Consider the following 57,671-nt stretch of genomic DNA (forward strand, 5'->3'; position numbering starts at 1 on the left):
TATCTGCGTGTCACCAGTGAAATTAACTCATTAATACGACAAAATGATATTGGATAATGAGATACGACAAAAACTACCAAGAAGGCAGCGATTACGGACGGATCTAAGCGATCCAAATAGGGAAGGAAATACTAATGCGGCTAGTGCTCATTAATGAAAAAAACCTCGCTATTTTGGTGTTAATTAGGTTTAACATTAATTACACAAGCACTCTATAAAAAGTGCTGGCGGCAGTATAAAGGGTTGTTTAAGCAAAATCAAAGAGCGTAAAAGTAACCTTGCAGACGCTTTTACTAAATGACTGTCTCGTCAGGGCTGTATAAAGTGCCACAAGATATTGATAGCTCAGGTCTAGTTTCATTGAGACAGATGTTGCAAATCGATAGAAAATGATAGTAAGAAAAGCTTTAACCCAGTTTTAGATTTACCATAACAAACTAACCAAACCAATTAGTCTCGCCGATTAATTGTTGCGAGACTAGTATGTAGTCTATCAATAAAGCGCTTAGTATTTAGAAGGCTCACGCATCGTTGCCGCTACTCAATGATCTCCATTTAAGAGAGTGGCGACTTCTGAATAGTTTTCTTTTATGTCTAACAATAGCGCACCTGCATAATGGCTATCTTTAAATGTAGGCTAAACAAGTTTGCATCCGATGACCCATGTACCCGCGTTCGTCATCTGATTATCTAAGGTATTGAAACAGGTAGAATTAGCAATAAATGCTTTAACAAAGCTTCTGATTTTTATTGATTAAAAACCATAATATGCAGGCGCTAAATAAATAATCTCAGCTTCACGGGTTTGAAACACGGTCTCAATTTTTTGAGTTTTTTCATTAATCAGTCGATATGCAAATTGATGCGTTAAACGCTTTTTTTCAATAGGATCGTTTTGAGCATCTAATTCAACTAAATGTACTGATATTAACGTCTTGGGTTCATTTTCAGCATTATCCTGAGCGCTTACATTTGCTGATAACACAAATGTAGCAGCACACAATAACAATTGACTGCCGAACAATGTTGAATTGAAAACCACGTTAACTCTCCTTGTTGATAAAACAAAACAACTTAAATCGCATAGCGCTATTAACTCAAGCATAATGTAATAATCATGCTATATCTGCAGAAGGGTAAGCGGTAAAGCATTAGGTCGTTAGTGCCTTAAAACCGCATCTTCATCAGGGATTTAAAAACTAACCAACCCTGCGCTAAACTTGCCATTTTGCTCAATTATCGGTACTTTTAACCCTATTGAAAGACCTAAAAATAACAACAAAGGATTACGGATGGGAAACATACTTTGGGTGGCCTCTTACCCTAAATCAGGTAATACCTGGGTGCGTGCATTTTTAGAAAACTACATTCAAAATCAAGATCTGCCCATAGACATCAATACCATGCACACCATTTCGACAGCAGAATCGGCGGCGCATCGTTATCAAGCTTATTTACCAAAAGGTAAAACCGCCACCACCGAGCTCACGTTAGAAGAAGTCAGTCTACTGCGGCCACAGGTTCAAGCCGATATTGCTCAGCAAGCTAATGGCACTACGTTTGTAAAAACCCACAACTACTTAGGCGAATATAACGGCCAGCCACTGCATAATTCTACTGTCACATCAGGAGCCATCTATGTGGTTCGTAACCCGCTAGATGTGGCAATTTCAATGGCTAATTACTTTGGTTACAGCATCGATGAGGCCATTGCTTATATGGCAGAAGAAATGACGGGTACCCCAAATGAAGCACCACATGTGCCGCAAATTATTACATCTTGGTCTATGCATGTATCTAGTTGGACAGCCGATGATGCCTCAAAGTTGATTTTACGTTATGAAGATATTTTGGATGACCCCAAAAAAGCCTTCAGAAAAGTTGAGTCATTTTTGGGGTTGAAAAAAGATCCTCTGCGGTTAAAAAATGCCATTAAGCATTGCTCTTTTGCGCAATTAAAAGCCCAAGAAACCAAACGCGGCTTTGTGGAAAAACACGAAAATGCCAATGCTTTTTTTAGAAATGGCGCCAAACATCAGTGGAAAACAAAACTCACCGCTGAACAAGTGCAAAAAATTGTCGACACTCATTATGAACAAATGAAGCGCTTTAAGTATTTACCTGGGGGCAAGTAGCCTTATTGAATAAATGGCGCTTGAAACAACTGACCTTTAAAATAAGTCACTCTTTCGCGCAATCGCGCCGATAAAAAATGTCCTATGGCATCAGCCATAGGACATTTTTATTGGATGTTATTTAGGGTATCGAAGTGATTAATTGTATTTAAGCGCTTAACTGGGTTTACGGTAAGCCATGATCAGCAGCACTACACCGGTGAGTAGAAACGGTAAGCTTAACCACTGGCCGGCACTGAGTATCGACTCATGGTAGGCCGCTTGACTCACTTTAACGCTTTCAATAGCAATACGGGCGCTAAAGACTGACACTAAAAACACACCAAAAATCGCACCGTGTTTTTGCTTCATGTTGGTATATTTATAAATGGCGTATAAGCCAATAAATATCAATAAATAAGCAAACGATTCATACAACTGTGCAGGGTGGCGCGGTAACATATCAATCCGCTTAAAAATAATTCCCCATGGCAGAGTCGTTGGTTCGCCCAAAATCTCTGAATTAGCAAAGTTGGCTACACGGACAAAAAAGCCAAATATCGCAGTGGCGATCGCTAAACGATCAAGCAAAAACAAAAACGGTAACTTCACTTTGCGTTGGTAGTAATACAAGCCTATTATCGCCCCGAGCCCACCACCATGGCTGGCGAGTCCGCCTTCCCAAATTGCAAAAATTTTCAGCGGATGAGCAAAGTAATAACTCGGATCGTAGAAAATACAATGGGCTAAACGCGCACCAACAATAATGCCCACCACACAATAAACCAATAGGTTATCGAGTGATTCAATATCTAAGCCTTCTTTTGTGTAAATTCGCTTCATCACCTGAAAGCCAGTCGCAATCGCTAACGCAAATAACGCCCCATACCAATGAACCTTTAACCCCATAAAAGAGATCAATACAGGGTCAAGATCCCAAATGATGTGTTCCAAATTACCTACTCCAATTAATGCTGTGTTTTATCGCATTATGCTAAAACAACTTTGCTGCAGATGATACCCAGATACGCTGCACAAGAGAAAGTTTCATTAACTAATAAACATACTGCGGCTAAATAAGGTAACATTTAGCGCTTATTGACCGTGTGCCAAATGAATGTGTAGAGTTATCTAATGATTGCTGATAAGACCGAATACCATATTGATATAACAGAGCATGGTACTGATGCCATTAATTTGCTGGCGCAAACCAGTGGCTTAAGCAAACAAGTGTTAAAAGGTGCCATGCAAAAAGGTGCCATTTGGCACAGTCATGGCAAGCAAACCAATCGTATTCGACGCGCAAAAAAGCCTCTGCAGCCCGGTGACAAACTACACCTTTATTACAATCAATACATTTTAGACGAACAGGTGGCACCGGCAGAGTTACTGTTTGATGAAGGTGAGTACAGCATTTGGTACAAGCCTTATGGTATGCGTTGCCAAGGCTCAAAGTGGAGCGACCACAGCACCATTAATCGCTACGCAGAGTTGCATTTACAACCGCAACGTAATGCCTTTATTATCCATCGCCTTGACCGCGCAGCAACCGGTTTATTGCTGCTTGGTCACAGTAAAAAAACCACCGCTGCTATCACTCAGTTATTTCAAAGCCGCGCACTGGAAAAATATTATCAAGTGATTGTCGAAGGCGAGTTTCCTAGCCAACCCATTAGCATTGATAGCCCAGTCGATAATAAACCAGCACTGTCACATGCGACTCGTCTGGTCCATAATCCAGTGCTTAATCAATCAAAGGTGCAGGTAAAAATAGACACTGGCCGTAAACATCAAATTCGTATTCACATGGCTAGCCTTGGTCATCCCGTGGTGGGGGATCGTTTACATGGTCATGGTGACGAGCATTCACCTGATCTGGCACTGACATCGTGTTTTTTTCGCTTTGTTTGCCCAGTCAGTAACACCCTAAAAACCTTTGAATTACCAGAGCATTACCGTCCAGCGTTTATCGTCACCTAAGCAATAGCAATGTGATTCATAACCACAATCATTGTTCATCAACAGTCATGGAACCACACACTATGCGTCACATTATCATGTTACTTTGCCTTACTTGCAGCCAATGGAGCATAGCCGCCAGTTTACAACTGCCCGACAGTACTGAAACGGTATTAGTTAACGGTAAGGCCTCTGAGCAATCTAGCGTGAAACTCGACTTAACCCTGCCTGATGGCATGCAACAAATAGCCTTTCGCTATCAAGCCCATTACCGCGATAATGGCCGTCAAGATAACTTTATCTCTGACGTCGTTATCTTACGCTTTCAGGCCGAAGAACAAACCTATCAGTTAACCCTTCCGGCCATTAACTCAGCCTCAGACGCCAAGCAATTTAATGCTCAACCCGCTTTAGGGTTAATTGATCAAACAGGCAAAACCATGGCGTTTACCCAAGATAAACTGATGAAATCTGGCTTGCAAATTGGACGAGATTTTGCCCAAGAAAATGCTCAGTATAATGACTCTGATGCCATAGCCGCTATCGCACCTAATACAGCCATAATCAGAAGATTAGCAACAGCAGCCATGGCAATAGCAAGCGAACAGGGCACCCAAGTAATGAGCAATTCCGCAGTTCCATTGGTTAAAAAGCCTGAAGATATAACCCAAGCAGAAGTCAGTAGAATGCTAGATTATTGGTATCAAAAAGCGAATAACCACACCCAAGCCGAGTTTAAAGCTAAAATAAATCAATAATGATAGATTGTTATAAATCGAGTGTTGAATTTAGATAGCTTGAATTTAGATAGCTTGAATTTGATAGCTTGAATTTGATAGCTTGAGTTTAGATAGCTTGAGTTTAGATAGCTTGAGTTTAGATAGCCGCAAACATATCGATGATAATCGATTGGTTAGGAAATATATCGAAATGTTATTGGTGCTAATGTCAAAAATTAGCATCAGCCTGTAGTTAAAGAATTAAAAAACGAATATCCGCTTTATCGAATTAAGCCACAAGGTAATAATTGAGAATAATGACTGCATTGTCGGAATCGCTGCCGTTGGTTACCCCAGCGCTAAAGTCAGTAAGATACTTTGAAGCCCCCTTATGTGGATATATCCTCAAGAGTATTTAGAATCAATTAAGACAATCAATTAAGATAATCAATTAAAAAAATCAATTAAGATAATCACCTAGGCTTGCTTACATACCATATCTCCAGCTTTAGACACGCTTAATTATCTAATAAATAGTCAGTCGACTTTGTAGACCTCTTTTATATCGATTATTTATAGAAAAAAATAGTCCACGGTTAGCCACATGGTCACTGTTTTTTTCTTCAAATTTACAACATACATTTTATCAACATTCATGTTCTACAAAATACATTTAGGCTCATCGTCTTGGCTGGTGAACTTTTGCTATCGATTCATTTCAATGAATTAAAATCATGTCTATTTTGTTATTGAGTTGTTAAATTGATAATATCCTTGTCATCGCACTGCTATACTCTAATTTACACGATTAAAAGCCTTGAGGTACTCTTTGTCCGAGCTAATTAACTATAAGCATTTGCGTTACTTCTGGGCTGTTGCACATGAAGGAAGCATAGCCAAGGCAAGTAAAAGCTTACATATCACACCCCATACTATTAGCGGACAACTCTCTTTATTAGAGGCTCGCATGGGCTGCGCATTGTTTGAAAAACAAGGGCGAAACTTGGTTTTAACGGAACCCGGTAGAACAGCGCTGAAATACGCTGATGACATTTTCAAATTAGGTCATGAACTCAGTAGTGTAATGCGAAGTTCTGCTTCATGTAACCAGACTGATTTTATGGTCGGTGTGGCAAGCTCTTTACCTAAAACGATTGTATGTAAAATTATTGAGCCCGCATTTCTCATACCTGATGGCATCAACCTGATAAGTACAGAGGGCCCGGTTTCAGGACTATTGGCTGATCTATCCATGCACAAATTGGACATGGTTATCAGTGATGCGCCGACTAACACAACCCAGGGAACCAGCGTTTTTAATCATTACCTTGGTGAGTCTGGATTAACCTTTTTTGGGGTTCCTGAACTCAAAAAACGATTAGCACCGAGCTTTCCAAAATCGCTTCATCATGCTCCAATTTTATTGCCTACAGAACAATTTGGAATACGGCAGTTATTTGATCAGTGGATTCATAGCCAAAAAATATTTCCTGATGTCGTGGGCCAATTTGATGACAGTGCCTTAATAAAGTCATTTGGACAACGAGGTCTAGGGGTCTTTTTTATGCCTACAGCGATAGCAGATGAAGTATGTCAGAACTTTGGTGTTCAAGTTATAGGGCAAACTAATGAGGTGAAACATAGGTTTTATGCGATTTCGGCTGAACGTAAAATCAGTCACCCTGCGGTTTTGGCCATTTGTAAGACGGCAAGGACCTCTATATTCTCTGATTGAGCTGCACATGTGTAAAGCATCTCCGAGCTTTAATTCTCCTATTTTATCGATAAATTCTACTTAAAATGTCGTTTTATTCGACTGTTAATTAATCCCCCTGTGGTTAACAATCTAGGCTTATAAATACACCTGAAATTGACCTAGGGTATTAAGAAACAATGAAACGTCTTAATGAGGGAAATGAAGCGCCGCGTGCACAGTGCACCTTTAGTTTTCGCTCGGTGATCAGCTGGGCGTTCTTGATCCGAGTCGTCTTTTTCAGCATTTTTTGGGCATTACTGGTGCGTTGGCAACAAAGTTCGCTGGGGGTAGGCATTGTTTTTATTACCATTGCGAGCCTGCTCAGCCTCTATTTGGCACAACAAAAACAGCAAAAAAATCAGTGGCTAAGAAGCCCTCTCAATCTATTATCCTTTCTACAATACTTCATTGTACAGTCCTTACTTGGCGGGTGGACTATCGCAAAGCTGGCACTTACCGCTAAGCCTAACCTTGCACCTGGTTTTATAACGTATTACACCAATTTGGCAAACGAGTCCCAAGTTTTGACCTTTATGCAAGTCTTAAGTTTGTTGCCTGGTACGGTAAGCGCCAAGCAGAATGGTCGAGTGATCACCATTCATGTGATGAATATGAACGAATTTGATCATGCCGAAATCGACGATTGCCAAATGCGCATAAGCAAGCTTTTAGGGACTCCCGTTCAACCATTCATTGAGGAGAAAAAATGATGACGACTTTTTTATTAATAGTCGCCCTCGCGTTGGCTATGTTACTGCTATTGAGTCTGCTGCGTCTATTGCGCGCGCCAAGTTACGCCGATTGCCTTTTGACAACACAGTTGGTGGGAACTATCGGTGTGGCTGTACTCGCGCTAATGTCGGTTATCCAACGTCAGCCTTACCTGCTCGATGTCGCCTTGGTACTTGCGTTGCTAACGTCAATAACGATTGTGACCTTTACACAACTTCGAGGGACACCTCAATGAATATAGCTGACAGCTTCAGTTTGCTATTTTGCCTAGTAGGTCTTTTCTTCTTCTTTGCTGGCACGGTCGGCTTAATCCGGTTCCCGGACGTCTTAAGTCGCCTACATGCCATAACAAAAGCCGACAATCTGGGTCTTGGGTTAATCGCAATTGGGCTATTACCACAGTTATCTTCGCCTACTGATGCATTGAAATTAGTACTCATTTGGGGATTAGTCATTTTTTCAAGCGCAGCCTGTAGCTATTTGATCGCATCTCAAGTGATTGAGGAGCAATCGCCGCCGCATTCAGTTGAGGATAAATCATGAGCCTTATGACAATTTTCGATGCACTGTTAATACTAAGCATCCTCACGCTTGGCTGGATGAGTATCTTTTCGATATCTCTGTTTCGCTGTATCGTATTTTTTGTTTGTTTGGGGCTTTTAGCCACCATTGCTTGGGGACAGCTCGGGGCATTCGACGTGGCTATTGCCGAAGCCGCTATTGGTGCAGGAATTACCGGCGCTCTGCTGCTGGCGGCATGGAACCGTATTCGGCCTCGCCATTCAAAGGAAGTCGATCGAAATCCTGCCTCGGCGAAGATCAACCCATCGGATACTAAAGAACATGTTTAATAAAATAGATATTGAATATGCAGGAGCCGCAGTCGATCAAAATGCATCAAACTTGATTGCCTCACTATTGGTCGCCGGGCTTTTATTTGTACTGATTCTAATAGTACTTAACTATGACGCCCATTACGCGGGGTTAGAACCCTTAGTGACGCAGAGTATCGACCTCAGTGGTGTGACGAATCCAGTTACCGCAGTGTTACTCAATTTTCGCGCTTACGACACCTTGCTTGAAATCGCAGTGCTGCTGGTTGTAGTCATTGCTGTTCTGCCTATTAACGATCGTCATGCATCGTTCTTTAAACGCACCGTGGAAACAAAAAACAACCTTGTTCTATCGGCACTGCAGCGCTGGATTGCGCCTGCAATGGTGCTCTTTGCTGGTTATCTACTTTGGGCTGGTGCTTCTCAGCCTGGTGGCGCATTTCAGGCTGGCGCTTTGTTAACAGGCGCTAGCGTGCTGCTTTTCCAAAGTAACACTTATCACGTCAACTACACGTCTATCATGGCACGCATTTTGTTGACCATTGGTTTGGCCGTCTTTGTCATCATAGGCACAGGGCTAATTTGGTTTGAAGGCGGATTGCTTGCTTATCCATTAGCATTTTCAGGCATGCTTATACTCCTTATAGAGGCATGCGCTACCGTGTCGATAGCGCTTGCGCTAGCGTCGCTCTATAGCAGCCTTATTGATACTGCATATTCCACTGTCAGTAACATTACACATAGGCCTGCAAAATGACTTCCACATTACTTTACAGCCTTGCTGGTTTAGGTTTATTTGCTATTGGTCTTTTTGGCGTTGTCGTTGCTAGCCATGTGATGCGAAAAATACTGGCGTTAAATGTAATGGGCGTGGGTATCTTTATGTTCTTAATTGCATTGGCCAAGCACAGTCAAAATGTGTTCGACCCAGTGCCTCACGCCATGGTATTGACAGGCATTGTCATCGCCGTAGCAGGAACCGCACTGGCGCTTAACCTGATGGTTAGAATTCATAATATGGATGAGCCTAGCCAAGAGAAACCCAAGTTATGAATAGCCTAACCTCATCGCTGTTTTTACCGGCCATCGTATTTTTGCCGCTAGTGGCATCGATAATGGCGTTTCTGATAAGTCGAAATAGGCAGCAAGGCCGTATCAATGTGTATTTTGCCATTTTGCAGTTTTTGGTGGTTATTTTAATGACCATTCTGTTTTTAAATGAGCAGACTTATCAGAGCGACCGCTATGTGATTGGTGGGTGGGGAGCACCTCTTGGCATTGACCTAGTCGTCGATGGCTTTTCAATCCTGATGATCGCGCTTACTGGATTGCTTACGCTCTTAATAACGATCTATAGCGCATCATATTTTTCAGAAAATTATCCTTCAGCTGAAAAAGGCGTGCGTTTTTGGCCTCTATGGTGGCTATTAATCTCAGGGCTCAATGCGCTATTTGTGTCAGGAGATGCTTTTAATATTTATGTCTGCCTAGAAATTATTGGACTTTCTGCCGCTGCGTTGGTCGCTCTGCAAGGCACTAGAGCGGCTTTAATAGCCGCGTTACGATATTTGTTAGTCGGCCTATTAGGTTCACTGTTCTATCTGTTGGCCATTGTAATACTCTATCGTAGTCATGGAACGCTAGATCTCATGCAAATCGCAGCCAGTACGGATAATGGACTGCCTGATAAAGTCGCGATGATACTTATCACTATTGGACTGCTGCTCAAGATAGCCTTATTTCCGCTGCACTTTTGGTTACCCCAAGCACACGCAAACGCCCCAACACCAGTGAGCGCAATACTTTCTGCGCTAGTAGTTAAAGCTTCACTTTATATATTGATAAAATTTTGGTTTGACGTATTAGGTGAAACGACGACTTTTGGCGCTTCCCAGGTGTTGGGGGCATTGGGTGGTGCTGCGATTATTTATGGGTCATGGAGCGCATTTCGTGCCACACAGTTAAAGGTTCTTATTGCCTATTCTACCGTCGCCCAACTTGGCTACATTTTTTTATTGTTTCCGTTAAGTGAGTATTCCATTGGTGTTAACTCGTTTTCCGGTTCAGCATCACAGGCAGCCATTTATTTCATCGTCGCACATGCGTGCGCAAAGGCGGCGATGTTTTTATCGGCAGGTAATTTGATCCTATCACAAGGTAACGGCGAGATTGCTCAACTCAAGGGTATCGCGATGCGCGAACCGCTTAATGTTTTAGTGTTTGCGATCGCGGGGATCAGTCTAATTGGCTTACCACCAAGTGCGGGCTTTATCGCCAAATGGTTACTACTGACAACATCTATCGAGAGTGGTCAGTGGTGGTGGGTGATCGTAGTGATTGCAGGTGGTCTCTTAGGGGCTATGTATTTGTTCAAAATATTAAGTGTGGCGTTTTCTGGCAACACAGTTGATGCAGAACCCGCCTACCAGCAACCGAAAGAAAAAGTCTCCGGCGTCATGACCACGGTCGCACTGATACTTGCATTGATTACCTTAGCGTTAGGTTTCAACTCAGAGTTTATTCTTAATATCAGCAATACAACAAGCGAGGTCATTGGCATATGAACCTAAGCGCACTATTACCCGCATTGATTGTAATTTGTCCAATTTTGGTGGGCGTTGCTGTAATGGCGACGCCGGAGCACAAAACTACTTTGCGTAGAAGCCTAAATATTGGCGGCGCACTGATCACACTCAGTCTGATAGCCATGCTGTTGTCGGGTGTATCCAATGGCTTAGATTTTGAAACGCGTCTGCCACTATTACCCAATATTGATTTTGTACTCCATGGCGACTCTCTGTCACTTCTCTTTGTCAGTTTGTCTGGATTCTTATGGTTATTTACCACTATCTACGCCATCGGCTATTTTAAAAACACACTTAATCGAAGCCGCTTTTTTGCCTTCTTTAGCTTATGTGTAGGCGCGACAATTGGATTAGCGCTTGCTGGCAATTTAGTGACGTTTTTGATCTTTTACGAACTACTCACACTCGTTACCTATCCGTTGATTGCTCATAAAGGGAACCCGGCATCAATCAAAGCCGCACGGATCTATCTTGTTTATACCATGATTGGCGGCGCATTGCTTTTAACCGGCGTAGTATGGCTAAAAGTGATAGCAGGCCCTCTCGACTTCACGTCAGCCGGGGTGCTGGAGGGAGTACCAGGCCTAGATAGGACACATTTACAGATAATTTTTGTACTACTTATTACGGGTTTAGGCGTTAAAGCGGCGCTGTTTCCATTGCATGGCTGGTTGCCTATCTCGATGGCCGCCCCTGCACCGGTCAGTGCCTTGTTGCATGCCGTTGCGGTCGTCAAAGCCGGCGCATTTGGTATTGTGCGAGTCGTTTACGATATTTACGGTGTTGAATTTACCAGAGACTTGGGGCTGACCATTTTACTGGCAGCTATCGCCGGGTTTACCATTATCTACGGCTCTATTCGTGCCTTGAGTCAAGATGATCTAAAAAGACGACTAGCCTACTCAACGGTAAGTCAGGTGTCGTATATCGCACTCGGAACGGCGATTGCGGGGCCAATTGCGACTATTGGTGGCCTTATTCATCTGGTTCATCAAGGGTTAATGAAAATCACGCTGTTTTTCTGTGCGGGTAATCTCGCCGAAACGATTGGCGTTCACAAGATTAGCCAAATGAACGGCGCAGGCAAGCGCATGCCGCTTACCATGGCGGCGTTTACCATCGCTTCGTTTGGTATGATCGGCGTACCTCCGATCGCAGGCTTTGTTTCAAAATGGTATTTAGGTGTCGGCGCACTGGAGGCAGAGGCCTATTGGGTTCTCGGTGTTCTGGCCATAAGCAGTCTGTTGAACGCCGCTTATTTCTTGCCAATAATTCACGCTGTTTGGTTCAAAGAGCAAGATCAGCCGTGGCCCAAAAATTCACCAACATTAAGGTTAGAAGCCCATTGGATGCTGCTTTTACCCCCTTTGGTTACCGCTTTTTGTGCATTCGCTGTGGGGCTATTTGCGTCTTCGTCTTTCAGTCCACTCGCGTGGTCGTCGTTAATCGCGGCGCGGGAATACCAATCAATCCTCCCAGACATTTCTGGCATAGTGCCTAAGTACAGCACCGGCCATCTTTGGATTTTGATTTTACCCAGTCTCTTGCTAACAGCCATGGCGTTTAAGAAATTACGAGATAGGGTGATCCTATTGACGCCTCTTGCACCACTGCCTGCATTGGCCGCGGCGCTATTTATCGTTAATGAAGATATAGTTGAACACTCTTTTCTACTATTGACCGCTGCGATTTGGTTTATTGCAGCTCTCTATGCCCAAGCTTATATGGCTATGGATAAGAAACGAAACCGATTTTACCTGTTCTTTCTACTGACGATGGTGGGCAACTTCGGCGTGGTGTTATCTCAGGAAATATCATCATTTATTACCTTTTTCGCTCTGATGAGTTTCTCTGCCTACCCACTGATCCTCCATTCAGAAAGTGACGAGGCAAAATCGGCGGCGACTACCTATATAAGATGGGTAATATTTGGAGAAATAGTCTTATTTCTCGCATTAGTTGGCAGGACTTATTACGATCAATTCGGGGGCGACCCGCTACCTATCGTGTGGGTATCCGCATTGTTGATTATCGGTTTTGGCGTTAAAGCTGGCCTTGCAACCTTGCATGTATGGCTACCCAAAGCTCACCCCGTTGCCCCCATCCCAGCCAGTGCATTGCTCAGTGCAGTTATGGTGAAAGTAGGTTTGTTAGGTTGGATACGTTTTCTCCCGTTGGGTGATGAAGCTATAAATGTGCTGGCACAACCTATGATGGCACTTGGTTTTGCTGCGGCATTCTTGGCGGCTATTTATGGTGCACTCCAAGACAACCCCAAAACCGTATTAGCGTATTCAACCATTAGTCAGCTCGGCATTATTGTTGCCAGTATTGGCTTTGCCTTAGCATTCCCTGACAGCTGGGAGCTATTGTTGCCCGCCGTAGTGCTGTTCGCTATGCATCATGGGTTTGCCAAGGCGACCTTGTTTTTTAGCGTTGGACTGAGTTCAGCGCTAAAACCAACCAGTAAACTTGCCCCCTACTTATGGCTGCTGATATTCATTCCCGCCCTATCATTAATCGGCGTACCCTTTAGCAGTGGAGCATTGGCAAAGGTATCGCTTAAAGATGCAACGTCAAGCTGGCCATTGTTCTCGACGCTTCTGATCATTTCAGCCATTGGTACTTCATTGCTAATGGTGCGATTTATCGAACTAATGAGAAAACAGGCCACCTTAAGTACACCCCGCGCGACACCATGTTGGGGGCTTATCTTGCCAACTGCGCTTTCAGCCTTTATGTGTGTAGGCTACTTTTATACAAGATCATTTTTTGAATTTAACAGTTACCACGCGATTGTATCAACACTAAGTTGGTCTGCGCTTTGGCCTGTTTTTGCTGGGGTATTGGTTATGTTAGCCACTGCAAAACTGCGCGCCAAGATACCCACTCCACCCGCGGGTGATTTATTAGTCATCTATCGAGAAGTTGCACGGTTACTCGATAAAAGCATAAGAATAACAGTCGCTTTGAGTAACATAATTGCGCGCTATTTAAGTATTCTTGGTGACCACTCAAAAGTATGGGCGCTATCCATGCCAACCCGTTTAAGTAAGCAATTATCGATCGAGACTCCTGGCATGGTCATGGTCGTCATTTTAGCCGCGCTACTTTATTCATTTCTAACCTAACCCGATGCGTCAAATCAACAGCTGGAGATAAACCTATGAAACGTTTTAAGCATATAATCGTAAAAGTCAATGCGCCAACCAATCTTGAAATGGATATCGCAGTATTACGAGGCGTTGAATTGGCAAGAAAAATCGGTGCAAGAATAACCTTATTTGACGTAGTCGAACCGCATGAATCTATCCTAAGTAGTTATGCCGATATTGTCAGTCCATCGGAACTTACCGAACTGATTATAGCGCAGCGGCTTGACCAACTTAATGAGCTAGCAGAAAAATTACACCGCAATGGTTTAGACATTTCAGCACGGGTTACTAGTGGTAAAAACTTTATCGAAATCGTTAAATTCGTCATTTTGAACCAAGGTGATTTACTGATCAAAGCGGCGAATAAAAGCGAAAAGAGTTTTGATAGCAATGACTTTCATATCATGCGCAAATGCCCTAAACCCGTTTGGCTTATTAAGGAAGAAAAAAACGATAAACTTAAAAAAGTATTAGCGGCAGTGGACCTTTCAATGGAGCAACATGCAGAAGGCCGCGCGCAAAATCGAATGATAATCGACATAGCCACTTCGTTGAGTCGATATAAAAATGCCGAGCTAACAATCTTATCGTGCTGGTCATTATACGGAGAAGAGGCTCTCAGACGCGGCGCATTCACTAGAGTCCCACAGGCAAAAATTGAAACATTATTAAACAATGAAGAGCGCGAATATCAAGAGAGCCTCAATATATTGGTTAACGAATATGCGGAGTTCAAGTTTGATCAACAATTAATAAAAGGCAAACCAAAATCCATCATCCCAGAGTTTGTAAATAGTCATGAAATCGATGTTGTCGTAATGGGCACTATTGGCCGCTCTGGCATTCCTGGCTTTTTAATCGGCAATACATCTGAATCGGTACTTCAGGCAATTAATTCGTCTGTGATCACCTTAAAGCCAGAAAATTGGGTGTCGCCGATTTATTAACAAGGACGTATCACTGTATTGGGAAAAGTCGAAGATATAAAGGTGCTTATGAACATAGTAATCTTGATACTTTTCATATTTACCTATCTTCGATTTGCCTATCTCTTTCTTAAAAATAAATTTGGCTCACTGGAGTAACACGAAAAAAAAGCCAAGTGCCATTGTTACCTTATCGAATAATGATCGCCAGTATCACCACCACATTGGTTAATAACATTTTAGCGGGTCGACTAACGTCGCTCGACAACTGATTAAAACCAGACGACGATGAAGCCTATCTAGATGAAAAAACGACCTACGGCTCCGCGATCTAAACCTCAATAACAGCGACGTTTTCGACTGGCTCAATAATCGCTTAAACGCCAGTTTTTCACTATTGCAATATCCACTAATAACAATACTTTCAGAGGTATAAGCGGAATGATTACATTAACTTTTAGTGGCGTACGTTAATACCGAACACGGTATTTATTTAGACCATAGCGTGATTATAAGCATCAACTAACGTTGACAAATTTTACAATTAATCAGTCGAAAAATACGAGCAAAGTACAACAAATATTCGAATATAAATGATAAGCACCTCATGCTAAATTAAGCTTACTTTTCGGGTAAAAGCAGCAAGTCATTATCTTTTCAGCATTTGATAAATGTCATCACGAAGTGGGCAAAGCCAAAAAAGGCAGTGCTGCCTAATGCGACTACATCATCACAGGAGATGATGATTACAACCAAAGCATAATATAAGTATGAATTTAATCATCATAGGAGAAAACAATGGTTACTCTACATAAGTTATTGGTCGTTTCCCCTGCAAGCTCAATCCAACCTTCGGTTATTGCGCAATCAATTAAAATAGCAAAAAATCATCAATCACACGTCACTTTCTTTAGCGTTGCGGAAGAAATCCCTAAAGATCAGCTTGCGCTAATAACCCTCTTGCCACCACAGGAGATCATGGACAATCTACTCAAAGAGCAACATGCCATTTTAAAAAACAATGTCGAGCAATTTCATCATAACTATCTTACTGTTGATGCACAAAACGCAATCGGTGTACCCTTTATTGAAGTGACTAAAAAAGTACAGCAAGAAAATTATGATCTGGTTATTTTAGCAGCAAAGACCAGTGAGCATCCCCGTAAAAGGTTTTTTGGTAGTACCACTATTCATCTCATGAGAAAATGCCCTTGTCCTGTATTAACGATTGGTACAAAAGAAGATAAACCCTTTAAGCGCATAGTTGCGGCTATTGATGTATATGCCCCAAGCGAAGAAGGCCTAGCGCTTAACCATAAAATTTTAACATGGGCCGCCGACTTAGCGGTGTCAGAAAATGCAGAATTACATGTTATTCATGCTTGGCAATTACCTAGTAAAGACTATTTAAAATGTTGGGGCCATAACTCTAAAGTTGATCGACTCGAAATGATCATGAAGGAGCAACAGGATAGACAAAAACGTTTTGATAACATTATTGAAAGTAACTTTGCTGCTAACAATTTGCCCATTGCAAAACTTATTGAAGGTATTGCCCAAGAAGAGATACCTAAATACATAGAAGATCACGATATTGATCTTGTTATTATGGGCACGGTATGTCGAACGGGTATTGCGGGGCTGTTTATTGGCAATACGGCTGAATCTATCCTAAGTGAAGTCTCATGTTCAGTATTAACATTAAAACCGCAGGGATTTATGACACCCGTTAAGTAATGTTTCCTTTTATGGTAAAAACGGTTTATTTGTTACGGTTACAAATTTAACCATGGGGGATGCTTTTACCGCCGATCAGAAGAGAAAATATAATATTGCCGCTTAATTTCTTCAACGCGGCCAATAATATTAACAGCATATTTATCAGTAAGGTATTCTTCAATAAGTCTAGGAAAGCTAACAATACTGAGGCCTGCTTGTCCAAAAGACTTCATTAATGATCTACCATCACATTCTTCAACACTATTTGCCGAGAGATTATGCTGTTATAACCAAGATGATAAGCGGACTTTTACCGCTGATTTTTTGCGTTGCAAAACCCAAGAAAGGGCGGATAGCGATTGAGAAATTGAAATCAGTAAGTGATGACTCATATTTCAATCCTCTTAGCGGAAATCGATAGGGTCAAAGACAGCGAAAAAGACTTTCCTTAAAGAGCCACCCTCAATGTACTGGGCATATTATGCACTAGCAAATTTTGGCTATAGACACGACAGCAAAGCAACCGGAGTGGTTCGTTCAGAGGCATTATGGAATGACGGGTTTGCACTAAAACAACGTTTAGAGAATGCCAAATTCATGCAGCAACAGATAAAAAATGGGGTCAAGATAGTTTAACTTTAGGACGTTTGAGTGTAGAAACTTAAATTTGGATAATTTGAGTCTAGCATCGAGTTAGTTTGAGTCCAGATAGTTTGAGTCTAGATAGCTTGAACCAGAAAGTTTGAGTCTGGATAGCTTAAACCAAATAGCTTGGGTTTAGATAACGTCAACCTAAGAAATTTAAATCTGGATAGTGAGAACCTCGCTCATTAAGTTAATACCGCCATCTGCAGCTATTTAACCACAATAAAAACTTAACCTTGGGCGCAGATGTCAGCAAACTTTGCGTTCAATAATCGTTGTAAATCTGCGGGGCTTAGCGATATTTCTAAGCCTCTTTTCCCGGCACTAACGTAGATACGTTGATACTGCTGAGCAGAAGTATCAATCACAGTCACCAAGCGTTTTTTCTGCCCTAATGGACTGACACCACCCAGTACATAACCACTTGATCGTTCCACTGCTAACGCCTCTGCCATGTGGGCTTTTTTAGCGCCTGCCGCTTTAGCGATTAACTTCATGCTGAGCATCGACGACACAGGTACGATGCCAACCACCAGCGATTGATTATCCAAGCTCACCACTAAAGTCTTAAACACTTGTTCGACTGGCACCGCTAATTTTTGCGCCGCTTCTAATCCATAAGACTCGCTGTTGGTATCATGATGATATTCATGCACCTCAAAGTCTATCTTGTGCTTTTTCGCCATCTCAATTGCTGGGGTCATGTTTGTTGGCTCATATTAGTGGCGTATTTAGTGGTTAATGAATACGCTGATTATACATTAATACCTTGAGTGCAAATTAAGAGGACAGCGACACTTTACTCGGTTGGTAAAAATGTAAGTACCGCAGACAAACATAACTGACAACCACGGTGGCAACAAGCAGTTCAAATTCGGCTAGGCCATGAATTTGTTGTACATACTCGGTTGCGACGCCAATACTCTCCATCCAAACAGCCATTTTAAATAACGCAGTAGACCCTATTACCATCGGAAACGTAAATGCCGCAAAGCCAGGACTAAAAGGCAAGCGTAATAACTTAAAAAACGACAGATAAATAACGGCGGTCATCAGCACCCCAATGCCAAATAATAGTGCGACTATTACCGGTGAAGGTTGTTGCGTAATCGTTAAATAACCCGCCAAAGATAAACTCGCTGGCGCGGCTAGAATAGCTAATGTGGGTTTAGCTGAATCGGGAATTTGTTCCTTAAAAATAAGACGATAAATCATCATGGGTAACATTACTGCATAACATAACATGCCAAAAACAAGCGCCACTTGGGCAACCCATAATAAATGAACGTTACCTGAAAAAGACACATCGGCCACCACAATACCAATAGGCGGAATAAACCAACTGGGCACCATGTGACTCAGTGAAAACTGCTTACTGCGGTGATAGATAAAGCCTACCAAAAAACTAATGTGAAGTAACACCGCAAAAGACCATAACAAATCACCTGCAAGCGCTGATAAGTAACCCAGCGAGTTTGACACCACCATTAGCGCCATCGCAAAAGTCGGTACCACACTTCCCACGACTGGATGAGCGAGGTCTTGGCGCAAGAGGTCTGAATGAAATAAAAACTTACCACTGAGGATCAGTAATAATACACTGGCAATAACGGCACCCGTCCATTGACTGTAGTGATGCAAATCAACTAGCGTTTCCCAGCACCAACCTAAACTTGCAATCCCCAGCGCCAGTCCTGCCATCGGTGTTGGCGCTGCCATTAGGGTATTTTTTACCGCTCGAATCATTACAACCTCAAAACTAATCATCAGAGAATAAGCTTATATTACGCTTGCACTTTGTTTATATATATCCAATTATATGGAACATTCGTTCAGAAAAACTAAACGACTTCTTACTTAACAACAGAGCCTGACGACATTCGATGAATATTTCGCTGAAACAGCTCAATGTATTTACCAGTATAACCCAGCATAGAACCTTAACGGCTGCCGCCGAGGCGTTGCATTTATCTAAAGCGGCGGTAAGCATGGCACTGGCTGAATTAGAAAAACAACTCGGCCATCCGCTATTTGACAGAGTCAATAACCGCTTAATTCTTAATCAAGAAGGACACAAACTATTACCCCTTGCCGACGAGCTGCTTAGTAGAGCAAATAATATCAGTCAATTGTTTGATGCAGACCACGCTTTTTCGGGTCAATTAAAAATAGGTGCCAGTGATACCTTAGGTAACCATGTTGTTCCTGGGCTACTGAGTCAATTTCGGCATCAACATCAGCATTTCTCTCAAAGCGTAGTAATTTCCAATTCACGGCTAATTTGCCAAAAGCTGCTGGATTACGAGCTAGACATAGGCTTAATTGAGGGTAAAAGTCATTATCCAGAACTTATAGCAAGCCAATTTAGCAATGATAAAATGTGTATTATCGCCGCGTCTCATTTACCGATAAGCCAGCAAACGCAATGGAAGTTTACCGATTTAGCACGAAGTGAATGGGTATTGCGTGAGGCAGGTTCAGGCTCGCGAGAGTTTTTTTTGCGCACCATCGCACCGCAAATAGAGTCTTGGCATGAAGTGTTCGAACTTAACACTACAGAGGCCTTAATTAACAGTGTTGCTGCGGGGCTAGGTTTAGGCTGTTTATCGACTTTAGCGGCCCAATATGCCATAAATGATGGCCGAGTAACTCAGCTTAGTTTACCTAAAGCTACTGATAACATTGATATGCAACGACCCTTTTGGTTGATGGTACATAAAGATAAATATCATAGTCCTTTACTGAAAAGTTTTATTGAATTTTGCCATCAGTGGGACAATACATAAAGTAGCTACCCCTTATGCAGATAATAAGGTTTTATCTGTTTTATAAAATCTGCCCATTTACATTTGAGTTTAGGATATGGCCTGCGGCCACTAACGCTTAAGATCGCAAGGTTCCACCCTGCACGGGCCCATTCGACCGTCATTCCGGCATGGCTTTTGAGCTGGAGTCCGGCTCATTCTTTTACATGCCTATGCACTTGGCTCAGTAAGAATGTATTGGCGTGTGAATTATTGCCAAATTTAACAATCTGTTAGGTATTTCTCTTTCCATTTGTCTACGATTGAACCGATAACAGAACTCGCTCAGGTATTCTTGTAGGTACTTTCCTGAAACACCATGGAATGTCCCAAGTAAAAATGCTTTTAAGTTACCAATGGCAATATGAACCCAAGGCAGCCATTCATCAACAAGCTCACTGGGGGTAACCCTCGCTTCATGTTGTTGAGTTTTATCTATAATGTTCAACGCAGGTAAACCGTCTGTATGCACTTTTTGCTGTCTCGTTAAGTGTTTGGCAACGAACTGTTCAACACTATCATGGCAAACGCTATTCACAGCCTGCATAGCAATAAATCCAGCTCTTTTTCCTTTGCTTTCAACGGCAACTAAAACAGGTGTTTTACCTCCAGCTCCACGTCCACGCTTGCCCTTGCTTTTGCCACCCACTAACGCATCATCAATTTCAATGACCCCTGACAGTCTATATAAGCTGTCTCTATGGCCCATAGCTGTTCTCAGCTTGCTTAATATCAAACGTGCCGTTCGCCAATTAACTTCAATGTGCTTGCTCAGTCTTAATGCTGAAATACTGCCTTTATCTGAGCCTAAAAAGTAGATAGCCCAAAACCACTTAGTGATAGGAATACGGCTACCGTGGAATAATGTGTCTGCTGTGACCGATGTTTGTTTATGACATTGACTGCATTCATATAAATTGCGGGTTGTAAGCTCATAGGCATGCTCACAAGAGCATCTAGGGCAAACAAAACCATTAGGCCATCTCATTTTCTTAATGTGATTTAAGCAATCAATTTCAGCGCTGAATTGACGTTGCCATTCAAAAAAACTCGTTTCAGGCATTTTCATAGCAAATCTCACTTCTAGTCTTGATTTATACTATAAGAATAAGCCAAAACTGACTCAGATGCATAGGCATGTTCTTTTATGATTTAAGTTTTATGGCCTGTGGTCACTAACGTCGTGGCGCTTCGCCCACACCAGACCAAGAAGAAACCAACGGCTGTTCCCTCTTGGTTCTTTGTTAACGAATTGGCCCAGCCGCCCCGCAACATTTTCCCTATGGATTAAACAACAGCTGCGAAAAGGTCGTGATGGGGATTGATCCAGCTTTTAACTTCATTTGCAGACTGCTTCGGCCCATCTTGCAGTAAAGAGTGAAAATGCTAACGCTTCCGATGGGGATCTGATAGGCAGGATGCCTGAATGCCTTGTAGCACATGGATGTGCGAGAAAGGCCTGTCAGGCTCACGCATTCTTTTATAAAAAGTCTTCAACGGCCTCAATTTTTATTGAGCCTGAAGCTATGGGTCAGATCACGCATGCTGTTATAAAAAGTCTTCAACGGCCTCAAGATCAACCATTAATTTGGCTCTTCGTAAATGAATATGACGGACTCGTTTGTGTCCCAAAGCTTGTTAGCACTAAAGCGCTATAGCACCCAGCATTAGTATAAAGGTGAGTATGCTCATTACTCTTCCTCTAAATCATACGCAGGCAAGGTCGTAAGTCGATTATCATCGATCGGGCTACCCACAGTGAAGTGGTAGAAACTTTGCCACTCGCGGGTTTCGATGCCGAAGGCCGTATGCACTGGGTCATCGAAGTAGCAGCCGATCCCGGTGGCGCCAATGCCCGCCGCCTCGGCCTCAAGGTAGAGCACTTGCCCGATCATTCCGGCCTCCCAGAACAAGTTCCGGTAAAAGCTGGCGCCATAGGTCGCCAGGCTATCCATGTAGTCGGCGAGCATGGCCAGGCTAAAAGCGCCATCTGCGGCGATGTTCTGGCCGCAGGAGACGGTACTAGCCAGCGTTCGACAGTCGCCTTTTCGCAGTAGGTATAAGGGCAGTCCACTCGGGCAGTCCGGCACGCGCTGCCAAGAAAAGTCGGCATGCATCACCCGCTTAAGGGTCTCCACCTTGAGAGGATCTCTGATCAGCGCGTAGATGCCCGGCACCAATCCGTCGACGCGGTGCACGAACAGCCCTAGATGGATGCGAGAGCGCCAGGAGAGTGTATCCCAAGGCATTGCTTGATTCTCTTTAGTTGGCATCAGTCGGCCGAGCATAGCAAAGAATGTTGCCCGCGAGATCGCCGTCGTGCCATCCATTGCGACCGCACTGCGGCGACCAATAATCGCCCGCTCCGCAGTGAGCTCGGCCTCACCGATGTGGCCACTATTAGGGGTGACGAGCAACGCATCCGCCGAGGGAAAGCCTGCGAAATCTTCTTTAATCGGCGTGCTGGCGCAGCTTCGTATCGCCTGTGTAACTGTGTCGATTGCGGGCCACGCCACACTGTTGGCGGGGCTCAGCGTGTTGGCCCTGCCCTGCCAAAGTACGTCACTACCGTGAGCTGTCAACGGCGTAGATTTCATCAATGGAGCGGCGGTTATATCCGCTACGGCTACATTCGGTGAAATCACTGCGAGTAGGTCCGCTTCCTCGCGTTCCGCCGCCGCGAAATCCTCATCTCGGTCTAGCCCAAGCAGGTTGGCAAGGGTGGCATCACTGATGTTGCCTTGCAGCACCAATGTCCATCCAAGCGCCGCTGCCGCGATACGCAGACTGGCCAGCGCGTGCCCAACATCATGCTGGCAGTAACGGAACGCGCGCTCACCATACTTCCAAGCTTCACGCCATTGCACCGACGACAGACCAACCAAAAAAGAGCCCTCAGGGAAAGAACCCTCACCAAAATACTCAGTCAGTTCGGACCACCGCGCAGCATTGAGCACCGCGCGCCGTTCAAGCGCGTGCTCCCTCGGCGCATAATGGTACAAGGCGGGCGTAGCGCCGATCTGCTCAATCTCAGGCAGTAGGGCATAGCCCTCGGTTGGATGCAGATTTCCGCTCGAGGGATTGACCCGCAACGGCCACTTGGTATCACCAGATTTTTTCCATGCCGTCAGCGACAGTGCATAGCGGAAAAAAAGCGAGACCGACGCTAAAGACAATGGCATCGGCGGCACGCTCGCGCTCACATAGAGCTGCCAATAGGGTAGCGGGCGGCCCAGCTTCGGCAGCGGGAGACGTACAAGATCCGCTCCTGCGTAACGCCTAAACGGATCGGGCTGCGTCGCCCAATCCATGTAGCCCAGTGCGGCGGCATAACGGTGAAAGTGATGTTTACTCCGCTCGTGGTAAGCGACAACAGCCTCGTCGGCAGAGGTATCCATCTCACCGACTAATGTTTGAGAAGTCACGACGAACAGCTCAAATACGACAAACCACCGACGGCAAAAAATTCAGATGCCTTGAGTCGATAGTATTTGTCTTCCACTTCCTGGGACTGCTCTGCGTAAGGCTGCGTCATGACGGCCTGTAGTTCTCGAACGAGCGAGTAATCACCCTCGCTCGCTTGGCTGTACGCAGGAACAAGCAACCACTCGCGCAAGCTGTATTTTGGGTTGACCAGTTTCATTTGCCTAGCGATCTCCTCACGGGTGTGGGGCTGCCCTGTCTTTGCATCAGTTTTCGCCTCGGTGCTGCTGCCGACCAGTGATTGCCATTGTGTAAGCCAAGCTGACCAGCGCAGGTCCAGTCCTTCGGGGGCTCGCTGCAAGTCCTGGTAGAAGCTTTTTTTCAGTGGCTCAATATCGCTAGGCAGCGCCGAAAGCTCGCGGAAGAATATGGTGTAATCAACAGGGGTTTGCACCATAAGTGTTTCGAGCTCATTAAATAGCGCTGGATGAAAAGTGCTAAGTCCAAGCTTGGCAGCCCACATCTGCTCCATTTGTGCTTGCATCTCGGTCGAAAAGCCATTTACCAACTGCTGGAGCTGTTCCAAGTCATCTGGCTTAGACGCCAGCAATGGGCTTAATGCAGTGCAAAACATCAGGAAATTGCGTTCCGCGGCTACGGGTTGATTGAGAAAAGCGAAGTGCTGTCCGCCACCCGTCCAAGGCTGATATTGCGGGTTGAACACATCGCAGAATCCGAAGGGACCATAGTCGAGTGTGAAGCCACCAGCTGCGCAGTTGTCGCTGTTGAAGTTGCCTTGGCAATAACCGACACGGATCCAGTTTGCCACCAATGAAGTCAGGCGGCTACGGAACTCGCGCGCCAGTAACAGCACTTTTTCGGCGCTGGTCAGTTGCTGGTCGATAACATCCGCGTATTCTCGTTCGACTAAATGCAACATCAACTGTTCAAGCTCCTCCAGCGCTTTGGGGTGTTCCTGCTTGCGGGCGCGGCGGCCGAAGAGCTCGAGCTGACCGACCCTAATAAACGAGGGTGCAACACGCGTCGAAATAGCAACAGCCTCCGTTATAAGTCTATCGGGATCGGGCGAGTGCGAGCCCTGGGAGTACCACGGCCGCTTGACCGTCTCTGTTTTAGACACATACAAACTCAGCGAACGAGACGTTGGCACGCCGAGCGCATGCATATGCTCCTGTGCTAGGAACTCCCGCACACTCGACCGCAGCACGGCGCGACCGTCCGCGCCGCGGCAATATGGCGTGCGGCCACCCCCTTTGAGCTGCATTTCCCAGCGTTGACCCTTGATGACAGCTTCAAGCACGGAAACAGCGCGGCCGTCGCCGTAGCCATTGCCGGTTCCAAACGGACATTGCTGGGTGTATTCGGTGCCGAAGATGGACAGTGCATACCCACACGCCCAACCGACCTTGCGCATCGGCTCCGGCACCTGCGAGATGTCGCCGGAGAACATGCGAACGAAGTCAGCCGACTGCGCCATGCTGTCTGCAAAACCCAATTCGCTAAAAAAGGTTTTGCTGTGCGCAACGTACTCTGGGTCTTCAATGGGTGTCGGCTTAACGGGGACGTAGTGCCCCGTGAATACTTGTCGCGGCACATAGTCGATGCCATTTTGTTTCGCGTCAGGATCGCCGTTGAGCGTGTCCATGAGTGAGTAGTTGGCTAACTTAGCGAGATCGTCGAGTGTCGCGACGGTTGGGGAAGTTTCCTGGGACAGTTGATTTATCATAGGGGTACCTCATGGATTGGGTAGAAGGGCAGTTTCCCCGCTGCGAGGTCCATCGCATCGACGATTGTTCGATTTATGGGGCGAACCTTTTCAGCATAACGGCGAAGGCTTGTCGCTGGAGCACCTGAGAAAACGCGCATCCCAGGTTGCTAATGTAAAGCTTGCCTTGCAGGATCGAAATCTTGCCATATGGCCATGAATCACCATGATCGACTCCTTGCAGAATGTCAGCTCGCTCTTGGCAATAATCATGTTGGCCACCCAGGACATAACAAGGGGTAGCTGGGCTAGCGGCGATCCGGCTGCTCGTTTTTTGTTGCAAAAAAAGAGGGGCCGTCAGGCTCTAGGTTCGACTCCAAAAGACCTTACACGTATCAGAGACGGCGAGCAAAGTCTCCACGAAAATGCTGATGGACAAGCAAGGAATCAGACATTCTGTCTAATGGAACGATTTTTCAGAAGTTATCAAACTGAATGGACGCCCAAACATGAGTATATCAGTTTTGTATAAGCAAATGATGATATTCCGGATGATATACTGAAGCACTCCAATACAATACGTGATCATGGTTATAAGAATTATATGACTCCAACAGCAGCCGAAATGGCCGCGTAAAGATGCATCGCCTGTTTGTATACAGATTGAGTTGACCACATCACACGTTACATGTCAGGAAGATTAATTATTGCAAATAAAAAGTACATGTAACTAAAATTTAGATTTAAAAGTTAGAAAACCCTTTAGCAGCAAGGCTTGCGAGATTGTTATCTAATTTTCTTTGTAGCTATCTAACTTTTCACCATCTTTCTTTATCTTGAATGGGAATTAAAAAGTTAAAAATTAGATAGTATTGCGTTCGATAACATCTAACTTTTTGACTGACTCTGTCGTGCAGCAAATTAGTCCCATAATTCAGCTTTTCATCTAGGTTGACATCGTAACGCACAATTGGACAAAAATGATTTAGAGCATTTGCCCAATTTCGGTTATATAAAATTAGTTTTAGTAGGCCACTACAGGTTAGATCGCAATGTAGTACCAAAAAAAGTTACTTATTGCAGTGTTGAAGAAGACTGATTGACTGTCTCAATGGTAGACTTGTTGCGTATTTAACTAAGCGTGTCTGATTGATACGCTCCAATCAAATAAGTGCAGCATGATAACAAGAATATTTATTATGATAGCTCTATTGCTATCAACAGCGATATTCGCTTCGGAAAGCTCTCAGACAACTTCACAACTAGAGAAAAAAGCTATCACAGCGGAACAACTCTCAAAGCATCTAGAAGAGCTCACAACGAAACTTGAAGCTGTTTCTAATGAGAATGCAGAGCTTAAAAACTCTATCACTCACAACATTGAGAAAGTGCAACAGCAATTCACGCAGATCAACACTAAAAATGCAGAAATAGCTCAATTTCTCAAAGAGCAGAATCTGGATTATGAATCGCTCGAAAAGCGAGATGTGGACTTGAAACTGTTTATGGATTCACCAAATAAACCAGCTTGGATTAATTTTGTAGCAGTGATAGTCAGTATTGGTGGTTCTATTGGACTCTCACTCTATTTTCTTAGGGGAACATTAAGAAGAGAAACACACAAACAAATTCTTGATAGTAGAATTAATGCTCGAACAAGAAAGGCTGAGCATTTAGACCTCCTCAAAGCACAACAGAAGCAAAATGATGATTTGCTGAAAAACCAAGTTCAACTTGCCAAAAACGAACAGGATGAGCATCACAAAGTTGTAATTGATGAATTTCGTCAAAAGTGGATTAACACCTTTCGAGATGAAGCTAGTAGTTATGTCAGAGTCGCAACTCAATTGCTCAATTTCTATGAAATCGAAAAAGATATACTTGTGATAGTTAAAAGTTTGAAAAGTGCTGAAAGACAGTGCGCTAATTTTCGAGATGAATTCAGTAAAGGAAATAGCGGATTTCCACGAATCCTCTTAGAAAGCAACAATGATGATTACAAAGAATTAAAAATGCACGAGAGGCAAGCAAGAGAAGACTTTGACAGTATCAAAGCCACATATGCAGAGCTTAAAAAACTTGAATCTGAACTAATAGAAAAGAAAATTAAGATTAGTTTTTTGCTTAATCCAGATAAAGACGCAAACAGTTTAAATGATAGAGCTTTTGATGATGAAATATTAAAATTAGCAACCCATATAAATGATGCATTTATCTCCGAACAAAGGGTGTACCAAGCACTTACAAACGAACCTGATATCAAAGAAAATCTCAAAAAGTTTCAGTGCATCGTACCCTTAATGCTTAAAGCTGAATGGGATCGAGTGCAGAGAAAACAGCAATAACAAACACCGCGATAAAATTGTCGTATTACTTCTCGATAAATAGAAGGTGTCAAAATGAACAAACTCGAAATAGCACCTAATATGCTTTATCGTGCAGCTAAATCGTACATTGAAGCTCAAGATGATTTCGACTACATCCAAGCAATTCTACTTGCAGGTTCTGCGATGTACATTTGTGAACCATTACTTGAAGAACAAGGACTACCGACACAAGCGAGAGAAAGAGCGGATCGAATTATCAAACTACGTGAAGCATGTGTAAAAATGGATAACAACAAACTCAAAATAACATGGGATGCAAAACTATTTACTGAGAGGAATAAAGAACACATTAGGTGCGTTTCGCGAGTTGAAGATAGAAAGGTATACAACGCGTTAAAACACTCAGGTATCTTTGGCTTTGATAAAAAAACTAGAACAAGATACACGAAAAAAAAAGCAAGTGATGATCTCGAAATGATTGATATCTTGGGTGAAAACCTTGATTTTCGCACAGCAGCAGAAGATATAATAATCGATGCAATTCAAGATTATAAAAATCTAGATTTCAACGGTAAATTTAAACCCTACAATTTGGGAATTGAGATCCGCCGCGTACTTGATTGTATCTACCTAGAAGACGCTTTCTAATAACTTCTGGTAGGGCTGGTACATTAATAATTTGTGAATGAGTTTAGACTCTGAGTAGAAATGGGGCAATAACGACTTAGAGTGGTTAATTAAAGTTACGAAAATGGACAACAAAAAGCACAACAAAATCTGGCTGCATTTCAAAGCTGGAGTGCTACTCAACAAGACGACGACTTTAAACAAATACTACATAGAGGTCAGATGACCTCCTTCTTGATTTAAGTTACACTTTTCAAGTTGAGTTATATTTTGATACTCTTTACATTGCTAGAATGTTGTCTCGTTACCGTTTTATAGCGATGCAGCTCCCACGTTAACTGAGCCACGGAGGTCGCCATAACTTTCATTTCCTCCCTGAATTGGTCATTCTCAGCCCGTAGCCGCTTGTTTGACTCGACCAAGTCGTCATGTTTCTTCTTATCAACCTGCTTCTTTTTTGTGGGCAGCCCCTTATTAACCACTTGAGGATTAGGATGAAAATGAGCTTTTTCCGCTAAAATCATATCCAGCAAGGCGGGGTGATTTTTACATGACCCGTTTGCCACGCCAGCGCGTTTCTCTACAGCGTAAGGACTGATTTTTTTGCCTTCTTTCTTCAAGGATTCAAAGGCATTCATTAGTTTCGTTTTTACGTTCGCCATTACAATGCTCCCAGTTCAAACCGTTCAAATTCAATACTGTGATCACGCATCACCTTCTCCGCAGCACGAATATCAGACAGTTCACGAGCAAGTGTGTTCTGGTTATAGAACCCCATCTCTTTCATTTGTTGCATCTTCATCCCAATCCTTTGATGACGATTTTGCCAACGAGTTGCTTCGGCTTGATTGATATTTAAGCTTTCACACTCACGACCAACACAAGTCGATGGTTCAAATAAGTGGCCCATACTGCACTTCTCACCCGCAAAACATGTACCGTAACCTGTTGATTTATTTGCCCCTTTAGTTTTTTTGATAAGTTCATTAAATTTCGCTTCTGACATTACTCTAGGATCGCCATCAAATGATTTAATATACCCTCCTGATTGTTCATCAGGGTTATCCACTATGTCCTTCAAGTAGATTATATGGTTTTCCATTTCAGCGTCTTCAATCGCTTTTTTAACGCTGGCAGGGTTCTCTATCCCTAGCAGTGTCAACACATCTGCATGACTGGCGTAAATGGCGGTCATAGACAAGTTTATATGCTTAAACTGATGCTTTAATGCAGCCAATGTTACCAAGCCATTTCCGACGACAAAATGAGCAAAAGTCCGCCTGAGTGAGTGAGTCGAAAAATGCCAATAAAACGTTCCGTCTTCTCGCGCTTTAATTGGATTGGATAGAGCTGGCACAACGGGATTTAATAAACGATAAATCTCATCCATTTCATCGGGTTCGTATGTAATATCAAGGTTTTTTGAGAAGCGCGTAAATAATTTCCCAAGGTTAGTGGTGTTTAAATCAGCATCTTTTAATTGGCTGTTGATGTTATTGCCAGAATTCCTGATTTCATCAAAACTGAAGCGTGGTGAGCAATGAATGTCGCCTTTGTTTGAGCGATATTCGTCATTTAGTACGATTAAGACTTCCAGTGCCTCTTTACAGATAGGCGCACATGCCCAAGCATCTTCTCTTGGCAACTTCTCCAACTTGCGCGTCCAAGAGCGCAAGGTACACAGCTTCAAGCCATCAAGTTCCACTTCTTTGTAAGAGGTAGCATTGATTTGCGTCAACTCACAGATACGCATCCCTGTAAATGCGGAGAGTGACATAAAACAAGCCCCCTCTATCATCTTAAATTGATCTACAGCTTGTCGCTCTGTTCGTCCGTATTTTTTTGCATAGGATTTCACATCCCTAAGGTCTGCCAACTTTTTGTGAGCCGCTGTCACATCTTTCATTAACCGCCCCATGAGCTGCTCATAAATGACAGGGATGATCGTAGGATAATGACCTTTTCCTGTTGCTGAGTATAGCTTGGCGATTTGGTTGATCGACTTACCCTCTGGAATGCCTAGTGAAAAGTGTGATTACTCTGGAAAGTGCTTATTGACTTGCGTTAGCACACTCAAAGATTGTAGATAAATTTTTACGCTTTTTTCACTGAGGTTTTTTGAATCATGGAGTAACTGATTAAAAACCAATTCATTGCTTAATAAAGAAAAGGAATCAATAGCAGTGCCCTTAAACACTCTCAACGAACTATTTACCTTTTTTTGTATGACTTGGCATTGACTGAATTTGCGAAAAGTTTCTCCTTCCATGCTCAATAATTCTCCTTGAGCGCCCCAAATCAGAAAATAGATGCGCTGCTTTAACTCCAACAACAGCTTAGGGTTGTGCTTATCTGGATGGAAGTTGATTTGGTATAATGATTTGACTTCATTGGTGAGATTAAAGAACGCATTATAATCCCATTTACCCTGCCCAAAATATGAAACAGGGTTTCCGTTTTTATCCACACTGACCACCGTTTTATCATTGGGCATCACAAACTGGCCTGATGATTGTGGTAATGCGTATTGCTCAAACTTGCTCAAGTCCATACTGATACTGTGCATAACTTACCCCCTAAATATATCCATCACTGAATCTTCATCCCATAACGGGTGACACTCGCGCTCGAGCAGCTTCATGGCTGCCTTTAAATGCGCTTTCTTGAATCGCTCCTTGAGTTTATTGAGGTTGGCTTTTACTTCACCAAAATTTGTGATGAAGTGTTCTACACTTCGGTGTGCACCCAGCGCTTCATTCAGTCGCTTCTCAAAAGACAGTAATCGCCATATATCATGAGGCTCATCTACCACGCCAAAGTTCGTGCAGGAAAAACACTTTACGACAAAACCACAACCCAACTTGGACTGCTCTTCTTTTGAAAGGAGACCTGTACGCGCTATGTTCTTTTGAAACTCCATTTTTTCGGGCGTATCAGCCCCTTTACAGAAGCCGCCATTATTAATCTCAACAGCTTGTTGCTCAGTATCTTTAGACATCTTAAGCGCCTCCCATTCCTCGTGAGAAATAACGACACCAGTGGACTCTTTAGCCTTTGCAACGGCAACAACAGCTCCGCCGTCAGGGTTCTCGCCCAAATAATGTAATGCAGTCAAACCAAACGCCAATTGCTCACAGGCTTCACCCTTTGAGACTTTGCCATAGTTTGAACTATCGTAGGTGCCAGGTGCATTACGGGTGTTTTCAGCGGCTTTCTTTCTTCCCATCTTGTGTTCGGCATATTGCTTAATGGATGACTTCAATAAATTACAGTTCAAACGGAAATCAGGATTTTTTTCGATTAAGGATTGAATGCGTGAAGAGTCCTTGACCAAATAATTTTGAGCATAACTCGATAGGTTCATGTTTGATGGCGCTGCACCGTTCATTTTTCTAAACAGGTAATGATTATCCAATCCTAACGAGGCGGAATGGGCTTTTGATAGGGCAAGGTGTGATTCGAAAAAGCTCTGACACGTCGCCCTTGGTGTGAAAGTACGAAGCTCAACTGTGTAGCCCCGCGTTTTAAGCCCTTCAATACTGATGCGACCTGCCCCTGATTTTTGGCACACCCACTCATCTTCCAGGAACATATTCAAGGTTTCTGTTTGACCCGTTCCTAAATAATAAATCGTCAGGAATACCCCATTACAGACCAATCTATCGAAGGCTATCCTTCTTTTAGCTTCCGTTAAGGTATTATCCTGATACCGCTTTAACAGTGCCTTGCGGTGTTCTAACAACGAAAAGCCAATGGAGCGAAGTATCTTGGGTGTGTAGTTAGCGCAATCCAGTGAGGCTGATGCAGTACCAAGGTTCCGAGCCGCTTTAGGGATTTGTCCGAATCCAAATTTTTTGCAAATTGAATTTAAGTTCGAACCCTGCCAGCCAAGAGTCTTTGCGCGGATAGGTTTATCATGTAACCCTTTACCTGTGCTGGCCATTGATAGGTATGTTGCATGGATATACTGAGTACATGTTTCAGACGAAAACTCGACTTTTGCTTTTCGCTTGCCACTTTGAGCATTGAAAGCATATTTAATAATCATTCCAATATTTCTGAAATGTGCAGTCTTGCTTGACTCTCGCCAGCCAGATTGTTGAAACTTAGAAATCAATAAACGAATGTGTTCATCTGTGGCATAGTCTTTTAAGACTGCAAAGTCACACGTTGAACGACTCCCAGATCCATTTTCCCAAACGTATCTCCACTTGGTAATGGTGGTCAGAGTATTATCTGTGACCATCTCAGACGTTGGTGTAGAGCGATAGCTTCGAGCATTATCCTTAACGTCGGTATCGACAAAATCAGTCATGATAACGCCTCATTCTCTAGTAAATTCGTCGTTATCTCAGGGATTAGATTCTTCTCAGGGTTACCCTCGTAGTGCTTTAGATACAACATCGTAGTGTCCAGGTCTTTATGGCCCATTTCGTTTTTAAGTGTTGTTAGTGCTTCCAGCGGAGATAGGCCCGCTACTTTAGATAATGACTCAAACTTATTAGCGCCAAAGGTCGCCCTACAGTCATGCTCTTTGTGTTTAAAGTGAGGGTTACTGTTTTCTTGTATCGCGGCTCTTAACTTACTCCAGAGTGTATTAAGGCTTTGAGTGCTAAAAGCGTCTCCATCTTTATTGATAAAAGCAGGAGGACTCATATCTCCCGTATTCATAAAATAAAGTTGCTTCCGTTTTTTATATCTATCACTTTGATGATATTTATTCATACCTTCCATCAACCAAATAGGCATTGAGACCTGACGGTCAGTGTCATATTTTGTTTTGCAATCATGGGCTGGGCCAATCCAAATACTTGTTAGTGTTTTTCCTTTGAACCCCTTGGGAATAGAAAAGTGCTTAGGTTTTATGTCCGTAATCTCAACAGAGCGCAGGCCTACTGAGAGCGCTACGCACACCATCAGACGAAACTCCCTAGATAACCCATTGCAGTGCCAGTTCTCTCTAACATGCTGTAGATCAAGTTTATTTAAGGGTTGTAGATTGGTTTCTTTTGTTTGGCTACGGATTGAGCAATCCGTTAAGTTTTGACCATATTTAGTTACGCCCGTGACGACAAAAGGCAACTGAGATATATAACCGTGACGGAGGCAAAATATGTAAAAACGCCTCACAATAGAAAGTGCTGCCACTGCTGTACTGCGGCCCAAGTTACCTTTCTCAATACTATCGTTCAAATAAGCTCTATAAAGGAAAATGGGGTAACGCTGTAGCTGTTCTTCATGATCATTCCACTTAAGGTTATTAGCCTCCAAGTAACGATAATATCTCAAGAGATGAAAGCAAGTGGGTTTTAAGTCTTTAGTTCCCTCAACGATACGACGACTTAGGAAGTAAGCATTTGGTTCAAACACTGGTCTGCCTGTGCTTGTAAAGAGCATCAGAAGCCCTTTGAATGACATTGGCCTATCAACACTAAAGGTACTTCCATCTACAGATACGTCTACGTCACCAATGCCAATATTATCGTTGGTTTCTACGAGGTGGTAAAAATGTTCCATCACTTACTCCAGACTACCCATATAAAATCTAAGTTTTAATATAGGTTGCAATCTAAGTAAGTCAACATAAAATAAAATGCCTATGCAGTTGGCTCAGTAAGAATGTATTGGCGTGTGAATTATTGCCAAATTTAACAATCTGTTAGGTATTTCTCTTTCCATTTGTCTACGATTGAACCGATAACAGAACTCGCTCAGGTATTCTTGTAGGTACTTTCCTGAAACACCATGAAATGTCCCAAGTAAAAATGCCTTTAAGTTACCAATGGCAATATGAACCCAAGGCAGCCATTCATCAACAAGCTCACTGGGGGTAACCCTCGCTTCATGTTGTTGAGTCTTATCTATAATGTTCAACGCAGGTAAGCCGTCTGTATGCACTTTTTGCTGTCTCGTTAAGTGTTTGGCAACGAACTTTTCAACACTATCATGGCAAACGCTATTCACAGCCTGCATAGCAATAAATCCAGCTCTTTTTCCTTTGCTTTCAACGGCAACTAAAACAGGTGTTTTACCTTCTGCTCCACGTCCACGCTTGCCCTTCCTTCTGCCACCCACTAACGCATCATCAATTTCAATAACGCCTGACAGTCTATATAAGCTGTCTCTATGGCCCATAGCCGTTCTCAGCTTACTTAATATCAAACGTGCCGTTCGCCAATTAACTTCAATGTGCTTGCTCAATCTTAATGCTGAAATACTGCCTTTATCTGAGCCTAAAAAGTAGATTGCCCAAAACCACTTAGTGATAGGAATACGGCTACCGTGGAATAATGTGTCTGCTGTGACCGATGTTTGTTTATGACATTGACTGCATTCATATACATTGCGGGTTGTAAGCTCATAGGCATGCTCACAAGAGCATCTAGGGCAAACAAAACCATTAGGCCATCTCATTTTCTTAATGTGATTTAAGCAATCAATTTCAGCGCTGAATTGACGTTGCCATTCAAAAAAACTCGTTTCAGGCATTTTCATAGCAAATCTCACTTCTAGTCTTGATTTATACTATAAGAATAAGCCAAAACTGACTCAGATGCATAGGCATGTAAAATAATATCTAGTTATAATCTAATTATTACTACTTTAAGCGTAAGGTGGGTGTAAAAAAGCCCCCTTAATTTGAGGGGGCTTTATTTAACGTTGAAAAATTAACCTATGTTCTAGTTGCTCTAATTCTTCTGCGGACAAACACCCCAAGACCAAAGAAACCAAACAACAATTCAATTAATCCTAAACTACCACCACCGCTACTGGTTGAAACTGGAGTTGGTTCTATCGTTTGAGCAGGAACACCAACAGTGACGGGATCTATGATTGTGCCATTCTCGACACCATCATCATCAAGGTATCCGCCATCAGTGATACTCACTTGCACCAAGTTATCGCCGATTAACACCCAATCCGTAGCATCAACCTCAACCGTAGTGCCATCATCCTTGACTTTGAGCAACGCAAACTCTGTTGGTAAAGCACTGCCAAAATTAATCGTAACGGATATAGTGCTTCCAACCGCAATGCCAGTTACGTTATAACTAAATTGCGGCATGGGATAAGTATACTCAGTACCCGTTGCTGTTGTTGCTGAAACAACAATACCCGACACACTTCCTTGATCGACTGTAATAGGTCGAGTTAAATTATAAATAACTGTGCCATCATCAAGTATAGTGGTTGGCGCTCCTGCGTCGTCGAGATCTGCTTCTGCACGATAGCGAACCACAGTATCTTCATTGCCAGCTGCATCAGTTGACGTTTCCATCCATACTGCATACAAATTTTCACCGTTAGGCTTCATGGTGAGTTGTGATTCAAAATCAGGCTCACCCTCTGGATCTAAAGGAACCGTAACATTAGCGGATAACAATTTGAGTGGCTCATAGGTTCTACCACCATCTTTGGTTTTAGTGACAAAAACATCAAGTTCTGCACCAGATTCGATATGAGCATAGGTGTTTTTGACAGAACCCCACGCTAATATAAAGGCATTAGGATCTTGACAATTTGTACCTTCAGGCGCATTGACAGGATCACAGGCAGACGTACTGCTTGGTGCACCCACAATGCGAGGCTCTTTAATATCGACCTCAGCTTCAGGTAGATAATTAGTCAGGTTTTGGGTACCCGTCCAAGTATGTCCACCATCATAACTACGACGAGTAAAGAAGTTATAGTTATTTTCGGTAGTGTACTTCGCTAGTGCCCAGTCTGAAGTGTAACTGTAACCAAACAAGATGGTATCACCACGGATAGCGCCACGATGTGCACGTGCATCTTCGAGATTATTATTCTCGGTAGTTATCGTTAAGGCTTCAATAGTCTTGGTCGTATCATCACTAGTGACCTCACCGACAGCATTAGTACTTAGGTTCATTGCTCCTGAATTATTAATACGATCTGATAGTGTGATTGGGGGGACGTGGTCTCGATCATCATCAGTCAAATAGTAATTACAACCTCCAGCTTCCTCATAGGTTACATCTAATACTGCATCCCCTTCTGCAATAACGACTACATTACCTAAACCATCAACATAGCCACCGAGTCCATCGGGATACACCACTGAACCTGTAGATGTCAGTACATAACGGGTAAACGTAGTAAAACGGGTATCTACCGCGGGTATTAAATCAACCGGAGTCAAGCCTGTATTCACCGCTTCTGTACCGACCTTACCAATACGGCCCACGATGTCAGAAGGGCCACCTTGGTCATACGCGCCCTCTTTCCAGAAAAACATGAACTTGGTTCCGCTTTGATTAATACTCTCATCCATACCAGCGGCCTGATTACCGAAGAAACGTACCCGTCGAGCATTTTCTGCTGGATTACTAATCACACAACCAATACGTGATGGGTCTTGCCAATCTGGTGACTGGTAAACGTCGCTAACAACGCCCTCTGTGTCTGAATATTCACTTTGTGGGTCAGAACTGGTATTTAGAGTGTCACTATCAGTGAAATTGCCCTTAGCACCCGGCTGATTTTGGTTTTTAGCATCACCTGTTGAACTGCCGCCTTTTTGCAAACCTGAACTAAATGCGACATTAATATAACTCGCTGGTGGCTTGTCGAAAGTAAAACGGTGATAACGGACAACCTTACCAAAATCGACCCCCTCACCACCGCCCTTGGTTTCTTCATAAGCGATGATAGTGACAGGTTTCTGCCCAGGCACTTGGGCCATACCTAAGTTTGCGCGTGATGCGCCTTCTTTACCTGTTTCTACCAATAATGGTTGAGTGTCTAAACATTCAGGTGTGGCCGCACAAATCGGATCAAGATAACCCGTTAATTCAGTAACAACATCATCCCCTTCACGTTTTTTAAACTTTTTGAAGTTATTGGTAACACGAGAAACATTGGCAGCAAACGAAATATCTGCAAGTGCGGGAGCTTTCATATCTTCAATATAGGTATACCAAATATCTGTACCTTTATTGACATTCGCACCACTGGCGCCATCTCCCGGACCATCTGCAGTACCGGTTTTTAAACCTTCAGGGTCTTCCTGCCAAACAACATTCCACGCTACTTTTGTACCATCACTATAGCTAGTTGCACGGGGTACATTTTGTTTGGCATCACGTTCACCAAAGCTTAATTGCTCACGCTTCCACGTACCGCCTGTAGGTACACCATCTGCATCTATTGCACTAGGATTTTTAGTATAGGCGATGTAAGTACAACTAAAAGGCAGTTGTCTTCCTTCACGATCAAGGTAGGTAGCAGCACCCTGATGGTAATTGTAATCCGGGAAATCATCATTCAGGTTAGTCACATCGACATCGACTGCGGGACAGTATTTATCATCCCATGAAACAGCCACATGACCGCCTGCTGCAAAGATATTCGGTTTCCCTGAGTCACCATAAAAATCGCCAAGAGAAATATCTCCATTAACATCCGTTTCCCAGTAGCTTTGTTTCGATGTTCTACGCGCCGTATCAGAAATATTGACTGGTGCACTCCAAGTAGCGCCGTCATCTTTTGACACGCGGATAAAAATATCCTGAGCAGGACGTTCTTTTTGCGCTTTCAGGTCATAAACCGTTTTACTATCACTATTACCATAAGCATATGCACTGACTAAATCACCATTAGGCAGTCTTTTTATTTTGCCTTTTGCAGCTAAGTCTTCAGTTAATACTCCACCGTCATCATGAGGTGATAAAGCTTGTGCATCACTGGCTAAGGCAATTGAAAATGTAGCGCTTGATAAATAAACTGCAGCCATACAACGTAGTAGTTTTTTAAATTTCATAATAAATACTCCCTAACTGTAAATATTTAATGAAAAATCTTATTCTTAGTTTCCTATCGCCTTAATTCCAAATGAATCGGGCAATATATATACAGCAACGACCGCGCCACAATGATATTGATACCGATAAATTGCCGGTTAATACTGATTCATATCAATTTTATACGTTTGATTAATATTATTTTTTTGTTTTTTTGTTAATATAATTGTCATATATGACAAATGTGTTGACAAAAATGGAGTTCGTTATGTCGATTAGCCTTCAATATATAAATCAAGATTTTGCCACTATGCTAAATGCTTATGACTGCCCTGCAATTTTGGTTACGCCCGAATATAGAATACTTGCCAGTAATCAACGGTATCTTGAAATTTTTGGGGCAATAGATCTGGACCAACCAGCTTATTGTTACAAGGCGTCACATCATCATGAAATCCCCTGTGACCAAGCTGGGGAGGCTTGCCCATTATCTGCCGCAGGTATTTCTGGGAAAAAACAACGCGTATTACATATTCATCATTCCCCTCGAGGTAAAGAGCATGTGGACATCGAAATACTGCCTATTTTAGACGACAAAGGGGAGGTGAAATTCTTTGTCGAGCTTTTAAAGTCAGTCACATTGGCAAACCCAAAAATTGACGGTAATGAAATGGTCGGCGCCAGCCTCGTTTTTAACCAATTGGTCGAAAACATTACCCGCGTTGGACCAACAGAAGCATCGGTATTATTACTGGGAGAAACAGGTACAGGTAAAGAAATAGCGGCTTCAGCTGTCCATCTAGCAAGTAATCGGAAGACTCAGCCAATGGTTATACTAGAATGTTCAGGTCTCACTGAAACATTGTTTGAAAGTGAATTATTTGGCCATGTAAAAGGGGCTTTTACTGGCGCGTTGTACAATAAACATGGTCTAGTTGAGGTGGCTAACGGCGGTACATTGTTTTTAGATGAGATAGGCGATGTGCCTTATGAGCTACAAATAAAGCTATTGCGCCTAATTGAAACTGGCACTTATCGCCCCGTAGGCAGTAGAGAAACCAAACGGTCTGATTTCAGACTTATTTGCGCCACAAACCAAGATATTTTTTCAATGGTAGAGCGTGGGGAGTTCAGAAGAGACTTGTACTATCGCATCAATGTATTCCCTATTAAAATACCCTCTTTAAATAAACGTAAAGAAGATATAGCACTGTTAACAAACGCGATTCTGCAGCGAATAGATGACAGTGGAAAGTACATAGTGACAGATTCTGCAATCAATTTATTAAGAGAGCATGACTTTGTTGGTAATATTCGAGAACTGCGAAATATACTATCCCGTGCACTTGTGCTGGCGAATACACAAATTATTGATAGGAATGTGATTAAAACCTGTCTTGAAATTGACCGCAAAATAGGAGGTCATTCAGAGTCTGAGACTGATTTGAAAGGCAATGAGCTAAGATATTTACAGCGTCTTATAGAGAGTGTCAATGGAGATAAAGACAAAGCAGCAACTTTGGCAGGCATTAGTACTCGCTCATTATATAGAAAGTTACAGTAGACATATGGGAAGATCGTGAACGTTATTTAAGTCATTTCAGTGAAATATCGACCTGTTCAAGTGCTTGTGAGCTTATACGCTTTTTTATGGAATCAGATTATGTAGATCGGATCATTCAAACAGCATGTTAGCGCGATATACGATCACCACCGCCAAAAAACATAAAAAAGACCATTTAGGCCAGTATCTATTAATCATCACGCTCAATACAACTTATTACGCTTAATTGTTCCATCTAAAGTGACGAACAAATCATAACAATCATCACCAAAGCAATCTAAAGCGCGAATCGCTACGTACCAACTAGCTCATTCATTATGAGAGTTTTGGCACCATGGTCAATACCGCCAAACACGCTATTAATATCGTCTGGTTTAAACGCGATTTGCGCTTGTCTGATCATCAGCCGCTCGTCGATGCGTTTAACCATCATCTACCCTGCTTGCTGATTTATAACTTTGAGCCATTTATGCTGGCTGACTCGCATTATAATGAGCGTCATTGGCGCTTTGTGTGGCAGTCGCTACAAGACATAAATCAACAACTGGCGCGGTTTAATGGTCAGGTATATACCTTCAATGTGCCAATAATTGATTTGTTGAATGAATTATCTCAACAGTTTGAAATTAAAGATATTTTTAGTCATCAAGAGATTGGTCTACACAACAGCTTTGAGCGCGATAAAGCGGTTGCCCGCTGGTGTCATCAGCAGCAAGTTAATTGGCAGCAGTCACCTACTGGCGCGGTAGTGCGTGGCCGAAAACACCGCAAACAGTGGGACCAACACTGGCAACAAGTTATGAACAGTCCTATTGCTATCCCCAATTGGCAATTATGTCTGCTACAAAAGCTCGATAACTATCAAAATCCGCTTATCGACCAAGCCATCATGATACACAATGATCAGTTTCAAACGGGTGGTCCTAAAGCGGCCAGAGCTGTCTTGAACAGCTTTTTAGGCCATCGCGGTAAAGACTATCAACGCAGTATTTCTAGCCCCAGTTTGAGCCGTATCCATTGCTCACGTTTATCGCCTTATTTGGCTTGGGGCAACATCAGTCTTCGGCAAGTTTACCAAGCCACATTAACTCGTTATAACCAAGTGCAGAGCCAAAACGGTGATAACCCAATAAATAGTAATAACCGAGGTTGGCGAAAGTCATTGCTGGCGATGATGTCGCGCTTACACTGGCATTGCCATTTTATGCAGAAATTTGAAAGCCAATGCAGCATGGAATTTACCCCGGTAAACCCTGGGTATCTAGAGTATCCCTACCGTACAGACGACAAAGTACAGCAAGATATTCAGCGCTGGGCCGAAGGTCAAACGGGGATCCCAATTATCGATGCCTGCATGCGCGCTTTACAGCACACCGGTTACATTAATTTTAGAATGCGCGCCATGTTAGTCAGCTTTGTGACTCATCATTTAAACATTACGTGGCAACATGCCAGCTTACCGTTAGCCAATTATTTTCTCGATTTCGAACCTGGGATCCATTACCCGCAACTGCAAATGCAAGCCTCGGTCACAGGCATTAATACCATACGCTTATACAATCCAATCAAGCAGTCACAAGACCAAGATCCCCGTGGGGATTTTATTCGCCAGTGGTGTCCAGAGCTTACCAACTTACCCAATGAGTATATTCATCAACCTTGGCTACAGCCGCCGATGGAAGCTATTTTTAATGATGTAATTTTAGGCCGTGATTACCCAGAGCCTATGATAGATTTAACCCTAGCCGCTCAAGCTGCGCGCGATCGCTTATGGTCATACCGTGAACAACCTCAAGTTCAACGGCATATCGGCGCAGTATTAAGCCGTCACGTTAGCCCTAAACGCAAACGTACCAAGAACAAGGCCGCAGAACTAAAGGTACAGGCAAAAAGACCGTCATGACACATAACAAACAACAGCTTGAACAGAAAACCTGTTTGGTTTGTCAGCGCCCTTTTACATGGCGTAAAAAATGGGCGAAAGACTGGCCAAGCGTAAAATACTGCTCTGAGCGCTGCCGTCGCCATAAAGCCTCTAGCCAAACAAATTAAGGTAACGAATATGACGACACTGCATACTGATATATCTGCGCCATTATTGGGCGAGACCGACACATTAAGGCTGATCCTGGGCGATCAACTCAACGTCAGTCACAGCTGGTTTACACAGGTTAATCCCAACCGAGTGTATTTAATTGCCGAGCTGCCACAAGAGACTAACTACGTCAGTCATCATGTGCAAAAAGTGTGTGCCTTTTTTGCGGCTATGGCGCAATTTGCCCAAGCTTTAGCACAATGTGGTCATCAAGTGTTGTACCTGACCTTAGATGAAACCCAGCACTATGCCGACCTACCAGCGTTGCTTGAACACATTACTGCTGCGCATAAGTTAACTCATTTTGAATACCAACAGCCTGACGAATACCGTTTATCGCAGCAATTAGGATCTCTTTTACTACCAGGCATTGCTATCAATAGCACTGACAGCGAACATTTTTTATTGCCGTTTAGCGACATACAAGGTCAATTCACCCCGAAAAAACACCTCAAAATGGAATTCTTTTATCGACGGATGCGCAAACGCTTTAATGTGCTGATGCAAGATGGGGAACCTTTGGGAGGCCAGTGGAATTTTGATCAGCAAAACCGGGCGAGCTTTAAAAAGAATGACCTTGCTGATGTTCCTGCGCCGTTACTGTTTGCCAACGACGTCAGTGATATTTTAGCCCGACTTAAGCGCCACAATATCAACACCATAGGCAAAGCGGAAAACCAATTGTTATGGCCAGTTAATCGGCGTCAATCACGTGAGTTACTTGACTATTTTTGCCAGCACTTATTGATCCGCTTTGGTCATTTCCAAGATGCGATGACCGAAAATAGCCCGTCGGCTTGGAGCCTATATCATTCAAGGTTATCGTTTGCGCTCAACGCCAAAATGATTTCGCCTAGCGAAGTGATCAATAAAGTCATCGCTCATTGGCAAGCACATCAAAATGATATTTCACTGGCTCAAGTGGAAGGTTTTGTGCGGCAGATATTAGGTTGGCGCGAATATGTCCGCGGTATTTATTGGATCAATATGCCCGACTACGCTACTGATAATGCCTTGCAAGCACAACGGCCGCTGCCGGAGTATTTTTGGACCGCAAACACTAAGATGAATTGCATGCACCACGCCATAAAACAGTCGCTCGATTATGCCTATGCCCACCATATTCAAAGGTTGATGGTGACTGGCTGTTTTAGTTTACTCGCGGGTATCAATCCAGATGAAGTCGACCAATGGTATTTAGGCATTTACATTGATGCCATCGAATGGGTCGAAATGCCCAATACTCGCGGGATGACTCAATTTGCCGACGGCGGCATTGTCGCCACAAAACCCTATGCCGCCAGCGGCAATTATTTGAATAAAATGGGCGATCATTGCAAAAGCTGTCATTACAATGTCAAACTCAAAACCGAAGCCAACGCCTGCCCGTTTAACAGTTTATATTGGCATTTTATTCAACGTCATCAAGAGCGATTTAAACGCAATCCACGCATGGCGATGGTGTATAGAAACTGGCAAAAGATGGATGCTAACACTCAGCAGGCCATTATCAACAAAGCCGATACGCTATTAGAAAATATAGAAAGCTTATAACCTTTAACTGTCGGGATAGGATTGAATGATGGACAAAATCTCAGCCATACGCAGTTTTGTCGAAGTCACCTGTTGTGACCGTTTAACCAAAGCTGCCGAGCAACTAGGCTTAAGCCGTTTGCAGCTATCTTGGCACATTGAAGCAGTCGAGTCATGACTCACACAACACCAGACCATAGCAAACAAGCTAATGCGGATTAGCGAGGTACAGATCTCTGGTTAAGAATCTCTAATTAAGAATCTCTAATTAAGAATCTCTAATTAAGAATCTTCAGCTAATAATCTTGAGTAATAGTTGCTGTAATTGCTGCGGTTGATCAAGGCTAGCATCATGGCCGCAGTCATCAATTTTAAGTAACGGAGTTTGGTAAAAAAGAGCTAATTGCTCGCTACATTTGGGATTAGCTAACTTGTCTTGATTGGCAACGATCACACTAACACAGGTGCCTTGTAATACAGGGCTATGAAAACGGGCTGAGGCGTACAATTGGCGTAGCCCATTGATAAATGATGTATGAGATTGCAACCTTAGTAAGCTCCAAGCATTAATCACTTCAATACTTTGACCAAAATGCCTGCTGGTAAAATCCAATACTGTTGCCTCTAGCCAATGTCCTCTGTCAGTTCCCCCTTGATTTTGACCAGGCAAATAAGGGCGAACGCTTAGCAAAGCATGCGCTAAAGACATCATTAACCCCCAACATTGAAACCGATAATACCAAGGTGACAAGTTGGCCGCGCTGCTGTTAATTAACACCACATGCTGCACTCGTGATCGACACTGCGCCGCCATAGTTAACGCCAACATGCCTCCCATAGACAAGCCCACTAATACCAAGTTAACTTGGCTTGGCGGCGTACCCTGTTTAAGCAACGCGGCATCAATTTGCTGCCACACCGCATCACAATAGTCTTGCATTTTACCTGGACTAACCTGATTAACTAACACACCATTACCGGGTAAATCCACGCTAATGACATTCACAGCTTGTTGGTTTAAACGCTGATCAAATCCATTCCAATGACGACTGTCACGCATTAATCCTCTTAGCAATACCAAGGTGGTCATAGGTTATCCTCACTTAGCCTCATTTAGCTTTTTTAGACCAGAAGCGATTAGCTTGTTGAGTCAATAGGGTCAGTTGTTTAGGGTTTATTTGTTCAATAACTTGCGCATAAGCAGCATCGATCAAAAACTGCATTAATACCACGTGTCGCCGTAAAACGCGTTGATGTCGATGTGTTTTTTGCGGATTAAAATAGCCGGGGAAATTAAATAACTGACGCGGATTTTTACGCAACCAAGCCCATGACCCCATTTCTAACGTTAACGGAATAAACGGTTTATCGCTAACATTACTCGCCACCAAGTAATCCCAAATATCGCCATGGGTACGATAAAAATGACTTTGCGGCGCTAACCGATAATGACTGTGGTGAGGATAACCTTTCTCGAACAATTGCATTAGCTGATAAATATAACCTATCCCAGCAAACGGCTGCCGAGTATGGGCATGAGGAAACCACACATGATCGCGTAAGCCAAAACCAGAATGGGCGTCTAAGGCAATAACACTGCTGCTCTGTTGTTGTAGTTGTTGAACATACCTTACTAACGCTTGGGTTTCGAGTTCCATACCATGTTGGCCGCGATACCAAGGCAAGCGTGGTGATAATCGCTGACCGCCAACAAGAAAGGTCACCTCTTCATCTGAATCAATCGATGCATTACGCATTAAATCGACGTTATTACCATTACCACGGCTGCCTCGTAAAAAGCCCACCGGATTCACCACTGGCACAAACGCTAAACGTACATGCTTGAGTAATTGCTGTAAATGAGTATCCCAAGGCAGACGATTAAGTAAGCTGCCTAAAAAAGCCAGCACCACTTGCGCACCAATCCGTTCAACACCGTGCACCCCACCGACAAACAATACGGTAGGACAAGGTTGTTGTTGGCCTAACTCAATGGCCGTTACCGACAGTTTTTCACCACGGTAATATAAATCCGCTAAAGACTGGTGCCGAAATTGCTGTTGATGCTGTGCAATTAGGCGTTTTAATGTGTCTATCTCAAACGAATGCTCAAATGAAAACGTACCCATTAGCCACTATTTACTGTCACAAAATGATCTTAATAAACTAACCAAAAAATAAGACAAGTTAGTGACAATAAATTGAAACAACCTAAATAACACATTGCTTAACAATGTTTACATAAAGTAAACAAATCAATATAGATCATATAATTAGAAAACTATTATCGGGTTTGGAGACCCAAATCACATTCGATTTAAGGCAGAGGTTTTATCATTATTTCAAGATAGTAAAACTAAATAGGCATTCGATAATGAGTACAATTGAATCAATCACCTTAATGCTAGCCTTAGTGTATAGCACCAGCTTGCTGTACTGGAGTGGCAAAAAATGGGGCGCACTTGTCAGCGCTGCATTATTGCTCGGTGCAACCCTAGCCAGTTTTTTCTGGCCATTACTACTCATATTATTGGTCGCGGTGATCATTGTCACGGCACTAGGACAATATCAACCTGCGTTTGCCAATGCAGAAGGTAGACCCAACCAAGTACGTGAGATTTGCCAACACTTCTTTGCCCTTTCCATGTTATTGGTCGGAGTGCAATATGCTATCAACGCAGGATTATTATATGCAGGGGAAACGCCTTGGTTAATGCGACCCGATGTCGGTGATGCGTTTTTACCTATTGCTGGAGGCATTGAACTTAAAGCTATTTTAACCTTAGGGCTCTGGGATCAAAATCATCCTGCGGCAGTGGTTATGCTGTGTGTCGTATTACTCACAGGTTTAATATGTAAGCGCGCATTTTGTGGCTGGGCTTGCCCATTAGGGTTAGCTGGCGAATACCTCTATAAACTGAGAAAACATTTTATTCACGCCGAACTTCTGCCACCAGCATGGTTGGATTGGCCACTCAGAATGCTTAAATATTTGCTATTAGCAGCACTGCTTTATTTGGTTATTTCTATGCCAGCGGCATCTATCCCACATTACATGTCAGGGAATTACCACAAAGTAGCCGACTTAAAAATGGCAGTATTTTTCATGATGCCATCAATGGTTGCCTTAATCGGCTTCGGTATTCTGTTTGCGTTAGCCGCATGGCGTCGCCAAGGTTTTTGCCGTTATATTTGCCCTTATGGCGCGCTGTTAGGCATAGTGAGCTTTTTCAGTCCATTTAAAATTCGTCGTAATACTCAGCATTGTTTAATTGAAACCAAAGGCATGAGTTGCGATAAATGCACCCGCGCATGCCCTGCCAATATATCAGTACATACTCAGAAAGATATTCGTTCCGATGAGTGCCAAGCCTGCATGCGTTGTGTGTCAGCGTGTCCTAAAAAAGAGGCGCTGCAATTAAGCACTCGCAATGGTATTAAACTGTCTGCCAGAGGATTGCTGATTATGTTACTGACGGTAATGTTTATGTTACCGCTGTTTGCTTACGTCGGAGGCTATTGGCACAGCCAAACGCCTGACGACATAAAAATGGAACTGATACAAAAGCTTGATCGTATAGGTCATTAATTCAGAGTTTATAATGAACAATTAAAAATCAATAACACGAGTGTCTATTTGGACACTCGTGTTATTCCTCATTGATTCAAGCATCAATGGTTGTAACCAATGACCAAACACTATTAGTTTCCTCCTTTAAAGCACGTTGCTTGGTTTTCGCTGCTATAGCAAGAGCCTAGAACGCTGCGCTGCTAGTACGCTTCGCGGCTAGAGGCTATAAAATCAACAGCCTAGCAGGACAAAGTCCGCCCTAGAACCTCGAAGACCGAAAGTCGCTCTAGCCCCCGTAGGCGCCTAATACCTAGCACCTTGAACGCTGTCATGTCTCGTCATGCACAATCCTGCATGCCGAGGTCGTTTGGGTATAGCAAATAAAAAGGGCTGCGCAATGCAGCCCTTCAATTAAATATCACTTACCACAATGGTTAACTTACAAGCCTTCAAGCGTTAAACGCTTACTACGCTTATTATTCGCAAAAATCAGTGCAATTAACGCCACCACACCGACAGCAATACCGATAGGTTGACTTAATGGTTGAGGGAAGCCAAAACCAATACCCGCCGTTAAAATGTACGACACTGTCACACTCGTCCCCACAATAGCAGGTAAACTCACGATCCAATGGAAGGTACCACGGTTAAATAAATACTTGGTCGCTAGCCATAATACGCTGGTAGATAACAACATATTTGAGAATGCGAAATAACGCCAGATCAGTGTAAAATCAATCTTGGTCATAAAATAGGCAATAATCAAAATAGGCACCGCAACAAATAAACGGTTTCTGATACTTTGAGGGATCTTAAAAGCATCAATAATGGTTAAACGTAATGCTCTAAATGCAGTATCACCAGAGGTAATTGGGAAAATCGCCACCGCAATAATCGCCATAATACCACCCGCGGCACCTAAGTAAGTAGAAGCCACTTGGTTAACCACCATTCCTGGACCACCTATGTCAAGAATACCTTTAAGTTCAGCATAACCACCAGGGAAAGCCGCGATACCCGCAGTAGCCCAGACACATGCGACCACACCTTCTGCCATCATTGCGCCGTAGTAAACAGGACGAACGTATTTTTCATTGGTTAAACAACGCGCCATGATGGGTGCTTGTGTTGAGTGGAAACCACTAATCGCACCACAAGTAATAGTGACAAACAATAATGGCCATACAGGTAAACCGTCTGGATTAGGCTCTAATAATTCATTGTTATAGTGACTGTGATCAAAATAAGCAAAGATACCATCAACAGTCGGTAATTGTGGTGCGTGGATTAATAACGCAACAGCAATTGACGTTGTCATCACAATCATTAATAAACCAAATACTGGATACAGTTTAGTAATGATTTTATCTATTGGTAACAAGGTTGCTAAAAAGTAATAGCCCAAAATCAATAATACCCAGAAGGTATTTTCGCCAAAAATGGTGTCTTTAAAATAATCTAAGTTACTGAGCAATCCTGCTGGGCTCATGATGAATACAACACCAACGAAAAATAACAGCATGGCAGTAAATATCAGCATGGCTGCTTTAAAGTAAATATTAAAATAATGTCCCGCAATTTCAGGTAAGCTTTTACCGTCCTCTTTGATGCTCATGACACCGGAGAAGTAATCGTGAACCGCGCCACCGAGTAAATTACCAAGGACAATCCATACCAGCGCTATAGGGCCATAAAGCGCACCTAAGATAGGTCCGAAGATAGGTCCGACACCAGCGATGTTGAGAAATTGAATTAAGAACGCTTTAACCGGATGAACTTCGACATAGTCAACGCCATCATTAAATCGTGCTTGAGGGGTTATTGCATTAGGGTCGATACCCGCTTGCCGTTCAACGAACGGACTGTAAAACTTGTATGCGAGCAAGAGAAGCCCGATACAAATGAAAAAAATCAACATGTCATTATCATCCATTAGTTATAGGAATGTACTCAATGTTGAGTTTGTTTCAGATAGCTTTAGAGGTCAAGTCATGAGGCATTATACCAAGGTAGGGGTTGCTATTAATCGCTCATCGTGAATTTATATCCAGCTTGGCGATAAAGTATAATTTTGTTAATGGGTTACCTCTACCCCCCAGCCATAGTGACTTTGTTACTTATCTCAACTTACTCTCATACTTTCACAAAAAAATCGACCAGCCACGCTTAATGCATGTTAATGCAGACAATACCCTTGTAGTATATAAGGATTATTTTAACGCCATAAACAAACAATAATCTCGAATAAAAGCATTCTATCTATGGGTAAAATAAACCGTCTTAGATTATTATGTAAATATTATGTCAATATTATATCAATGTTATAATAGCCGCCTACTCGAGCTAACCATTCGCAATAAAGAGCAAAATCCACCTCATCTGCTCGCTTTCTCGATTTTTTCGCTTGTTATTTTTTTCGTTTGTTAGCTTTTTAGCTTTTTAGCTTTTTCGCCTATAAATAGATAAAACCCCACCGGCATTGCCAGTGAGGTTTTATTAGCCAAAAGATAATATAGTCGTTTGCTAAGCTATTTTTGCAGGGTTAACTCGATGCTAGATTCAACCGATGCTTGGATCTCAGCTTCGGTAAATAACAATGGACGTAATTGCTTTGCCGTAGAATACAGTTCACTTTGATCAGAAAAGCTAGGGCTTAACACGTTACTGGACTCCGAATAAGTCAAAAGACCTTTTGCCTTAGGACCATCATCAGTAAAGCTCACGGTCATCATCCAACTTGAACCACTTCGGATTTGGTAACCTTCTGAGGTTAATCCTGATGCTGCCGCCTTACCTGAAACAACATCTAACACAGGTGGGTATTTATGTTGAGGTATTAAAGTGTCATCACCGGATAAGGTGGTCGAAAACACGTTAAATCCACCTTCCGCATTATGACTACCAGGCCAAGGTAGCTTCACCCCAGATGCACTGCCATCAGGGAGTGACTTTTCAACGAATTGCACCTCTCCTAAGCTCGCATCCACAGCAAAACCTGCCGCTTCAAGATTCAACGCCCCATGAGCTAAAGCGATTAACGCGCTGCCATCAGTATTGAGCTTATTGGGTGTTGTTGCTGCACTCATATAATCAAAAGCTTCAGTTAACATGGTATTTTGATCAAACTGATGGGCAAACTCACGAATTAACGCCCCGCCCTTACTGTCATTATCTTGCTTACCATTCCACGCTCTTAGTGCTGAACATGATGCAGAAACATCTTTAGATAATGTGGCGCTCACCACCACGGGCGTATCACCTTGTAACTCACATTGGCTAATTAAGTCGGCTAACACCAACTCTGCGAGATAAGCTCGGTTGGATAATAAGGCCGTTTCAAGCTCTTCTATACTAAATTTACCGTCATCACCGGCTGCATCATCCATTAACGTTAACCCCATGCGAGTCCGTAATGATAATTGACCTCGCTCTGGACCGTATAAAGGAGAGAAGTTTTCCAAAGGTGCAGCAAGGTTAGTCGACCAAAATGAGTTATTTGAGTTTTGCACAAAGTCACTCCGTTCAAGCTTAGGTGCACGTTCATAAGGCATTGGCGAATCATAACTAAACACCGAGGTATTACCCGGTAAAATAGTAAAACCAGCTTGAGCTTTAGCTGCAACAATAGCAGGGGTAGTTCTAATTATATCGACCACTAAATCAGAAAAACCCGGTACGGTTGAGTCGTCAATATAAAAGGCATTGCCTTCTTTGTCGGCGTACATAGTGTTATTAAAAATCACCCCATCATAATTTTTAAATGCTTGCTGGAACTCATCTTGGTTTGTTGCGCGGTTCATGGCTAACCAATGATCAAGCGGATCTTTATTGGCCATGTTGGCGTCTTGAATAAAGAAGGCTTGACCATCATCCCAGCCAAACGGCGCCAATGATGGCGGCGCCTCAACCATTGGACCTTTAGCTGTGGTGTAAATGTCTTTTTCGGCCACCAACATACCTGCTGCACCTGCATTGACTAATACCGACACCGTTTCTTTGGTGATCGGCATCTTTGAGCCATCAAACAGATACTGCAATCTGTCACCTGAGACTAACTCTAGGTTATACATAACAAAGTGCTCGGCTGTCGAAAAGGTATGCGTCCAAGCCACATCTTTATTAAAACCAATATTCACCAAACCAGGCATACCCACTAGTGAGCCGCCCATGACATCAATCTGTCCTGGGATGGTCAAATGCGACTGCCAAAAACGTAAATTACCGGTATGCGGAAAATGCGGATTACCTAATACCATGCCTTTACCGTTTTCGGTTTTATCTTTACCCAATCCCCAACCATTAGAACCCAAGTTTCGAGGATTAGTTTCAGGGGTGGTAATGGTTGCAGACCGTGCTATTAATTTATTGTTCATATCCTGCACAAACGCGGTTTGTGCTGTAGACGGTGCCGGCCCAACAATACGCGGTAAATACTCTTCGCCATCACCGGGGTTAGCGTAAAAAATTAAATCTAAAAAGTTTGCCGCGCCAGGTAATAACGCGATGGAAAATATATAGTTGGCTACATCAATACCGCTAATGGGTTTAACCCAAGGTTGACCCGCACAGAATGGCTCGCCAGTTTGAGTCCCAGCGTCTATATCGGCAAGGTATTGATTATAACCCGCACTAAAGCCTTCCATTAATGCGCGCGAGTTATAACTAAACTGTGAATACTGGTTTTCAGCAAGCTGTCTAATTTTCAACGCTTTGTAAGCAAAATCAGAGATTAAATTGCCATTATCTTCGCTGGTCGGCAGACCCGTAGCAAAATCAATTGAAGCATGGGGGCCAAAGTACATTGACCGTTCAGAATTAGCTTTAATAAACCCATCGGCCATCACACATAAATTGTCTTGTGCTTGGGCATAACCACTCCCAAAACCTAGGCTTTCTAAGTTATCGGCAGAGATATGTGGTACACCGTATTGAGTGCGACGGATGTTGGCCTTTAAGGTGCCGTTAGGGGCAAAAGCTTGTAATGGAGGTGAAATGGCTTCGGGTTCTGGAGTAGGTTGAGGTGTTTTACCGTATTGAGTGTCATCACCACACCCGACGATAACCACACTAGAAACCATGCCAATGGCGAGCAGTATCTTGTTCAGTTTCATTATTATTATCCTTGTTGTATCCCAATGCTAATTAGCATGATGGGTGAGGTATTGAATCCTTTACGCCTCAATTTAAGCTAACAGCACGGCCAAAGTAATCCCAGTTACCTTGAAACGAATGCGCTGTTGTTAAATACAACAAAGACATGCATGCTCATTTAAGCAATCATTCAGTCGTCTGTCTACATCTTGATAAAAATAGCCGAAACTTGCTTAACAAAAACAATTAACCTTATAAAGCTAACCTCAGTCCTGGATAATAAACGATTATAAAATAGCGACGTCTTTGGCTATTTGCGTTGCATTGACCTGAATTAAACAAGTTATTTATGCGTAAATACGCCTTGTTAGCAGAACAAATGGCAAGTTTGATATTGATGACCCGCTGCGAGTATCGCTTCGCTGCTAAGATTGTATAGCATCTAGCAGCGTAGCGTCCTAGCATCTAGGCTTTTCGCTTGTATAGCATCTAGCAGCGTAGCGTCCTAGCATCTAGGCTTTTCGCCTGTATAGCATCTAGCAGCGTAGCGTCCTAGCATCTAGGCTTTTCGCCTGTATAGCGTCTAGCAGCGTAGCGTCCTAGCATCTAGGCTTTTCGCCTGTATAGCATCTAGCAGCGTAGCGTCCTAGCATCTAGGCTTTTCCCTTTTATAGCGTCCTTTGACATGAGAGCAGTCTAGTAATTATTTATTCCACGGATTGTTGGGATCAAATGTAGGCTGCGGCTTTTTGTTATTACTGCGCTGTGTCACTGCATCACTGTCATTTGAACGACTCGACGAAGAATATGAATTTGAAGATGATGACGAAGAAGCATATGAACGACTTTGATTATGTTTCATCTGGTCATAATCAGCGGTGGCTTTGGCTTTCATCTCGGCGACTAACTCAACCGTTAGCGGCTGAGGTTTACGCGGTTTTATACCGTCGGCAAAACCGCGTTCACGGGGTTTTAACTCAAACTGGGCTGAGTTGCCTTTTGGCATACGCTTGAAACGGTATAGATAAAAGTTTTCAACACGTTCCCTCGCCCACTCAGTCTTCTTAAGAAACGAAACACACGCGGCCGTGTTCGGATTGGTATTAAAACATTCTAAATGCATCGCGGCGTATAAAATTTTCCAATCATAAAATGCCACTAATTCAGAGATCATCGTTTCTGATTTTAAACCGTGGAGTGGATTATTTTGCTGTAGTTCTATCATGCTATCTCATGACCTCAAAAAGCTGTCTCTATAATATGTCTAGTTTACCGTTAAAATGCGCCATCGTCTTTATGCATCTTGCACATGCCCTAACGCTGAGTTAAATAAAACGCATTATTTTCGCGCGGCAGTTAACAATCGCCTTCTGATTTATTGCTACCAGACTGATAGACTGCTACTACTATTGCTACAAAACTGATATGACAACAAGGCTGAAAGATATCGAGGAAAAATACGTTATGGTTCGTTAACACAAGGTAAAGTAATCTGCCTATTGGTTCAAATAATGCTTTAAAACCAAATAGCGATTAATCAAACCATAGCCGGTTGCGAACGTCAGTTATTGTAACGGCGTTGAATGTTGTCAGCCAAATAAACTCTGACTGACAACCATATTAGCTTATACTCGCGATGTTGACGCTCATTAGATTAACGATTTACATCTACAACCACACGACCGCGAACCTTACCTGCCAATAAGTCACTTGCCACATCAATCGCTTCAGTCAAGCTGATTTCGTGAACAATGTCATCGAAAACGGCAGGGTCAAGGATCTCGCCCAGACGTTGCCATGCCTCAATACGATCGGCTAAAGGTCGCATTACACTGTCGACACCCGCTAACGTCACGCAACGTAAAATAAAAGGTGCTACGCTAGCAGGAAAATCCATACCCTGTGCCAAACCACATGCTGCCACCGTCCCGCCATATTTCATACTGGCACACACATTGGCTAATGTATGACTGCCAACAGAATCAACCGCACCAGCCCAACGCTCTTTGGCCAATGGACGACCCGCTTCAGATAAGGTCGCGCGATCAATAATGTCTTTAGCCCCTAGCTTTTTCAAGTAGTCGCTTTCATCAACACGGCCAGTAGAAGCCACTACGTGATACCCGAGCTTAGCTAAAATAGCGATAGCAAAACTGCCAACACCGCCATTAGCGCCTGTTACTAGCACTTCACCTTTATCTGGGGTTAGGCCATTTTTCTCAAGTGCCATTACACATAACATCGCAGTATAGCCTGCGGTGCCAATCGCCATAGCTTGTTGCGGTGAAAACGCACTTGGCAATGGAATAAGCCATTCACTTTTTAAACGCGCTTTAGTTGCCAAGCCCCCGCAATGATTTTCACCTACGCCAAAACCATTCAATAATACCGTATCGCCAGTGGCAAACTTAGCGCTATCGCTGTGTTCTACTATGCCCACTAAATCTATGCCGGGCACCATAGGAAAGGTTCTCACCACGGGCGCTTTACCGGTAATGGCGAGGGCGTCTTTGTAATTAAGCGTGCTATAAAGCACTTTTACCGTAACATCACCTTCAGGTAGCACACTTTCATCAATGCTTTTCACTGTGGTGCGGTAACCTTGATCATCTTTCTCAATTAACATGCCATTAAACATCATGTGCTCCTAATTTAGACTAGTCGTCTATTAATGATTAAAAATTTTATTAACCTCAACTCGACTTTAGAGAAGAGGTCAGTAAGCTAAGGTTATTTAGGTAATGCGGCCATGAAAAGGTCGCAGTAATTATCTAGCGGTGTGGCCTGCTGCACCAACTTTGCTCGACTTACGGCGCCCTCCCAACCTACCCAAAAATTTTCGGCTAAAAGCTGGCAATTTGCACTTTCTGCAAGCTCGCCATGTAGTTGTGCATCCTTAAGACAACGGGCTAGACAGTCTTGCCAGCTAACGAATATCTCAATAATTTGCGGTCTAAAACTGTCGGGTAATACACCCACTTCTTGACCTAAGTTCCCCACCAAACAGCCACGCTTAAATTCATAACGGATCATTCCTGCTTTAGCATCTGCTACAAAATGACGGATCCGTGTTAGGGGTAAATAAGATTCATCTAAAAGGTGAATTTCAAGTTTACGTAAAAAATAGTCGGCATAATTTTGCAATACCACCTGTCCAAAAGCCTCTTTACTGGCAAAGTAATGATAGAAAGAGCCTTTTGGTACGCCCACCTTTTTCAAAATAGGTTCAATACCCGATGAAGCAAAACCTTGCTCTGTTAATTGCTCAAGGCCACTTCGGATAAGCTCTGCCCGCGTATCAGGATTATCGCGGGATATTTTAGGTGGCCGGCCACGACGAGGTTTCTCGGTTGTACTTGTGTGTGGACTCGACATTGAATCTAAGCTTAAATTATTCATAACACCTATATTAGACCGAACGTCTATTTAAATACAGTAGTATTATGAAAAATCGCAACATGACGCTCATTTAGTCACACAAATTTGCACTATTACCGGATTAACATGCACCATTAACTAACGCGCGACCTCACTGAGTCAGCGACTATCTACTGAAACCGCAATCCTGATTCTATAAGGTTAATGCTATACACAAGCGATTTAAAACAATTGACGTTATAAAGGCTTTGAGGGGGCGAGACATGGCCGATAGATCAAATCAACCTAAAAGCTGTAAATCCAATAAATTTGAATTCAAACTATCTTAGTTAGATGGCTTGAGCTCGAATCATTCGTTCTATAATCATCTATACCCGTTTCACTTATGCATTAACAAATAATAAATCCTCGCCTAGTAATATCGTGTCTCGCTAGTCCGAAAGAGGTTGTTCGATAGACAAGCTAGATCAACGACTTTAAACGTAACAACATTTAAACCTAAAATTTACTCACTAAAGAATTAAAAAACAATTAATATCAATACAATAACTTATAACTATAATTTAATTTTATTCAGAAAAAGCACACACCTATAATCAAACAATCCTTAAGCAGTTGCATCGAGTAACGAGCCGTGATCACCAGCCGTACAGTAAATGTTTCCCATAAATAAATAAGCTGGATCGACACCAAAATTACGCTTCTATTATCTTTCTGTCTGAGATTAGATTGGAAATTTTACCCCAAATGATGTTAATATGATTAGACCACTAACTAGTTTGGTGGTTTTTTATTGCTGAATATAAATTATTTAACAATAAACCGATTAACCAGAACCCAGGAGCTCATTATGCCAACGGACACGTCAAGCGAAGAAAATCTCATTACAACCATTTGGAACACCACAACATTAAAGCTGAAAGAGGCTTCACAGTTATTGTGTTTATGCGCCATTTTAAGCACCTATCTCTTTGTCATGTTGAAACCTAATGGGATTCAACATGATAAAGCGTTAGGAGGCAAATAATATATGCATTACCTAACCTATGTCTCATTAGCAATCTATTTTCTCGTAATGCTAAGCATTGGATTGTTTGCATATAAAAAATCAACCAGCGATGTATCGGGTTATATTTTGGGTGGCCGTAAAGTCAGCCCACAAGTTACCGCACTGTCAGCAGGTGCATCCGATATGAGTGGCTGGATGCTAATGGGCTTACCAGGTGCCATGTTCTTAGTCGGCTTCGAAACCATCTACATTGCGATAGGCCTATTAGCGGGGGCATTGATTAATTATTTAATCGTGGCACCTAAATTACGGGTTTATACCGAAGTTGCGGGTGACTCCCTAACGATCCCTGAATTTTTTGCTAAACGCTTCCACGCACCAAACAGTCATGTGCGGATTATCGCGGCGATTATCATTGTTATCTTCTTTACCTTATATACCTCGGCAGGACTCGTCGCTGGGGGGAAATTATTTGTCTCTGCATTTGATTTAAATTATGAACTCGGACTGGTGGTTACCCTAGGTGTGGTTGTATCTTATACCTTACTCGGTGGTTTTTTAGCCGTCAGCATGACTGACTTTGTTCAAGGCTGTATCATGTTTGTTGCCTTGATTCTGGTACCCGTTGTGGCATATCAAGAGTTTAGCAGTGCTGACAAAATGATGGGCTTTGCTTATGAGTCGATCCCGCATTTCTCTGATGCGATGCAAAATGTCACAATGCTCGGGTTAATTTCCAGTCTGTCTTGGGGCCTAGGTTATTTTGGTCAGCCACATATTATTGTGCGCTTTATGGCTATCCGCTCGGTTTCTGATATCAAAGCAGCACGCAGAATTGGTATGAGTTGGATGACAGTCACCATTATTGGTGCGCTGGCAACAGGTCTAGTGGGTATTGCCTACGCCAATAAATTTGACATGAAAATAGCCGATCCTGAAACTATCTTTATTGTCTTTTCTGAATTGTTGTTCCATCCGCTAATCAGTGGCTTCCTTTTAGCTGCCATTTTAGCTGCCATTATGAGCACGATTTCTTCACAGTTATTAGTGTCGTCAAGTTCTCTGACCGAAGACATTTATCGAGTTATTTCGAAAAAAGAGTCAACTGAGAAAGAAATGGTCAAAATGGGACGTTATGGTGTAGCAGGTGTCGGTATTGTAGCCAGCTTACTGGCGCTCGATCGCTCAAACAGTATCTTATCAATAGTCAGCAATGCATGGGCTGGATTTGGTGCGGCCTTTGGTCCACTGGTACTGTGTTGCCTATATAAAAAGAACCTGACCCATAAAGCGGCTGTCGCGGGTATTTTATCAGGTGCTATCACCGTCCTATTTTGGATATATGCTCCTGTACTTGCAGACGGAAAAGCATTAACTACCGTGATGTACGAAATGATCCCCGGCTTTATTGTCAGCAGTGTAGTGATTTTTATTACCAGTGCACTGGATGCCGACCCTTGCCATAAAACCGTTAAGACTTTTCATAAAGCCAATCGTGTTTTAGCTGAGGAACTGTAAAGATGGAAGATATTCATACTATGTCAACTTCCCATTGGAAACGGATTGTCGTTAAAGTGGGAAGCGCGTTAATTGCACCTAACCAACAAGGCTGTAGCAGT

48 protein-coding genes (1 of these 48 only partly in view) are annotated in these 57,671 nt (G+C 43.0%); 26 read left to right on the top strand and 22 right to left on the bottom strand.

From position 1 onward, the window contains the following. Window positions 1–754: 754 nt before the first annotated feature. The gene (locus tag EGC80_RS00225; RefSeq protein ID WP_124013566.1) at window positions 755–1,042 is read right to left on the bottom strand and encodes a hypothetical protein; all 288 of its coding nucleotides are present in this window, start codon (window positions 1,040–1,042) and stop codon (window positions 755–757) included. Between the two features lie 250 nt (window positions 1,043–1,292). Between EGC80_RS00225 and EGC80_RS00230 the strand changes: the two genes are divergently transcribed. After that, window positions 1,293–2,135 (top strand): sulfotransferase domain-containing protein, encoded by an 843-nt coding sequence (locus EGC80_RS00230; RefSeq protein WP_124013565.1) that lies wholly within the window; start codon window positions 1,293–1,295, stop codon window positions 2,133–2,135. Window positions 2,136–2,291: 156 nt separating this feature from the next. Here the strand turns inward: EGC80_RS00230 and lgt are convergent, their stop codons facing one another. Further along, a complete protein-coding gene (gene lgt, locus EGC80_RS00235) occupies window positions 2,292–3,068 on the bottom strand; it encodes a prolipoprotein diacylglyceryl transferase (protein WP_124013564.1) in 777 nt (258 codons plus the stop codon). A gap of 180 nt (window positions 3,069–3,248) precedes the next feature. Here lgt and EGC80_RS00240 point away from each other — a divergent pair, with 180 nt between their 5' ends. The 13 genes from EGC80_RS00240 to EGC80_RS00300 all read left to right on the top strand — a co-directional run bounded on the left by EGC80_RS00240 (window position 3,249) and on the right by EGC80_RS00300 (window position 16,516). Beyond that, on the top strand, window positions 3,249–4,094 hold the full coding sequence (locus EGC80_RS00240) for a pseudouridine synthase family protein (RefSeq protein WP_101032691.1): 846 nt from the start codon (window positions 3,249–3,251) through the stop codon (window positions 4,092–4,094). A gap of 62 nt (window positions 4,095–4,156) precedes the next feature. Further along, window positions 4,157–4,831: a DUF2057 domain-containing protein gene (locus tag EGC80_RS00245; RefSeq protein ID WP_164839398.1), complete on the top strand. Its 675-nt coding sequence runs from the start codon at window positions 4,157–4,159 to the stop codon at window positions 4,829–4,831. 790 nt (window positions 4,832–5,621) lie between these two features. Continuing rightward, a complete protein-coding gene (nhaR, locus tag EGC80_RS00250) occupies window positions 5,622–6,527 on the top strand; it encodes a transcriptional activator NhaR (protein ID WP_124013562.1) in 906 nt (301 codons plus the stop codon). 158 nt (window positions 6,528–6,685) lie between these two features. Further along, on the top strand, window positions 6,686–7,258 hold the full coding sequence (locus EGC80_RS00255) for a Na+/H+ antiporter subunit E (RefSeq protein ID WP_124013561.1): 573 nt from the start codon (window positions 6,686–6,688) through the stop codon (window positions 7,256–7,258). Further along, window positions 7,255–7,515 carry a monovalent cation/H+ antiporter complex subunit F gene (locus EGC80_RS00260; protein ID WP_124013560.1) on the top strand — a complete coding sequence of 87 codons (261 nt, stop codon included), beginning with the start codon at window positions 7,255–7,257 and terminating at the stop codon, window positions 7,513–7,515. Before EGC80_RS00255 ends, EGC80_RS00260 begins: the two co-directional genes overlap by 4 nt. After that, on the top strand, window positions 7,512–7,823 hold the full coding sequence (locus EGC80_RS00265; RefSeq protein ID WP_124013559.1) for a cation:proton antiporter: 312 nt from the start codon (window positions 7,512–7,514) through the stop codon (window positions 7,821–7,823). The genes EGC80_RS00260 and EGC80_RS00265 overlap by 4 nt, the downstream gene beginning before the upstream one ends. Further along, the gene (locus tag EGC80_RS00270) at window positions 7,820–8,131 is read left to right on the top strand and encodes a hydrogenase subunit MbhD domain-containing protein (protein WP_124013558.1); all 312 of its coding nucleotides are present in this window, start codon (window positions 7,820–7,822) and stop codon (window positions 8,129–8,131) included. The genes EGC80_RS00265 and EGC80_RS00270 overlap by 4 nt, the downstream gene beginning before the upstream one ends. Next, on the top strand, window positions 8,124–8,870 hold the full coding sequence (locus EGC80_RS00275; protein ID WP_124013557.1) for an MnhB domain-containing protein: 747 nt from the start codon (window positions 8,124–8,126) through the stop codon (window positions 8,868–8,870). Before EGC80_RS00270 ends, EGC80_RS00275 begins: the two co-directional genes overlap by 8 nt. Further along, window positions 8,867–9,166, top strand: coding sequence for an NADH-quinone oxidoreductase subunit K (locus EGC80_RS00280; protein ID WP_124013556.1), 300 nt, complete (start codon window positions 8,867–8,869; stop codon window positions 9,164–9,166). Before EGC80_RS00275 ends, EGC80_RS00280 begins: the two co-directional genes overlap by 4 nt. Before the next feature lie 107 nt (window positions 9,167–9,273). Beyond that, complete coding sequence (locus EGC80_RS00285; protein WP_233768569.1) at window positions 9,274–10,677, top strand: complex I subunit 5 family protein; 1,404 nt, start codon at window positions 9,274–9,276, stop codon at window positions 10,675–10,677. Beyond that, window positions 10,674–13,829, top strand: coding sequence for a complex I subunit 5 family protein (locus EGC80_RS00290; protein WP_124013554.1), 3,156 nt, complete (start codon window positions 10,674–10,676; stop codon window positions 13,827–13,829). Before EGC80_RS00285 ends, EGC80_RS00290 begins: the two co-directional genes overlap by 4 nt. A gap of 35 nt (window positions 13,830–13,864) precedes the next feature. Further along, a complete protein-coding gene (locus tag EGC80_RS00295) occupies window positions 13,865–14,800 on the top strand; it encodes a universal stress protein (RefSeq protein WP_124013553.1) in 936 nt (311 codons plus the stop codon). A gap of 777 nt (window positions 14,801–15,577) precedes the next feature. After that, window positions 15,578–16,516 carry a universal stress protein gene (locus EGC80_RS00300; protein ID WP_124013552.1) on the top strand — a complete coding sequence of 313 codons (939 nt, stop codon included), beginning with the start codon at window positions 15,578–15,580 and terminating at the stop codon, window positions 16,514–16,516. Window positions 16,517–16,581: 65 nt separating this feature from the next. Here the strand turns inward: EGC80_RS00300 and EGC80_RS22290 are convergent, their stop codons facing one another. The 3 genes from EGC80_RS22290 to EGC80_RS00310 all read right to left on the bottom strand — a co-directional run bounded on the left by EGC80_RS22290 (window position 16,582) and on the right by EGC80_RS00310 (window position 18,889). Further along, window positions 16,582–16,731: a type 2 periplasmic-binding domain-containing protein gene (locus EGC80_RS22290; protein ID WP_164839399.1), complete on the bottom strand. Its 150-nt coding sequence runs from the start codon at window positions 16,729–16,731 to the stop codon at window positions 16,582–16,584. Between the two features lie 642 nt (window positions 16,732–17,373). Continuing rightward, window positions 17,374–17,847 carry a Cys-tRNA(Pro) deacylase gene (ybaK, locus tag EGC80_RS00305; RefSeq protein WP_124013551.1) on the bottom strand — a complete coding sequence of 158 codons (474 nt, stop codon included), beginning with the start codon at window positions 17,845–17,847 and terminating at the stop codon, window positions 17,374–17,376. Between the two features lie 76 nt (window positions 17,848–17,923). Further along, entirely contained in the window at window positions 17,924–18,889 is a 966-nt protein-coding gene (locus EGC80_RS00310) for a TDT family transporter (protein ID WP_124013550.1), read from the bottom strand. Between the two features lie 137 nt (window positions 18,890–19,026). Here EGC80_RS00310 and EGC80_RS00315 point away from each other — a divergent pair, with 137 nt between their 5' ends. Next, entirely contained in the window at window positions 19,027–19,929 is a 903-nt protein-coding gene (locus EGC80_RS00315; RefSeq protein WP_124013549.1) for a LysR substrate-binding domain-containing protein, read from the top strand. Between the two features lie 202 nt (window positions 19,930–20,131). Here the strand turns inward: EGC80_RS00315 and EGC80_RS00320 are convergent, their stop codons facing one another. From EGC80_RS00320 to EGC80_RS00330, 3 genes are all read right to left on the bottom strand, one after another. Then, entirely contained in the window at window positions 20,132–21,016 is an 885-nt protein-coding gene (locus EGC80_RS00320; protein ID WP_124013548.1) for an IS1595 family transposase, read from the bottom strand. A gap of 622 nt (window positions 21,017–21,638) precedes the next feature. Then, complete coding sequence (locus EGC80_RS00325) at window positions 21,639–23,372, bottom strand: SagB/ThcOx family dehydrogenase (protein ID WP_206191868.1); 1,734 nt, start codon at window positions 23,370–23,372, stop codon at window positions 21,639–21,641. After that, on the bottom strand, window positions 23,369–25,117 hold the full coding sequence (locus EGC80_RS00330) for a protein adenylyltransferase SelO (RefSeq protein WP_124013547.1): 1,749 nt from the start codon (window positions 25,115–25,117) through the stop codon (window positions 23,369–23,371). Before EGC80_RS00330 ends, EGC80_RS00325 begins: the two co-directional genes overlap by 4 nt. 1,178 nt (window positions 25,118–26,295) lie before the next feature. Here EGC80_RS00330 and EGC80_RS00340 point away from each other — a divergent pair. After that, window positions 26,296–27,441, top strand: a complete 1,146-nt coding sequence (locus EGC80_RS00340; RefSeq protein ID WP_124013546.1) for a hypothetical protein — start codon at window positions 26,296–26,298, stop codon at window positions 27,439–27,441. A gap of 54 nt (window positions 27,442–27,495) precedes the next feature. Then, complete coding sequence (locus tag EGC80_RS00345; RefSeq protein ID WP_124013545.1) at window positions 27,496–28,071, top strand: hypothetical protein; 576 nt, start codon at window positions 27,496–27,498, stop codon at window positions 28,069–28,071. Window positions 28,072–28,313: 242 nt separating this feature from the next. On the opposite strand, the gene EGC80_RS00350 is transcribed toward EGC80_RS00345, so the two are convergent. The 7 genes from EGC80_RS00350 to EGC80_RS00375 form a co-directional block, all read right to left on the bottom strand. After that, window positions 28,314–28,712 carry a hypothetical protein gene (locus tag EGC80_RS00350; RefSeq protein WP_124013544.1) on the bottom strand — a complete coding sequence of 133 codons (399 nt, stop codon included), beginning with the start codon at window positions 28,710–28,712 and terminating at the stop codon, window positions 28,314–28,316. Next, the gene (locus EGC80_RS00355; RefSeq protein ID WP_233768570.1) at window positions 28,712–29,956 is read right to left on the bottom strand and encodes a site-specific integrase; all 1,245 of its coding nucleotides are present in this window, start codon (window positions 29,954–29,956) and stop codon (window positions 28,712–28,714) included. Before EGC80_RS00355 ends, EGC80_RS00350 begins: the two co-directional genes overlap by 1 nt. Before the next feature lie 129 nt (window positions 29,957–30,085). Then, window positions 30,086–30,616, bottom strand: coding sequence for a hypothetical protein (locus EGC80_RS22590; RefSeq protein WP_233768571.1), 531 nt, complete (start codon window positions 30,614–30,616; stop codon window positions 30,086–30,088). 3 nt (window positions 30,617–30,619) lie between these two features. After that, complete coding sequence (locus EGC80_RS00360) at window positions 30,620–32,365, bottom strand: hypothetical protein (protein ID WP_124013543.1); 1,746 nt, start codon at window positions 32,363–32,365, stop codon at window positions 30,620–30,622. Then, window positions 32,362–33,567, bottom strand: coding sequence for a tyrosine-type recombinase/integrase (locus EGC80_RS00365; protein ID WP_124013542.1), 1,206 nt, complete (start codon window positions 33,565–33,567; stop codon window positions 32,362–32,364). Before EGC80_RS00365 ends, EGC80_RS00360 begins: the two co-directional genes overlap by 4 nt. 93 nt (window positions 33,568–33,660) lie before the next feature. Beyond that, window positions 33,661–34,545: an IS1595 family transposase gene (locus EGC80_RS00370; RefSeq protein WP_124693443.1), complete on the bottom strand. Its 885-nt coding sequence runs from the start codon at window positions 34,543–34,545 to the stop codon at window positions 33,661–33,663. Between the two features lie 178 nt (window positions 34,546–34,723). Further along, window positions 34,724–37,831 carry a choice-of-anchor O protein gene (locus EGC80_RS00375; RefSeq protein WP_124013838.1) on the bottom strand — a complete coding sequence of 1,036 codons (3,108 nt, stop codon included), beginning with the start codon at window positions 37,829–37,831 and terminating at the stop codon, window positions 34,724–34,726. Between the two features lie 248 nt (window positions 37,832–38,079). Here EGC80_RS00375 and EGC80_RS00380 point away from each other — a divergent pair, with 248 nt between their 5' ends. The 5 genes from EGC80_RS00380 to EGC80_RS00400 all read left to right on the top strand — a co-directional run bounded on the left by EGC80_RS00380 (window position 38,080) and on the right by EGC80_RS00400 (window position 43,181). Next, entirely contained in the window at window positions 38,080–39,375 is a 1,296-nt protein-coding gene (locus EGC80_RS00380; RefSeq protein WP_206191873.1) for a sigma-54 interaction domain-containing protein, read from the top strand. Window positions 39,376–39,709: 334 nt separating this feature from the next. After that, window positions 39,710–41,278, top strand: a complete 1,569-nt coding sequence (locus EGC80_RS00385; protein ID WP_124013837.1) for a cryptochrome/deoxyribodipyrimidine photo-lyase family protein — start codon at window positions 39,710–39,712, stop codon at window positions 41,276–41,278. Beyond that, window positions 41,275–41,427 carry a DUF2256 domain-containing protein gene (locus EGC80_RS00390; RefSeq protein WP_124013836.1) on the top strand — a complete coding sequence of 51 codons (153 nt, stop codon included), beginning with the start codon at window positions 41,275–41,277 and terminating at the stop codon, window positions 41,425–41,427. The genes EGC80_RS00385 and EGC80_RS00390 overlap by 4 nt, the downstream gene beginning before the upstream one ends. A 10-nt stretch (window positions 41,428–41,437) precedes the next feature. Next, window positions 41,438–43,024 carry a cryptochrome/photolyase family protein gene (locus EGC80_RS00395; RefSeq protein ID WP_124013835.1) on the top strand — a complete coding sequence of 529 codons (1,587 nt, stop codon included), beginning with the start codon at window positions 41,438–41,440 and terminating at the stop codon, window positions 43,022–43,024. A 25-nt stretch (window positions 43,025–43,049) separates the two neighbouring features. Continuing rightward, window positions 43,050–43,181: a hypothetical protein gene (locus tag EGC80_RS00400; RefSeq protein WP_372491466.1), complete on the top strand. Its 132-nt coding sequence runs from the start codon at window positions 43,050–43,052 to the stop codon at window positions 43,179–43,181. Between the two features lie 114 nt (window positions 43,182–43,295). Here EGC80_RS00400 and EGC80_RS00405 read toward each other — a convergent pair whose 3' ends face one another. Next, a complete protein-coding gene (locus tag EGC80_RS00405; protein WP_124013834.1) occupies window positions 43,296–44,093 on the bottom strand; it encodes an alpha/beta fold hydrolase in 798 nt (265 codons plus the stop codon). A 19-nt stretch (window positions 44,094–44,112) separates the two neighbouring features. Beyond that, complete coding sequence (locus EGC80_RS00410; protein WP_101032716.1) at window positions 44,113–45,132, bottom strand: DUF2817 domain-containing protein; 1,020 nt, start codon at window positions 45,130–45,132, stop codon at window positions 44,113–44,115. Between the two features lie 245 nt (window positions 45,133–45,377). On the opposite strand from EGC80_RS00410, the gene EGC80_RS00415 reads away from it, so the two are divergent. Beyond that, window positions 45,378–46,592: a 4Fe-4S binding protein gene (locus EGC80_RS00415; protein WP_101032717.1), complete on the top strand. Its 1,215-nt coding sequence runs from the start codon at window positions 45,378–45,380 to the stop codon at window positions 46,590–46,592. 421 nt (window positions 46,593–47,013) lie between these two features. Here EGC80_RS00415 and EGC80_RS00420 read toward each other — a convergent pair whose 3' ends face one another. The 5 genes from EGC80_RS00420 to acuR all read right to left on the bottom strand — a co-directional run bounded on the left by EGC80_RS00420 (window position 47,014) and on the right by acuR (window position 55,064). Then, complete coding sequence (locus EGC80_RS00420) at window positions 47,014–48,492, bottom strand: carbon starvation CstA family protein (RefSeq protein ID WP_124013833.1); 1,479 nt, start codon at window positions 48,490–48,492, stop codon at window positions 47,014–47,016. Between the two features lie 610 nt (window positions 48,493–49,102). Continuing rightward, entirely contained in the window at window positions 49,103–51,685 is a 2,583-nt protein-coding gene (locus EGC80_RS00425; protein ID WP_124013832.1) for an acylase, read from the bottom strand. A 683-nt stretch (window positions 51,686–52,368) separates the two neighbouring features. Next, window positions 52,369–52,890 carry a VF530 family protein gene (locus EGC80_RS00430; protein WP_124013831.1) on the bottom strand — a complete coding sequence of 174 codons (522 nt, stop codon included), beginning with the start codon at window positions 52,888–52,890 and terminating at the stop codon, window positions 52,369–52,371. 429 nt (window positions 52,891–53,319) lie between these two features. Beyond that, the gene (acuI, locus tag EGC80_RS00435; RefSeq protein WP_124013844.1) at window positions 53,320–54,303 is read right to left on the bottom strand and encodes an acrylyl-CoA reductase (NADPH); all 984 of its coding nucleotides are present in this window, start codon (window positions 54,301–54,303) and stop codon (window positions 53,320–53,322) included. Window positions 54,304–54,395: 92 nt separating this feature from the next. Further along, window positions 54,396–55,064, bottom strand: a complete 669-nt coding sequence (gene acuR, locus EGC80_RS00440; RefSeq protein WP_124013830.1) for an acrylate utilization transcriptional regulator AcuR — start codon at window positions 55,062–55,064, stop codon at window positions 54,396–54,398. A gap of 829 nt (window positions 55,065–55,893) precedes the next feature. On the opposite strand from acuR, the gene EGC80_RS22295 reads away from it, so the two are divergent. The 3 genes in view from EGC80_RS22295 to proB are tightly spaced (at most 20 nt apart) and all read left to right on the top strand, a layout consistent with a single transcriptional unit that may run on beyond the window. Beyond that, window positions 55,894–56,070 carry a hypothetical protein gene (locus tag EGC80_RS22295; RefSeq protein WP_164839400.1) on the top strand — a complete coding sequence of 59 codons (177 nt, stop codon included), beginning with the start codon at window positions 55,894–55,896 and terminating at the stop codon, window positions 56,068–56,070. A gap of 3 nt (window positions 56,071–56,073) precedes the next feature. After that, window positions 56,074–57,570 carry a sodium/proline symporter PutP gene (gene putP, locus EGC80_RS00445; RefSeq protein ID WP_124013829.1) on the top strand — a complete coding sequence of 499 codons (1,497 nt, stop codon included), beginning with the start codon at window positions 56,074–56,076 and terminating at the stop codon, window positions 57,568–57,570. A gap of 20 nt (window positions 57,571–57,590) precedes the next feature. Further along, window positions 57,591–57,671: the beginning of a glutamate 5-kinase gene (proB, locus tag EGC80_RS00450; protein WP_124013843.1), read on the top strand. It continues 1,026 nt past the right edge of the window; 81 of the gene's 1,107 nt are visible here — the first part of the coding sequence; the start codon lies at window positions 57,591–57,593; its stop codon lies beyond the right edge, outside the window.

It is taken from the genome of Shewanella psychromarinicola (assembly GCF_003855155.1).
In the GTDB taxonomy this organism is placed as follows: Bacteria; Pseudomonadota; Gammaproteobacteria; order Enterobacterales; family Shewanellaceae; genus Shewanella; species Shewanella psychromarinicola.

Bases quoted from the DNA above. Each gene is read 5' to 3' on its own strand.
- EGC80_RS00295 (WP_124013553.1), top strand. From the start codon at position 13,865: ATGAAACGTTTTAAGCATATAATCGTAAAAGTCAATGCGCCAACCAAT.
- EGC80_RS00380 (WP_206191873.1), top strand. From the start codon at position 38,080: ATGTCGATTAGCCTTCAATATATAAATCAAGATTTTGCCACTATGCTA.
- EGC80_RS00230 (WP_124013565.1), top strand. From the start codon at position 1,293: ATGGGAAACATACTTTGGGTGGCCTCTTACCCTAAATCAGGTAATACC.
- EGC80_RS00270 (WP_124013558.1), top strand. From the start codon at position 7,820: ATGAGCCTTATGACAATTTTCGATGCACTGTTAATACTAAGCATCCTC.
- EGC80_RS00365 (WP_124013542.1), bottom strand. From the start codon at position 33,567: ATGGAACATTTTTACCACCTCGTAGAAACCAACGATAATATTGGCATT.
- EGC80_RS00330 (WP_124013547.1), bottom strand. From the start codon at position 25,117: ATGATAAATCAACTGTCCCAGGAAACTTCCCCAACCGTCGCGACACTC.
- EGC80_RS00310 (WP_124013550.1), bottom strand. From the start codon at position 18,889: ATGATTCGAGCGGTAAAAAATACCCTAATGGCAGCGCCAACACCGATG.
- EGC80_RS00290 (WP_124013554.1), top strand. From the start codon at position 10,674: ATGAACCTAAGCGCACTATTACCCGCATTGATTGTAATTTGTCCAATT.
- EGC80_RS00255 (WP_124013561.1), top strand. From the start codon at position 6,686: ATGAAACGTCTTAATGAGGGAAATGAAGCGCCGCGTGCACAGTGCACC.
- EGC80_RS22590 (WP_233768571.1), bottom strand. From the start codon at position 30,616: ATGCACAGTATCAGTATGGACTTGAGCAAGTTTGAGCAATACGCATTA.
- EGC80_RS00320 (WP_124013548.1), bottom strand. From the start codon at position 21,016: ATGAAAATGCCTGAAACGAGTTTTTTTGAATGGCAACGTCAATTCAGC.
- EGC80_RS00340 (WP_124013546.1), top strand. From the start codon at position 26,296: ATGATAGCTCTATTGCTATCAACAGCGATATTCGCTTCGGAAAGCTCT.
- EGC80_RS00400 (WP_372491466.1), top strand. From the start codon at position 43,050: ATGATGGACAAAATCTCAGCCATACGCAGTTTTGTCGAAGTCACCTGT.
- EGC80_RS00425 (WP_124013832.1), bottom strand. From the start codon at position 51,685: ATGAAACTGAACAAGATACTGCTCGCCATTGGCATGGTTTCTAGTGTG.
- EGC80_RS00315 (WP_124013549.1), top strand. From the start codon at position 19,027: ATGAATATTTCGCTGAAACAGCTCAATGTATTTACCAGTATAACCCAG.
- EGC80_RS00300 (WP_124013552.1), top strand. From the start codon at position 15,578: ATGGTTACTCTACATAAGTTATTGGTCGTTTCCCCTGCAAGCTCAATC.
- EGC80_RS00260 (WP_124013560.1), top strand. From the start codon at position 7,255: ATGATGACGACTTTTTTATTAATAGTCGCCCTCGCGTTGGCTATGTTA.
- EGC80_RS00405 (WP_124013834.1), bottom strand. From the start codon at position 44,093: ATGACCACCTTGGTATTGCTAAGAGGATTAATGCGTGACAGTCGTCAT.
- EGC80_RS00390 (WP_124013836.1), top strand. From the start codon at position 41,275: ATGACACATAACAAACAACAGCTTGAACAGAAAACCTGTTTGGTTTGT.
- EGC80_RS22290 (WP_164839399.1), bottom strand. From the start codon at position 16,731: ATGAAGTCTTTTGGACAAGCAGGCCTCAGTATTGTTAGCTTTCCTAGA.
- EGC80_RS00265 (WP_124013559.1), top strand. From the start codon at position 7,512: ATGAATATAGCTGACAGCTTCAGTTTGCTATTTTGCCTAGTAGGTCTT.
- EGC80_RS00410 (WP_101032716.1), bottom strand. From the start codon at position 45,132: ATGGGTACGTTTTCATTTGAGCATTCGTTTGAGATAGACACATTAAAA.
- acuR (WP_124013830.1), bottom strand. From the start codon at position 55,064: ATGAATAATTTAAGCTTAGATTCAATGTCGAGTCCACACACAAGTACA.
- putP (WP_124013829.1), top strand. From the start codon at position 56,074: ATGCATTACCTAACCTATGTCTCATTAGCAATCTATTTTCTCGTAATG.
- EGC80_RS00240 (WP_101032691.1), top strand. From the start codon at position 3,249: ATGATTGCTGATAAGACCGAATACCATATTGATATAACAGAGCATGGT.
- EGC80_RS00275 (WP_124013557.1), top strand. From the start codon at position 8,124: ATGTTTAATAAAATAGATATTGAATATGCAGGAGCCGCAGTCGATCAA.
- EGC80_RS00355 (WP_233768570.1), bottom strand. From the start codon at position 29,956: ATGAAAGATGTGACAGCGGCTCACAAAAAGTTGGCAGACCTTAGGGAT.
- ybaK (WP_124013551.1), bottom strand. From the start codon at position 17,847: ATGACCCCAGCAATTGAGATGGCGAAAAAGCACAAGATAGACTTTGAG.
- EGC80_RS00375 (WP_124013838.1), bottom strand. From the start codon at position 37,831: ATGAAATTTAAAAAACTACTACGTTGTATGGCTGCAGTTTATTTATCA.
- EGC80_RS00245 (WP_164839398.1), top strand. From the start codon at position 4,157: ATGCGTCACATTATCATGTTACTTTGCCTTACTTGCAGCCAATGGAGC.
- EGC80_RS00370 (WP_124693443.1), bottom strand. From the start codon at position 34,545: ATGAAAATGCCTGAAACGAGTTTTTTTGAATGGCAACGTCAATTCAGC.
- EGC80_RS22295 (WP_164839400.1), top strand. From the start codon at position 55,894: ATGCCAACGGACACGTCAAGCGAAGAAAATCTCATTACAACCATTTGG.
- EGC80_RS00345 (WP_124013545.1), top strand. From the start codon at position 27,496: ATGAACAAACTCGAAATAGCACCTAATATGCTTTATCGTGCAGCTAAA.
- EGC80_RS00385 (WP_124013837.1), top strand. From the start codon at position 39,710: ATGGTCAATACCGCCAAACACGCTATTAATATCGTCTGGTTTAAACGC.
- EGC80_RS00395 (WP_124013835.1), top strand. From the start codon at position 41,438: ATGACGACACTGCATACTGATATATCTGCGCCATTATTGGGCGAGACC.
- EGC80_RS00350 (WP_124013544.1), bottom strand. From the start codon at position 28,712: ATGGCGAACGTAAAAACGAAACTAATGAATGCCTTTGAATCCTTGAAG.
- EGC80_RS00360 (WP_124013543.1), bottom strand. From the start codon at position 32,365: ATGACTGATTTTGTCGATACCGACGTTAAGGATAATGCTCGAAGCTAT.
- EGC80_RS00415 (WP_101032717.1), top strand. From the start codon at position 45,378: ATGAGTACAATTGAATCAATCACCTTAATGCTAGCCTTAGTGTATAGC.
- acuI (WP_124013844.1), bottom strand. From the start codon at position 54,303: ATGTTTAATGGCATGTTAATTGAGAAAGATGATCAAGGTTACCGCACC.
- EGC80_RS00430 (WP_124013831.1), bottom strand. From the start codon at position 52,890: ATGATAGAACTACAGCAAAATAATCCACTCCACGGTTTAAAATCAGAA.
- EGC80_RS00420 (WP_124013833.1), bottom strand. From the start codon at position 48,492: ATGTTGATTTTTTTCATTTGTATCGGGCTTCTCTTGCTCGCATACAAG.
- EGC80_RS00280 (WP_124013556.1), top strand. From the start codon at position 8,867: ATGACTTCCACATTACTTTACAGCCTTGCTGGTTTAGGTTTATTTGCT.